We start from the raw sequence: 57,671 nt of genomic DNA on the forward strand, positions 1-57,671 counted from the left end.
TCGATACTGCCAGATGCTTCAATGACGGTGATACCCTCTACCGTACTGGACGTTACGTTCATACTTGTATAAAGTTTGAAAAAGTTGAAGCTCAGCCGCTAATTCGCATTAGCCGCTGAGCTCTATCGGTCTTATTTTACGGGGGTGAGCAGAACTTTTACGCGTACCTGTTCACTAGTATCTGGTAGTTTTACCGTTAAAGCTTCCGCATCAAAGTTGGTGTATGGCTCATCGTTGATGAAGCACTCGCTGATGTATACGCTTCCTTTCGGCAGAATATCGGGCGATACGTACAGGATGTTATCCTTGAACGAATCGGGATATGGCTTGAAGTAGAAATACGTCGGTTCTTTGGTAATCAGTAAGTTGATGTAAACCGTCGACAGATAGCAAAGCTCTGTGCTGTGGTAGGCACTCATAGAGTGGCTGCCTTTGAAGCGCTCGGTTCCCATCAAATACGGCATCCCGTTCGAGAACACGTTGAAGTAAACGCCACCGTCGTCGGTATCGAGGAAGAATGCGTTATAGAACGAAGCCGCTTCGCGAGCCTGCTTTTCATAATCTTTCTCGCCCAGAATACCCTGGAGGATCAGATAGGCCAGAATAGCCTGTTCCTGCTGCCACCAGGCTTTCCGGTCGTGCCATACGAAGCGGTGATAACGACCGCCCGATTTGGCTTCCCGTTCGACTACGTCGTACCAGCCACCGCGCTGTTGGTCAGACCCAGCAGCAGGCATCAGTTCGGCAATTTTTTTGGCGAAGTCGATGTATTCCTGCTTTGGATTCAGCGACTGCATCCGCATCAGGTTCCAGGCAATTTTGAGGTTGTGCCCTACCACCGCCCGGTTTTGCTGCCAACCCCAGGTCTGGTCTTTGCTCCAGTCTTCCATGAATTTCTCCTGCACAAACGGACTCTTGTCGTAGTCAGGGAAATACTTGGTGATGGTATCAAAGGTGTATTCGAGGAAGTCAGCGTATTTTTTCTCGCCGGTTGCCAGATACAGATTGATCAGGTAAGCAGGCGCGTGATCGCCCACGGAATTCCAGTTTTTGCGAGCTCGGTTGTGGGCCAGCGATTCGTCGCGGGGATCGAGACCAATTGGGTCGATGTGCGAGAAATAGCCTTCCTGCTCGTTGTCTTTGAAATAGGTTTCGAACAGGTCAATGGTTTTTTCAATATCGAACAGAATGCGTTTGTCGCCCGTGATCCGGAACGTTTGGGTTGGTCCGGCCAGCGCATAGATCTGCTCGTACATCGGAATCGAATAGTAATCGTCACCGAATTCGGAGGTAAGCAGTTTGGTTTCTTTGGCACCATCTAGTTTCAGGCCGTGGTACCAGTAGATGAGGTCGGCATCCTGGTCGAAGAAACGCATGTGCTCGCGGAGATATTCGGTTCCTTTTTCGGCACCTTCCAGGAAGGCATCATTACCGGTGAGCATGTAGGCCGACGCAAAGCCATAGATCATGCGGGAAATGGTGTCCGTTTCCTGAAGGTAGTCACCACGTTTGGCGCCACCCAGATGGAGCATTGTGCGGTATTTGCTATAATCGATTGGCTCTTCGGGATAATTGAACTGCCATTTCAGATAGCTGGTAGCAATTGAGCTGATTTGCTGAATCCACCAGCTCTGGCCTTCATGCCGATATTCCAGCGGTGCTTTGCCAGGGAAGATCAGGAATTGTACCTCAAACAGGGGTTCATCGTCATCAACGCCAGGGTAGAACGTACCATAAGCGTGAACGTACTGCCCCTTTTGCGAAAGCATTTCAAAAATAATAGGAGTAGCATCCTGATAGCCTTCGTCCAGATTCCGAACGCTACGAGCGTAGGTAGTTGCGATAAGGCCAAGTTTGAAATGGCGACCATCGGAGGTTTCCAGAACAAACGCTTTTTCAGTAGGAATGAATTCGACTACGTAGCCTGAAACGGTATCGGAAAACGTAAAATCGATGCGCATGTTCGCTGCCTTTGATGGCTGGCCGTTAGTGCCCTGAGCGGGTTTGTCAATATCGGTTTCCATGAAATCTGATTGGAGTTTTTGAGGTTGAAATCCTAATAAAGGGTTTATTATAAGTCGGATTGGTCGGTATAGCCCTGGCTGATCTCGACGATGTTGCCATCGGGGTCTCTGAGCCAAACGGTTTTCCAGCCGGGAATGAAAGCGCTGAAATCCAGTGGTCCCAACGTAACGTCGGCGTCACTTCCTAAGGCCGTGACGGTGGCGTCTACGTCATCCACCTGAAAAGCCAGATGCCGAATGCCGGTATAGTGCGGACCATCGTTGACGGCAGCCGGAAAGCCTGGGTGCTCAGCATCGGCCCGGAATAGCTCCAGATAAACAGATTGGTCGTTTTTCAGGAAAACGATAGCGTTGTCGTCGCTCAAAGGAATGACGCGGGCCCGGCGGAAACCAAAGTGATCGCTGTAAAACTGCTCCGTTTTAGCAGGGTCGGTACAGGATAGTGCTACGTGCGAAAAAACCATATCAGCCTATTGATTAAGGTGTGGATAGAAGTTCAATGATTTTTTTTGCAAACAAGTGAGCATGACCACCTGACCGACCCGTCACTAAATCGCCATCGACTACTACGTCTTCGTTGGTATAGATGGCACCGTAGGCTTTGGCATCGCCAATCAAGTTGTTGTGGCAAACCAACTTCCGGCCAGCTACGAGTTCAGTAGCGGGAGCTGTGAGCCATAAGCCGTGGCAGATAATCCCCTTCAGGATACTTTTCTCCGCGAATACCCGTTTGAGAAATTCCGTTGCGGGCGGTATTTTCTCCACATCTTCGGTATAGCGCAGCCGGTCAGATACCATACCCGAGGGTACAATAATAGCAGCGTAGCTACGGAGTTCTTCGTCGCTCATATTTTCGAAGCTTTCCCAGCAGTCCATTGGAGCCCTGTATTCGTGGCCGTGGAATGTGATCCGCTCCTGTCCCCAGAGCCGCGTCAGAAAATGGAGTTCCGCGCCTTCCTCGGGGAAGCGATACTTGTAGTAAAAGATTTCGTTTTCGAAGTAGTCGCTTTCCAGAAGCACCCCAATCTTCTTGCCGCTCAATGTCATGGTAGTCGTTTTAAAAAGTCAGTACCGAAACCGATTAAGCCGAAAGTGCGGTTACCAATTGGTCTCCGAAGGCGATGGATGACTCAACAGACAGGGCCGTTACGAACGGATGATCGTACATGACCTGTGGTTTTTCGCGATTGGCCGTCGGGTCAGAATATACCTTGCCAGTTGGGCCAACGGCATCTTCAACAATCACCTGCAGCGGGAAAACAAACCCCTGGGTTACCAGATCCGTACCCGTATTTTCTTCTGTGGTACGTACCAGCGGATAGTTCATTAAGCCGGTGAAATCCCATTCGCGTGGGTGAGCAACCACCTTCTTGCCGTAGATGATCGACCGGTGTAACGTATCGGTATCGCGCGCCCAGACGAAAGCGCCAACGGCGTAGCAAAGTGCGCCCAGCACTTTACCCTGGTTGTAGGCGTCAACGCAGAGCTGGTGAACGAACGGGTTGCCAACAATATCGAGTGGAGAGCCTGGCCCACCTACTAACACCAGCGCATCGTAGCCATCTACTTTAGCGTCTTCAACTTTGATGGGTGTATCCCATTCACCTGAATCCAGAATTTCGTTGATTCGGTCAACTACTTCGGGTGGGTTTACATTATAATTCTGCATGGGATCGACAAAATCTTTATCCATGCTGAGTTGAAGCGGTAATGGAGTTATTCCTTTTGGGGTTGCCAGTGTTACGTCGAAACCTGCCTTTTTAAGGGCGTCCCAGGGAGCCTGTAACTCTTCGCCCCACAAGCCTACATTAGAAGCCAGTATCAAGACTTTCTTGCTCATATCTGCAATTGAATTAATTGAGTTAACGAAATGGTTTGAGGTTTTAACTGCCGTAAGGCTGGCTGTAAAGCATAAACGCCGACAAATCCAGCATATCGACTACTTTATAGGTTGGGTATTTTTCCATGACCCGCTGTTTGAATTCGGCTCCATCGGCGGCTGTTTCAAACACCGACTTCATGAATTTCAGGGTTTCGATCATGGTATCGCATACGCTGGAATCGGTAGGCTGACCGTGGCCGGGAAAGATGGTTTCGTAGCCTTTTGATTTGATGGCTTCGAGCTGTTGCATCCACGAATCGAAACTATAGTCGTTTGTTACGTAGTTACGGTCGCCAACGTAGGGGTACACTCCGTTGTAGACCATGTCCTGCGCGATCAGTACGTTGATCTCCGGTAGTTCGACCATGAGCGAGAACGTGGATTCGGTACCAAAGTTTTTCTGGTAAACGAGCGTCAATCCGTCCAGTGTTTCCTCCTCTACGGTTAAGGCCTGTGGTACGGTTACGGTGCTGGTAACGGTATCGCCAAAGGCTGGCTTCTTACTGTCCAGCATCATCTGACCGTAATTCTGGATTTCGTAAGCCGTTTCCTGCAGTGCGTAGACAGGTACGTCGGCAAATGATTCCAGACCAGCCCAATGGTCGGGATGGTTATGGCTGATGATAACCTTGTTGATTGGCTTTCCAAGGCTGTTCGCATAATCTCTGACAGCCTGAGCCTGTTCTTTCACTAACTGAGCATCAACGATAATCAGCGATGCTGGTGTTTCGATAATCTGCGAGCAAACCATCTCGGCCGATTCGGGGCTGAGGTAGCTATGGATTACGTACGGGCCTTTTTCAACCTTCGTAATGGTGGCAGAATTGGTAAGGGTTGGGTTCATAGCACAGATAGGAGTTGGAGGTTTTACCGGCGTTTCTATTAGGGTTTAATGCCCGAATAATGGCGGAAGATTTTTCCGTCTTTCATGTACAAGGCATCGTACACTTTGGAGGGGCCGTTTGTGGTGTCGATGGTTGCCTCCAGAAAGATGCTATCGTCGGTAATGGCCAGCTTTTCGGTTGATATGAAGCCCCGATAGATATAGTCGATATAATCGCTCAGTTGTTTTTTGAGAGCCTCCTTTCCCTTAATATGGATAGGTTCGTCGGCTACCAGCAAAATCATTTCAGCATCGTCGTGGTAGTCGTGTTCGACTAATTCGTTAGCATCTTTATTCGCTAACAGCACCAGATGGTTTTCGTAAAATGCTTGATTGTCCATTATTGATTAGTAAAGAGGATGGAATAAGTCGGTGAATAGTTCTGAGTTGTCAGGAAACGGTTTGCTTCGTCAGGCTTTTCAGGGCCCGCTGTAGAAGCACACCAGCCAGATGACGCTGGTATCCTTCGGGAATTCTGTCGTTATGAATCGGCAACTCATCCTGGCCTAACTGGTCGGCTGCGCTCTTGATCGAATCGGGGGTTAACGAGCTGCCAGCCAGTTTTTCTTCGATGTTTTTCAACCGGATTGGTTGTTCCGTAAAACCGGCTAGTATCAAGCGAATCTGATCGAGAGTATCGCCCGATTGCGTTAGACTTATGGCAATGCCGTGGTTTGCCTGACGCCCTGCGAGCTGATTGACAGTCAGATAAGCACTCGATTTTGCGGCTGGTTCGGGCAACACAATCATCGTAATCAGACCACCCTGCGGAAGCAGTACCCGATTGCCATTCTGACTAAAATAGTGAATGGGAAGGCGTGTGTCGTTATCGCGGGTAAGGACCACTACCGAAGCGTCCAGGGCCATCAGAGCCGCCAGGACGGGAGCATGAATGCGGCCACCGTGGCTCAGAGCGCCACCAAACGTACTGTGGTGACGTAGGTGAGGATCAGGAATTGTAGCCAGCGCCTGGGCCAATGCCGGATACTGATTAAGAGCCTCATGGGTAAGCAGGCTGTTGTACGAAGCAGACGCGCCTATCCGTAGTTCGCCGTTGTCAATATTGATGCTGGACAGCCCCGGAATTTTACGAAGACTAACCAGCGTATGAAGCGAAGGAACCCCTTTTTTGAGGTCACTAATTAACGACTGGTCGGCCGTAAGAATCTGATGCCCTTCGCGCCCCACCAAATCGAGGGCCTCCTTAAGCGTTTCGGGCGCTTTGTAGGTAAGTTGAATTCCGATCATGACTGGCTATAGGGTTACAGATTGTTTATCCTGGAGTATTGTCCAGAGTTTTTCTGGCGTTACGGGCATGTCGATGTGCTGCACATCGAACTCCGACAGGGCATCGCAAATCGCATTGACAATGGCGGGCGCTACGGGTGGATTGCTAACGTCTCCGGCGCCTTTGGCACCTAATGGATTGGATGGAGAAGGGGTTTCGGTTCGGTATAGCTCGATAGGGGGTAGCCAGCTTGCTCGGGGAATAGCATACGAATCCAGGTCGTTGGTTAGTACCAGCCCTGTTTCCGGATCGTAGTGCGCTTCTTCCGACAAGGCCTGACCAATACCTAACGTAATGTTGCCATACGTCTGACCATCAACAACGCCCGGATTGACAACAACACCAAAATCATTGGCCGCAATGTATTTTTTGAGATCAACCTGATACGTTTCCTGATCAATTTCAACAATAGCGATGTGCGTGCCGTAAGGGAAGTTGAAATTCTTGGGATCAAAATAAGCGGTGGCTTCAAGACCAGGATCCATGCCTTCGGGTAAGTCCCAGCCAAACCAAAGCATGAGAGCTACCTGCTGAAGACTCATAACGGCCTGTTCGGGGGCTGGAATACCAATCACTTTGCCGTCTTTGTACTCAATCAGTTCCAGCGGCATTTTGAACAGATAGGCTGCATATTCCCGTGCTTTTTTAATAATTGCCTGGCAGCCTTTCTGAACGGCAGCTCCTTCAACACTGAGTGAGCGGCTACCGTAACTGGCCTGACCGTAGTAAAGCGGGTTCGACGTATCGGAGTGTTTTAGCGTGATATAGTCGACAGGAATCTGTAGTTCCTGAGCCGCTATCTGCGCGAACGTAGTGTCCTGCGACTGGCCGTGGGGCTGCGCGCCGGTTGTAATGGCTACTTCGCCGGATGGCGCTACGTGGATGTAAGAACTGCCCCAGGTACCGCTCAGAAGTCCTTCGCCACCCATCTTGGCCGAATTACCGACGCCCGCTACAACTACGTAGGAGCCAATGCCCAGGCCAAGCCATTTGCCACGCAGGCTTGCCTCTGCCTTCATATCGGCCAGATTCGCATAGTCGGCTTTTTCCAGGGCCAGATTCAGCAGGTTTTCGTAGTCTCCTGAATCATAGGTCCAGCCAAGGCCATTATCAAACGGGAACTGATCGGGTTGAACCATGTTGATTCGGCGAACTTCTGCAGGGTCCATGTTCAGTTTCCGGGCAAACATCTCAATCATTCGCTCGATAAAGAAGATGGCTTCTGCACGGCCTGAACCACGCATAGGCGCTGCTGGCACCTTGTTGGTATAGACCACATCGACCTCGTAGCTGGCGTGCGGGATTACATAAGCGCCCGGAATACTTTTTCCAATCAGTGGTAGCGGCTGGCCGGGTGCATTGATGACCGGATAAGCGCCTACATTCGTGAAGGCCCGGCAGCGTAGTGCCGTGATTTTTCCATCGCGCGTTCCGGCAATAGTACCGTATTGAACCTGATCGCGGGATTGGGCTGTGTTCTGTGAAAACCCTACCCGCGTATCGACCCACTTGACCGGGCGACCCACCTGTTTGGCCATCCAGAGAACCAGTGGTGTATCGGGGTATAAGTTTCCTTTGCAACCGTTACTCTCGCCAATGGCCGGGACCACAACGCGCAGGCTGTTGTAGGGAATGCCCAGGACGTAGAGCGAAATCAGTAAACGATGTGGATAAGGAATTTGGGTATTTGTCCAGAGGGTATACTGATTCGTATGGGTATCGAAATTGCCCAAAACGCCACGGACCTCTAACGTATTGTGCATCATCCGCTGGTTGTAGATCCGCTGTTCAACCACTACGTCTGCTTCTGAAATGGCTTGTTCTACGGCCGCTTTATCGCCAAAAACAGCATTCAGCATGCGGTTGTTAGGCACGGAGTCATGCAGCAATGGCGCACCTTCCTTGAGTGCTTCTTCGGGATCGAGAACAACCGGGAGGGCTTCGTAATCAACTTTGATTTTGGCTAGTGCATCGTAGGCCTGCTGGCGTGTTTCGGCCACAACAGCGGCTAACTGGTCACCCGCAAAGCGAACTTTATCGGTCGCAAAAACCCGATGTGAACCGGGAACAATTCCGGATGGGTGTGATAGGAAATGGCTCTCGGTATAGGGCGGAACCCAGATAACGGGCATTGGCATCACCTGCTCGGTGTCTTTAGCCGTAAATACCCGGATAACCCCCGGCATAGCCTCCGCTTCCGACGTATCAATCGATTTGATGAGCGCGTGCGCATGCGGGCTTTGCAGAATAGCCGCATGAGCCATACCAGGCAGGGTCATGTCGGCAATGAATTTCGCGTCGCCTGTCAGTAAAGCTTCTGTTTTACGCGTTTTAAGCGATTGGCCAACGTTCTGACTGGCTGATTCCTGACCATTGCTGTGTTGATCGGTTAAGCGTTCGGCCGCTTCTTTTACCGCCTTGACGACCTGCTCATAACCGGTTTCGCGGGATAGATTTCCCTGAAGCCATTGCTTGATGTCGTCTTCGGTAGGGTTAGGATTGTTTTGCAGCAATTCAACAACCGACATAATCGTACCGGGTGTCGAAAAACCATTTTGTACGGCAAAGTTTTCCCAAAAAGCCGTTTGGACCGGATGAAGTCCTGTGGTGCTGGCCAATCCTTCAATCGTAGTAATGGCGCAACCTTCTGCCTCAACCGCCAGCATCTGGCAGCTTTTGGTCGTTTTTCCATCTACTAAAACCGTACAGGTACCACAACTACCGGATCCGCATCCCCATTTGGTTCCTGTCAGATTCGCGTAATCACGTAAAAAATCAATCAGCAGTAATCGGGGTTCAATATCTTGCTGGTATGGCTTCTGATTGATAAGGAGTTCCAGGTTCATAAGAAGAAGGGAGGAATAGTCGAGTAGGTTAAGCTAGCGAGCCATCAGGGTGTTGGACCATGCCCGCAAAGTGAATGGCAATGCGACCGTCACGTAGCACCCAACTGTCGGCGAAACGCATATGGCTTTCTCCGTCGGCGGTTTTCATGGTAATCTGCTCCGTAATCATCAGCGTTTCGGGGTCTTCGGTTTCGGCCCAGAACACGATGTCGGTTTCGAGACCGTCAATGCCCAAAATTCCCTGCATATGCTCACGGATTTGCTCACGACCTTTGTAAATAACCGGCTGTTTGGAGAAGCTGCTAATCAGTAAAGCGTCATCGGTGTATTGATCCAGTAACGCTTCGATATTTTTATCCAGAATGTACTGAATATGCGTTTTATACATCTCACCAAGTTTGGTGCTCGGTACGTTTGTCATGGATGTGAATGGATTATAGGGTAGCAGATCCTTCGTGGTACTTCAGTTCATCGACGGTATAGGTAGTCACCACTAGTTTGTCGGCTTTAGCAGCTACTTCCCAGGTTTGATAGGCATCCAGTTTGATACGTTTGCTATAAGGTTCTGGGGCATTCCAGACGCTGGCTTCCCACTGAACGACAACTTTAACCGAAGCGGTGTCGCCATCGATTGTTGATTCAACCGATTTGACGGTGTGAACTTCATCGAAGAAAATACGGATTACGCGCTGGTACCAGCCTTCAAAACCAGCGTGCCCGTAGACGGTTGCTTCCGGAAAAATCATCTTTAGCTCGTCGTCGGCCAGGTATGGTAGAATATCAACCATCGGGACGTGAATGTCGAGCATGTGGTACCAGTCTTTCGCTAGCTGGGTAATCGATTCATTGGTTAACATAATGACTTGTAGGATGATCGGTTAAAAAAGAGGAAGATGTCTTATTGAGAACAGTTGGTTTTGACCCAGTCTGGATGGAAGTTGCCTTCCAGGACCAAATCAATCAGAAACGGTTTGTCGTCGGCTAGCATTCGATCAATGGCGGGGCCAATCTCTTCGGGCTTTTCAACACGTACCGCATCGACACCCATCGATTGAGCCAGTATGTCGAACCGGATGGCTGGGTACGATAGATCAAACGAAAGCGGATAGTTGTGACTGTCGATGCTACGTTCTTTCCAGTACACGTCGATGTTCAGTTGCAGCAGTTTATAGGAACCGTTGTTGCATACAACAAATTTGGCTCCTGCGTTGTGGCGAACCGCAGACCATAGGGTCTGGATCGTATACATGCTACCGCCATCGCCCGAAAAACCTATAACGGTTTTATCAGGATTAGCCAGTTTGGCGCCAATGGCACCCGGAAAACCAACGCCCAATGAACCACCACGGGTGATAAAATACGAGCCCGGCAGGCGGGGTGGAATGGCCTGTTGTACGGCGCCTGAACTAGTTAGGGCTTCGTCGAAAATGATGACGTCCTGCGGTACTTTCTGAGCCAGTACGTCGGCGAATTGCGCCATTTTCAGCGGTTTGCCGTCTACAACAGGCTCGGGTGTTTTGGCTGCCCTGGCTTTCTGGGCCTCGCGAGCCGCCTGCAAACGCCCTTCGGCTGCTGTCTTTTGTTCGCTCGTCTGTAGCCTTTCAATGGCTGCGGCCAGGGCTGCCAACGAAAGCTTGGGATCGCTGACAACGCCCAGATCAACTCGATGGTTTTTCGCTATCTCGTAGGCGTTCAGATCGAAATGAATCACCTTCGCATCTGGTTTATAAATATCGTCCAGATGAGGGAAAACCTCCGGTAGCATGTAGGTGCCAACGATTAGATTGGCATCGTTCTGACTGGTGATCGGATAGCTAAAATCACCAAACATGTGGCCCGTAGTTCCCTTATACAAAGGATGCGTATTATCCATGAATATGTCGCCGAATTCAGCGCCATACACATCGGCTCCGAGCAGTTCTGCCACTTTTTCCAGTTCGCTGTTCGCGCCTGAATAAGCAACACCGTCACCCGCAAAAATGGTTGGTTTTTCGGCCGCTATTAGCCATTGGGCGGCTTCTTCAATTTGTTCGGGAGCTGGTGCTACGCGGGTTGATGGAATATGAGTGGGGAAAACCGGCTCGTCGTTGATGGCATCCAGTACGTCCATGGGCATACAGATATACACCGGAGCCATCGGCGGAGTAGACGCTATTTTGATGGCACGACGTAACGTACGTAACAGCGACTTGGGCGATAGCACCATGGTCGAGTACTTGGTTACGGGTTCCATCATGGCAACGAGGTCGTTGGCCATTTGGGAATCCATGTTCATGTACTGGAGCCCAGCGTCGGAGCCAATCACAACCAGAGGAGCATGCCCCCGTTTTGCCTGATATAACGCCCCTACGGCATTTCCGATGCCGGGGGAGCTGTGCAGCTGCACAATCGTTGGCTTTTGCGTAGCCCGAGCGTAGCCGTCGGCCATCATAACGGCCACCGACTCCTGAAGCGTCAGGATGTACTTCATCTCTGGGTATTCAGCTACGGCGTCCAGGAAACCCTGTTCTACCGTACCCGGATTGCCAAACATGTGATCCATGCCGTCGGCCAGGAACTGTTCGATGATTTTCTGATTACCGGTCTTACCAGCCATAGCGTTTCAACCCGTTATCCAGTACGTTAACAAACTGATCACCAAACTCAAGCGAACACTGTAGCGAACGGGCCGTAATGAACGGATAGTCGACAATAACAGACGTTTCTTTGCCAAAATTGCCATGATACTGGCCCTCGGGACCAACGGCATCACTAAGAATATATTCCAGGACATAGGGTGGTGGCCCCATGTTCAGATCGGTATTCAGGAAGCCCGTACCATCGTGATAGTCATATTCGATGCAGTGACCCGTAACGTGTTTGCCCCGGATAATGGATCGACGTTCGTTAAAGTCGCGGGCAAACACTAACGGTGCTACGCCGTAGCAGATAGCACCGATTGGCATATCTTTCTTGTAAAAGGCAAGAATAATATCGTGAACCCGCTGATTGTTAACGATATCGATGATCGGTCCACTGCCACCAACCAGCAGTAAGCCAGCGTATTCACTCGTGAGATCCTCCTGAGCTATCTTCAAGTCACTGTAATACTTTTCGAATTCTCTCAGAAAGTTGGGTGTTGAAAAGTAGGGCCGTTCTGGAACTACCTCCGACATATTACGCCGTTCTTCCAGGCGGTTGGTTGCTTCGAATGCCTTTACCATGTCGGCAGCCTCGGGAGTCGTTACACAAACGCCTAACGGTGGGTCCATATACGTTGTGTCGTAGCTGGGGGGTAAGGCTTCCGCTTTCTTTCCCTTAGGGGTCATAAATTCGACCGTATACCCAGCTTCTTCAAGTTTTGTCAAGGGGCCTACTAATTCTATTCCCCAGTATCCGTATTCTGATAGGATAGCCAGAATTTTCTTTGACATTTAACAGAGTAGTTTTAATAAAAAGAGAAATAAGTGCGTAGCACAGCCAGCGCACTCGGGTAAGGAGTGAAGGCGTTAAAACCAACTGACTGGAAAAAAGGAAAGAATCAATCTGTACAACACTATGTGTAGTACAAGACCGACCTGAATTGTTGCGAAAAAGTTACGTGTTTCATAAAAAGGGAAGGTCGAAAGTGGTCAACGATTTTTGCTCTCGTATTGTATACCAAAGCTAGAGGTTTAGAATTAACGAAGAAGCGATTTGCCGTGAACAACGAGTCACATGGAGTGAACGACGCGCTTTTGGGCGTGAGTTAATCGGACCCCTTGTTACATTAGTTTTGCTTCACCGTATCGAGCAAATTTTTGGTAGCTGAGGCCAGGATCAGTACGTCGGCTCCCAGCGTTACCAGCCGAAAACCTTCCTTAATTCGTGCCTTCGCCTGATTGGGATCACCGGCAAACGTACCACAGGGAATACCGGCGTCTTTACAAGCCTGCAATACCTTTTGTACCTCTGCTTCAATGGCTGGATTGCCTAAATCGTTCTGCAGATTCATGCTACCGGCCAGATCCAGTGAGCCAACAATAACGGCGTCTAACCCCTCAACCTGTAGAATGTCGTGGATATTCTGAACGGCCGCAATGTGTTCAATCATAAAAATCGTTGCTACGTTGTCGTTGGCCGTTTTTATGTAATTGCCCAGGTTGAGGCCGTAGCCTTGTGCTCTGGCCAGACCAATACCCCGTTCGCCCAGAGGAGGGTATTTCGTGAATCGGATGGCTTTTTCGGCATCTTCCTTGCTGTTGACAGACGGAATGATGATGCCGTCAGGGCCCGTATCCAGCACCCGCTTGATAATAGTCTGATCGTTACAGTCGACACGGACAATCGCCTGCGTTTGGGTGCCCGAAACGGCCTGTAGTTGGGCTTGAATCGTTTCGAGACTCATGCTCGTATGCTCAGCTTCAATCCAAAGCCAGTCGAATCCAATATGAGCAACCAGTTCGGCCAGTTGAGGATTCCCAATGGTTAAGGTTAGCCCATATACGGGGTTTCCAGAAGCAAGTTTTTCCTTGAAATGCATAACCAGTTACTTATTGAATCATGCCCAGGTCTTTCATCAGCGAATAGGAGTCGTACGGGAACCACCATAATTCGGCCAGCTTACCATTGGCAAAACGACAGATAATGTTGTAGTGGAATTTGATTTGCTTGCCGTTGGGGGGCGTTCCGTCTGGCAGGGGGCCGGTAAACGTTCCCAGATAAGAGAGCTCCAACGTAACCTTATCATCTTCACCGTAGAGGTTGTGGATTGTGTGAGAGCCATCCGGGAAGGCAACTTCTTCTGTTACGTAAAAAAACTCGCCTAAGGATTTATTGCCATGCAGATCGCCGGGAACAAAGTGGGTATGTCCCACAAAATCTTCGGCAACCAGATCGAGGTAGGCATCAAATGTTCTGGCATCATTGCTCTCAACAATGAAGCGCATAATCTTTTTGTTGTTTTCAACAGAATTGACTTCCATACGTATTGTTTTTGTTAAGGAATCACGAATTGAACGGGTATAGAGCAGAAAAAAAACAGGTAAATAAGTGCCGGATGTAGGCTAACGAAAGCAACTGACAATGCCTGACCCTCCTCATAACGCAATGGGAACGGCCAGCTGGACTCTGGAGTAGCGCATAGCCGTTTATTGACTGTCAATCAGGAAATAAGTATTGTAGTGCCGCACGGGCGCGAGGTGGCCGTATCTGGCCTTGGCTAGACAATAAATTGATCCAGCAACTAATGAGGGACGCTTCTGGATACGACGTGGATCACTCTATCCGTTGAGTGAATAACGCTGAACAGTGTAGAACGATTTATTGGTTTCATAAAAAGAGGAAGGTATTAGGTAGGGAATGACGCTGCATTCGAATTGCATACCAAAGCTATACGTTTGGCGTTACCCGAAAAGCGATTTGCCGTGAACAGCAGGGTACATGGAGTAAACGACACGCTTTTGGGCGTGAGTTAGTCAGGGCTACTTACCTGAACCGGAAATGATGCAGAAATTCCTCTTTATAAACCCGGCCAAGAGGAACCGTTTGGCCAGGAACCTGTACTTCATAGTCGCTGAACGACTCTACATGAGAGAGGTTTACGGCGTAGGAGCGATGCACCCGAATAAGGGCCATATCGGCCAATCGTTGCAGTAATACCGCTAGCGAGATACGTAACACAAACTTGCGTGTTGGCGTAACAACGGTTGTGTATTTATCTTCGGCTTCAACGTAAAGCACCTCGCCTTTATGCAGGCGAACAAACTGGTAGTTCTGTTTGATAAATATATAGTCGCCAACCTGCAGAATGGTTTCTCCCTCGCGGGCATTCATCGGTATGGTTATGGGATCGTTTGCGGGGGCTTTGCCAGTATTGGTGATGTAGGCAAAGTTGCTGAGCGCAATTTCGATGGCAATGCGTAAGCTATCGGTCGTAACGGGTTTGGTTAGGTAGGCGGCTGGTTTAGTGACTTTAGCTTGTTCGAGCGTTTCCCGATCGGTTAGCGCTGATAAATAAATAATCGGGATCGGGCTTTCGGAGGCTAGTTGCCGCGCTGTTTCTATGCCATTCCAATCGCCCCGTAGATTAATATCGCAAATGGCTATATCGGCGGCCTGCTCTTTATGAAGGGCCAGCGCCTGACGTCCTGTTGTAGCTGTGCCTGCAATGATATAGCCTTCTGCTTCCAGTTTTAAACAAAGCTCCAGGGCCAGGATAGCTTCGTCTTCAACGATTAGAATAGAAATAGGCTTAGCAGAAGTTGCAGTCATGGCTTCAAAAGAGATTACGCAGAGTTTATCTAATGTAAATCATTGCCAGTTACGAAATACCGGCTTATCCAGGAAAAACAGTACTTTTTACTCGTTAATATTTATTATGCGGAGGTAATTAATTAATCGGCTATAAAAAAACGGAAATTCCTTTCAGTTTGCGATGATTAAGTGCCCAAATAAGAGATTTTAGTGTACTAAAATCTTTGGTTGATCGTGTTTTTTGTTATCTATAGTAACAGTCTTTTGACAAATCAGAACGTTGAGCAGGTACATAAAAACACTGGAAAACAAATATAAAGCTAAATTTATATTCTTGTAATGTAAGTCTATCTGGGAAAGGGAATATTGGCATACTGCTTGTGGGGGTTACGTTTATGAAGAGAGTTTACGTTCTGTTGTTGATTTCCTTATCGGTTCTTACCCTTCATGCAACTGCCCAAAACCGCCTTTTGCCCGACTCTCTAACTCATGCCCCTGATTCCGTAAAAATGTGGACACTACGGAATATTGGTGACTCATTGGCGTATGCAAGTCAATATGTCAGTTCTAAACAAGCCTACCAGCAAGCCCTCGATATTGCACTGGTTACGGGTGATCAGCAGTCGATAGGGTTAGGCTATCGCGGGCTGGGTTTCTGGTACAACTTGACCGGCGATTATGTTCAGGCCATCAACTGGTACCAGAAAGCGCTGCGCGTTTTTCGGGAAAATGGGAATACCAGGCAATTTGTTAAAACGTTACGTTTCATCAGTAATAGCTACGACCGTTTACAGAATTATAAACAGGCGCTCAACTATACGAGACAGGCGCTGGCTATAGCCGAGAAAGAGAAGTATACCGATCTGTTGATGGAATCGTATCAGGGCCTGGCGATTTATGAATCGAAGGCGAAACGGTATCAGCAGGCTCTGGGAATCTACATAAAACTACTGGATTACTATAAGGGAGCTAAAGACACGCTTTCGGTCTACCAGAGCCAGTATAATTTAGCACTTCTCTACAAGAACATGGGGCAGTATGCCCGTTCTGAACGCGTTTTCAAAGAAGTGGAGGCTTTTGGTAAACAGCATAGCGATACCTATTTTCTGGGGTATGTCTATCTCAGTATCCCTTACGCGCTAATTCCGCAGAACAAGCTGGACGAAGCGGAACAGTACTGCCAGCTGGCGTCGGACTGGATACGACGTAACGGAGGAGAAACGCAAACTTATTGGGAAGAAGTAAACGGGCACCTGACTCGTTTATGGGAAAAACGGGGCAATTACCAAAAAGCACTCCAATTTTATCGACTTCAGATGGCTAATCACGATAGCCTGGTCAATGCGGATAAAAGCCGCCAGGTAGCTGAACTGGAGGCCAGATACCAAACTCGTGAAAAAGAAGCTGAAATTATAAAGCTGGAAGAAGCGAATGCGCAGCAAACCCGAAAAATATGGGTAGCCGTCGGTGGGGTTATTTTGCTGACCGTTTTGTTGGCTACGTTATACAATCTTTATGAGCGCGTTCGGGCGAGTCGACGTAAAATTCAGCAGCAGTCCGATCAATTAACGTTAATGATGAAGGAGATTCATCATCGGGTGAAAAATAATCTGGCCATTGTATCGAGTTTGCTGTATCTGCAGACCACAACCATCGATGACGATGACGTTATTCAAACCATGCGTATTGGACAGCAGCGGGTAGAAGCGATGTCGCTTATTCATCAGCGTTTGTATCAGACCGATCAGACTACCCAGGTGAACATGGGTGACTATTTAACCGATCTGGTTGAAAGTCTCTTAAAAGCATACGGGTATCAGCTCACTAATGTCGACCTTCAGCTTCAGATAGACGTAGCGACGCTGGATGTCGACATTGCAATGCCAATCGGATTGATCGTTAATGAGTTGGTGACGAATTCGCTGAAGTATGCCTATACATTTGTTCTTCAGCCATTTTTGTCCGTTTCGTTACGTCAGGCCGACGGTGATACGGAATCGGATTTGCTACTGGAAGTAAAGGACAACGGACCGGGTATTGATCAGTCAGATTGGGAGCGGGGAGCGTCTCGAAGTTCGTTTGGGAAAAATCTTATTACGCTGCTCAGCCAGCAATTAGACGGTGAGTTCGAACTAATTAAGCAGGAGGGCACTCTTTTCCGATTACGAATCCCGTATAACCGTTTGTTGAGTTAAGAACGGAGATTTTTTATCAGTTGGCTCCCCCTGCCTAATAAAGAATTACAATCTGATCTTTATCTGACTTTCCGAACCGATGTCCAGGCGGCCTTTTTTAGCTGCCTGGCAAAAGCTTCATCGACAGAGTTGGGGCGGAAGGTTAGTTTTTTCGGGGACTCATGATACAAAAATCCGTACCACACTAAAGCCCCTAAATAACATCCGGCGTCGTTGGCGTGGTGTGAGTCAAAAGCCAGTTTCTCTTTATCCCAGCGGTAGCCCATGTGTAGTGATTTGGCCTGGTTAGGTAAAGCGGGGGCCTTGGCCGAGTTGTAGTCGAACGAGTTGTCTTTCTGGAAACCCCACTTTTTGCTTGAGTTGACCCGCCAGAACGCATCGCCATTCGGAATAATAGGAATATTCAATTCGTGCGCTGTGGTGTGATAAGCTGCTCTCGATTTCTCCCACATCTGCTGGGCATTCTTAGCTGAATCGCCCGGCGCAATCCGGCTGAAATCGTTGGAATCAATACGATAGGCCCAGGTTTGGTGGAAAACGACTTGAGCGTTGGGTTGTAGTTTTTTAACGTAGTTGTACAGGTTACGTGCGTAGGGCTCATAGGTCGATACGTCGCCGGAAAGGATAGAAGCCTGCTGGATGGTAACTACGTCCCAAACGCCATCGGATAGCAACATTTTCAATGATTTACCATTATACGGTTTTCCCTTTGGATCATTGGGATCGCGCTCGGCGGCCTCTACATGATCCCAATGTCGTTGCAGGGAACTACCACCTATTTCGGCCCGGCCAATAACCAACTCGTGGCCACCTTCTTTGCTTAACTGAGGTAAGTATTTGGTCGCATTTTGGGAAAAGCTGTTGCCAATAAGAAATAGACGTAGCGACTGTTTATTGGTAGCAGATGATTGGGCCCCAACGACCTCTGCCGAGAAAATAAGGAAGAAAAAAAGCAGGGAATGTTGACCCGTTCGGAGGAGTTTACTCATGTTTTATGGGGTTGTATCTGCTCTCTAAATGGAGCGATGGGTCCTATTTTACTCGTATCGTAAAAATTATACGATTAATCTGAGTAAATAATGGCGCGATTAGCCTATCTGGCTTATAAGCCTCTTGATTATTCGTCCATGACCAGATCGATCTGTCTATATTTTGTTGCTGTACTTTGGGCCACTACGTGTCTGGCCCAACAGGAAATTCCGCTTTATAAGGGTGCTATTCCCAACTCAAAAGACGTACCGAATGAAGAAGTCAAGCGTCCGGGCGATATTGTTTCGACTGTTTCGCAGCCTACGCTGTCTGTGTTTTTGCCGCCCAGGGAAAAAGCCAATGGAGCGGCTGTGATTATTTGTCCGGGTGGTGGCTACAGCGTACTGGTGATTAAACGGGAAGGGTACGACGTAGCCAAAGCGTTTACCGATCGGGGTATTACGGCCTTTGTGCTCAAATATCGATTGCCGAGCGACAAAACAATGACTGATAAATCAATTGGTCCCTTGCAGGATGCGCAGCAAGCCATAAAAACCGTTCGGGAACGAGCGGCCGAATGGCAGATTAATCCGCAGAAAATTGGCATCATGGGCTTTTCGGCGGGCGGCCATCTGGCGTCGACGGTGGGTACGCACTATGAGAAGGCATTGATCGAGAATCCGGCTCAGGTAAAACTACGCCCCGACTTTATGATTTTGGTTTACCCCGTTATTAGTATGGGCGAAAAAATGGGTCACGCGGGCTCGCGGGCTAATTTACTGGGGCAGGCGGCTAGTGCGGATCAGATTGCTCTATATTCCAACGAAACACACGTAACGCCAACGACACCGCCCGCTTTTTTAACCCATGCCGGTGACGATAAAGTAGTGCCGGTTTCGAATAGCCTGGCTTTTTATGAGACCTTGCAGCAGCATGGTGTTCTGGCCGATTTGCACGTTTACGCGCAGGGCGGTCACGGTTATGCGAAAACCCCCGCTTTCGACGAGTGGTTTGGCCGCTGTATGCACTGGCTGAAACAGATTGAGATGGTTCCATAACAGGCTAGTTGACGTAACGTATCTGGTAAGGCTTGCAGCGTGTTTTGTGGTTACGGGGCTGACTTATAGGGTGTAGAGCGATTTGGCTAACGTACCCAGCGTTTTGAGGGTATGCTCTAATTGGTCGCTCCACGGAAGGCCATAGCGGAGCCGCATGCAGTTGTCGAATTGATTTTGAAGGGTAAACATACGCCCGGGCGCAATGCTGATTCCCTGTTTAAGGGCCATTTTGTAAAGCTCGACCGTACTGATTCGCTTATCTAGTTCTACCCAAAGGAAAAAGCCGCCCTGTGGCTGACTGATTCGAGTTTCCGCTGGAAAATACTCGGCAATGGCGCGTCTATACTGCAGGCTGTTGATACGTAGCGTTTGTCGTAATTTCCGTAGATGACTTTCGTAGCGGTCACCCACGTAAACGACCAGTGAGTAATCTGTCGTCTGAGTTTTTCGTTGCCCTGAATTTCTTCGTAAGCCGTACGCCATCCCGAATCTACTGCTCAATACCGCGAGCTACTCGGAGGTATAAACGCTCCGACACGGCTTGTGTCCGAAACTCGTTTTCCTGAACTGTACTCACAGAAATTAGAAAAACTGTATCTGTATCGCTACCAAAAATACGTCGATTATTGTAAGCCGATACGTAGTGGAATGCCGAATGTCAAACCTCTTTGAAACAGTAGAGGACCCAGAATCTCATTGATCATGAAAAAGATAATACTAATAACAGGCTCCAGTCGGGGTATAGGGGCCGCAACGGCTCGCATGGCTGCTTCGGAGTGGTATCAGTTGGCGATCAATTAGTTAACTAATCGTCTGGCTGCCGTAGAAATTGTCGATTTTATCAATCAGAACGGCGGGAAGACCATTTTGCCGATGCGTTGCTGGAGACAGACGTAATGGAGCTGTTTACAATGATTTAATTTTCTTCGGTCCCAAAGGGGGGAGCCTTCTCACCAAATCGTTGAACTAAGCCATACTACGTATCAAACGAATATGACGAAACCAATTTATATTCTTGGCGCCGGAGCCATCGGAAAAGCCCTGGCTGTTTTCCTCACGCTTGACCACAAGCCAGTAGTGCTGTTGCGGAGTAGCATCGATAACGTAGCTCGTTCCCGTGAAACCATTCAGGTGATACGTAGTGACAACACGACGCTTGACGCAACCGTCGACATCAGTACGTTAAGCGATTTTCAGGAATTGGACGGGATCGTGGTATTGACCAATAAGTCATACGGTAATGAAAAACTAGCCCAGATACTTACGGCCAAAATCGGACATTCGCCCCTTGTTATTCTCCAGAATGGGTTAGGCATTGAGCAGCCTTTTCTGGATGCTAACTTCTCGGCTGTGTACCGTTGTGTTCTTTTTGCGACGAGCCAGGTAATCTCGCCCGGCAAGCTCCGATTTAAACCGGTTTCAGAGTCGCCCATTGGCGCCGTAAAAGGTTCTGACGAGGTAGCGGAAGAGATTGCAGCACAACTGAATACGTCGATCTTCCCGTTTAAGGCAGAACGGGCTATCCAGCCCATAATCTGGAAAAAAGCGATTGTGAATAGTGTGTTTAATTCAATTTGCCCGCTCCTGGATGTCGACAACGGAGTATTTCAGCGCGATGACCGTGCGTTGAGTATGGCAAAGCGAGTGATAAACGAATGCGCGACGATAGCCGCTGAAACGGGGGTTTATGTCAATACGGATGAGGTTGTGGCGAGCCTTCTGGCAATCAGTAGCGCGTCGGATGGGCAGCTGATTTCGACCTTACAGGATATTAATAACAATCGGCGAACAGAAATCGATACGTTGAATCTGGAGATCGTTAGACTGGCTGCATCAATGAATAAAGAATACGTGGTTACAGAAACTAAATTGCTGGGCGATTTGATCAGTTTGAAATCGGCGCTACGTCTCAGGGCCTGAGTATTAGTTCGCCAAATCGCCTACTACTAGCAATTGACTGGCGTAACACGCATTTTCCTGATAAGCTGCCGGGTTATCGATTGTCTTATTGCGGGTTTTCAGAATGGCGGCTTTGTCGAGTTGTTTGGGCGATACACGTAGCGTTACCGTATGCTTCCCGGCTTTGTCGATTGGCACGAAGAAAAAGCTGGACCGGTAATACGTAGCAAAACTGTCGAATCGTGGGTAATCAGTATCGGGTTGATCATCGACGCTTACGGTATATTGGCCGCAGTTTGGCCCTACTACGTCATAGACTCCCAACACGTTACCGGTAAAATGGATGGTCAGCGAGGCTCCTGGTTTCGACGATTTGATTAGATACGTAAAACGATTGCGTAATTGATGGGCCACCGAATCGGTTTCTGGAGAAAGTACCTGCCAATCCTGGCTTCGGGCAATATCCTGAAGCGAAACCATTTTGGCCGCTTCCCAATTCTCGGCGTCAAACGGTTTGGGCAGGCGATGAGCCACTGGTTTTGTTACGTTCATCAGTTTGGTCAATGAGCGGGCAAAGGCGGTTGCATAAAAGGTGTGCCCTGTTTCTGAATAAGGATGCGTCCCATCTGGCGAGAACACAATTTTTCCGGGGTGATCGGCCTGTACGCCTTTCCAGACGACCTCTCCCTGTCGAGCCTTGGCGATCAATTCCAGTCCCATATGAATAGACGGGATGCCGTAATGTTGCGCAATTTGCTCCATCGCCACCACGGAATTGGGCAGATTGCCAGCCAGCAGGGTAGGAACCATTGGCTCGTTCAGGGTATACACGAAACAAATGTCAGTCTTCGGATTCTGCCGCCAGATTTGCCGGACAATGCCCTCCATCGATTTATGAATAACGCTTGTCGGCGTATTGCTATCATTGACGGCAAATTCGACAAAAACAAGGTCGGGTTGGTGGACCAATACGTGCTGTTTCAGTCGGAAAACTCCCAGATTGGAGCCCGTACCGCCAATGGCCGCATTGATAGCCTTGATTGACGCTTTGGGAAAACGCTGTTGTAATTCGTTCAGTGATTTTTCGCGCCAGCCATTTCCTGCTTCCGTAATACTCCCACCAAAATAGCCGATAGTCACTTGCTGGCCAGCCTGAAGTTTCTGCAAACTGTTCGGCATACCTTCCCGAATCCGGCATTCGTGGTTAGCCATCAATGTGTCTGATTGGGCCGTAACAAACGTAGACGAACAGACGAACAACAGGATGCAGGGGAATCGGAGCAAAAAGCGCATAGTTAAGATGAGTACAATTCATGGCATAGCAACGTAGTGACGCTACGTACTGATACACTATCTATAAAGCGTTCTGTTAGGGATTACTCATGCTCTGTACGGCACTAATTTGACGGTAAGGGCCAAAAGTCTATTGATCAACCCATACAGTATAGGCAATGGCGAGTCTGCTTATACGGTTACCCGCTCCGGGAGACAAATTGATTATCATTCCTGACAAGCGTACTCTGAATCATGACGCTACGTTATTTACTACTAATTAGCTGCTTTTTTTACTACGTTACGTCAAATGGACAGTTGCCGGAACGTGCTTTCGTGATCAGCACAGTAGAGCCGTATGTGCTGGCCGAAGCGCGTTGGGCCATGCAGCAACAACCGCTTTCGATCACATCGAAAACATCGCCCCGGAGCGCGGGCAGTAAACACGATTTCTTTTCGGAAGGGGATTACTGGTGGCCCGATTCAACCAACCCGCAGGGGCCTTACGTGCAGCGGGATGGAATGACCAACCCAGATAATTTTGTCGCTCATCGTCAGTTGATGATTCGACTGAGCCGGGTGGCAGGCGCATTGGCATCGGCTTATTTGATCACGCACAACGATACGTATGTTAAGCATGCCTTTCGGCACCTTAACGCTTGGTTTGTCGATCCAAATACACGCATGAACCCCTCGCTCTTGTATGCGCAGGCCATTAAAGGGCGCGCAACCGGGCGCGGTATTGGCATTATCGACACTATCCATTTGATGGAAGTGGTGCAGGGAGTACAGGCTATGGAGAAGTCTAAACAGGCCGATAAGCAGATGGTGGCCACTATTCGGCAGTGGTTCAGCGATTATCTGACCTGGCTGACAACGCATCCCTACGGCATCGATGAGATGAATGCCAAAAATAATCATGGCACCTGCTGGGTGATGCAGGTAGCCGCTTTTGCCCGATTTACCCGTAACGATTCGTTGATGACTGTCTGCCGAAATCGCTACCGGACCGTGCTCTTGCCCGACCAGATGGCTAAGGACGGAAGCTTCCCCCTGGAACTTCGCCGGACAAAACCATACGGCTATTCGTTATTCAATCTGGATGCAATGGCCACGATTTGTCAGATTTTGTCGACGCCGACCGATAATCTCTGGACGTACCAAACCCCAGACGGACGTAGCATCCAAAAAGGCATTACGTATCTCTATCCGTATGTCGTCGATAAACAAAAATGGCCGCTAAAACCCGACGTTATGTACTGGAACGACTGGCCGGTAGCGCAGCCATTTCTGGTTTTTGGCGCACTGGCGTATCATCAAGAGGACTGGCTCAAAACCTGGCAACAGGCAAGCCACGATCCAAAGGTGGAGGAAGTATTACGCAACTTACCCATCAGAAATCCACTGCTTTGGATAAATGAGACGTAGTGTCGGCGGGCGAAAAAAGCGAAAAGGCTTTCACGTAGTTAAACGAACTATACATTGCCAGACGTTACGTTCATACTGTATGAAGTTATTACTCGTTGAAGACGAATTGAGCCTGGCTTCTTTCATTCGGAAGGGAATGGAAAGTGAAGGATATGAGATTGATCTGGCTTATGATGGCTTAATGGGCCAGCGATTTGCGGATATGAATATGTATGACGTTATTATTATTGACGTCAACCTGCCGCACATGAATGGGTTCGATTTATGTCGACATATTAAAAAGCAATCGCCCCGACAGCCGGTGATGCTTCTGACAGCGCTGGACAGTTTGTCGGATAAAGAAAGCGGATTTGGCGCCGGAGCCGACGATTATCTGGTGAAGCCGTTCGATTTTCGGGAGCTTGTCTTACGTACCAATGCATTGGCCCGACGAAACAGTACGTTTTCCGGGCAGGCCACCGTACTGCGCGTTGCCGATTTAACCCTGGATACGGGCGCTCGATGTGCTACCCGTGCCGGGCAACGTATTGACCTGACAAGCCGGGAGTATGCGTTACTGGAATACCTGATGCTTAATCAGGGCCGCATTGTTACCCGCGTCGACATTGCCGAAAAAGTCTGGGATTTGCATTTTGATACGAATACCAACGTAATAGACGTGTATATCAACTACTTGCGAAAGAAGATCGATAAGGAGTTTAACACTAAATTGTTGCATACAGTGGTAGGGATGGGCTACGTCTTACGCGGATAGCTATGCAGATCAAACAAAAACTCATTCTGTGGTTTGCGTTGCTGGTCGGTCTGATTCTGCTTGTCTTTTCTATTTATATCTACGGTACCTACTCCAATTTTCGCCAGCGTGCGTTTGAAGACCGGCTGGAAAAAAAAGCACGGGTAACCGAGCATTTGCTGACGCTACAAGGGAACGTAGCGGGCAGTGTGATTACGTCGATGCCCGAGCAGGTAGAGTTTGTTTATTCGCCATCGGATAGCCTCATCTACAGCAGCCAACCCCGGAATGATTTTATGGCTGATTCGGCCTTTCGGCGTCGGGTTCGTCGGGAGCGATTGATTCGGTTTAAATATCAGAGCCCTGGTCATCTTTATCCGAAAGATGGTGTTGCGCTGACGTATCCGGGGGTATCGCCTTCCATAGATGGCCGGGAATACGTGGCTATCGTAACGGCTTATGATTTGGACGGGTATCGGCATCGGAACGAGTTGCGCGATCTGTTCTGGATCAGTAATGCTATTGCCATTGGGCTGGTTATTCTGGTTGGCTATATCTTCTCCCGACAGGCGCTTAAACCCCTGAATAACCTGATCGGTCAAATCCGCTCGCCAACCGCCACCAATCTGACTTTTCGACTGAAAGCGGAGAACCCGCAGGATGAAGTGGGTGTGCTGGCGCAGGCATTCAACGATTTGCTAACCCGCCAGGAGCAACTGGTCGATAATCAACGGTCGTTTATTGCCCAGGCTTCGCACGAGCTGCGTACGCCTTTAGCAACGATTAAAGGTTGGCTGGAAACCTCGATGCTGTATGATACCGATACGGATAGCCTGAAACGGGGCATGGGGCAGGCCGTTACCGAACTGAATAAGCTAACGGCGCTGGCGAATGGCCTGCTGCAACTGGCCCGCATCGACGGCGTTGATGGCCATATTGAGCGTCACTCGCTGGAGCTTGTTGATAGTGTTCTCGATGCCGCTGATACGTTCGGGTTGCAGCACGCGGGGCAGTCGCTCAGCGTTCAGGTTAGCGATGGCGTTCTGGAGCAACCCCGGCCTGTATGTATCATTGGGAATAGTTATCTGCTCAAAACAGCGCTTTTAAATCTGCTGGATAACGCGGTTAAATACTCCAATGGCCAACCTGTGACTTTATCGCTGGAGATGGACACCCACGAACGGGTTCGTATTTGGGTTGAAGACCGAGGGATTGGCCTCGTTCCGGGCGAAGAAAAGCAGATAATACAGCCTTTAGCACGTGGGTCAAACGTACAGACGATTAGTGGTTTTGGTATTGGCTTAACGTTAGTCCATCGAATCATTACAAGTCATCAGGGCGTTCTTCAACTGAAAAATCGACCGGGCGGTGGCACGATTGCCGAAGTCATATTGCCAGTTGAACCGTCTTAATCCGTTCTAATAACATCTAATTTCGCTCTAATTTCGCTCTAATCTGCTGCCTGTAGCTTTGAGATTATTCATAGGAAGAATAATCTTATGCTTGGTAGAGAAAAACGACATGTCGGTTTATTAATTATTCTGCTGACCGCTCTGGTTGATCCGGCGCAGGCGCAGATAAGGCAGGCATCATCAGAAATACCCCAGCTTACGCTCAATGAAGCACTGAATCTGGCCCGAACGAATTATCCCAGTATTCGTGGTAAACTGGCTACGATCACTGCTGCTGAAGCCGATGCGCAGGCGCTACGTCTATCTTTGTTACCACAGGCCGGGATTCAGGCGCAGACGCTGAATGCTACGTCCAATCAGGTACGTGGTGCCTACGTATCGAACGGTGGGCTACTGTTGCCTATTTCGGGGGTTCGGACAGATGGCTTTAACAACCAGGCTTCCTGGAGTAGCGGTGCATCGCTGGTAGTCGACTGGGAAGCTATTACGTTTGGTCGTCGGCTGTTACGGCAAAAGCAGGCCAGTTTGCAGATTGAACAGGCCAGAGCCGATTATGAAGGAGAAGTTTTTACGCACCAGGTACGGGTCTGTGATGCGTATTTGCTAGCCCTGAATGCGCAAAAGTCGGTCGCTATCCAGCAGGTCAATCTTCGTCGGGCGCAGGAGTTGCAACGTATCATTCGGGCCAGTACGGAAGGTGGGCTGCGACCGGGTATTGACAGTGCCGTTGCCAATACGGAAGTGGCGCGGGCGCGTCTATTGATGCTGGAAAGTCAGCAGCTAGCCCAGCAACAGGTGCTACGTCTGACGGAATTGATTGGCCAGCCGAACCCAGGCGTTCGGCTCGATTCGATGGTTTTTTATAACCAGCTGCCTCGTTTTACGTCCATTCCCGACTCAAGCCAGCATGTTCATCCGCAGCTACGTGTTTTTCAGAAAAATATTGAGTTGGGTAGGCTCAGTGAATCGGTGCTGAGAGCGGCCGCACTGCCGTCTGTTTCGGTACTCGGTTCGTTGCAGGGTCGGGGTTCAGGCATTAGTGAGCAACCCGGTCCCGACGGCACGTTCCGTATTGATCCGTCACTCGGGGCGGGTTTACCGCTGCGGTCGTTCAATTATATTGTTGGCGTAACAGCCATCTGGCGACCTACTGACTGGTTTAGAACCAAATATACCGTATCGGCACAGCGGGAGCGTGTCAATACCATTCAGGAGACGTATAATCAGCAGGCTTTATCGTTGCAGTCGGCCAACCAGAACGCTATTCTGCAATTTGAGCTGGCCAGGATTCGGGCACAGGAAGCTCCCCTTCAGCTCGAAGCGGCCGGGCAGGCTTACATTCAATCGCAGGCTCGGTACGAATCGGGGCTGGACAATATTACTACGTTAACCCAAACTACCGCCTTGCTCAACCGGGCGGAGGTCGATCAGGCGCTGGCAACAAACAGCGTATGGCGGGCGCTGTTACTACGGGCCGCCACGGCTGGTGATCTGGAGTTCTTCCTGCAACAAATCCCTCGCTAACTCTAACGCTATGATAAAAGCTGCTTTAGCCAAGCCCATCACCGTAATTGTCGCATTGGCGGGTATCGTCTTATTTTCGTTCCTGGCTCTGCAACAAATTCCGGTCGATATTTTCCCCCGGCTTAACCTGCCCACGATTTATATTGCTCAGCCGTATGGCGGTATGACGCCCGCCCAGATGGAGGGCTTTATTGCTACCCGTTATCAGAATCAACTGCTGTATGTGTCTGGTATCAAGGGTGTTGAGGTAAAGAATATTCAGGGTCTTTGTCTGGTTAAATGTACGTTTTACGAAGATGTGAACATGGCACAGGTGTCGGGCGAGGTGGCCAATCAGGTCAGCCGGGTCATGAATTACCTGCCACCCGGCACTGTACCGCCAACGGTTGTTCGGTTCGATGCGTCGAGTTTGCCCGTCGGACAGTTGGTTTTCAGCAGCCGTCGCGCATCGTTGGGCGAAATGCAGGACCTGGCATCGACCCGTATTCGACCCTTGTTTTCCCAGATTCCGGGCGCATCGGCTCCGCCACCGTTTGGCGGGAACGAGCGGACGGTTGTCGTTAAAGTTGACCCGGAGCGGATGCGGAGCTATGAGTTGACACCCGACGAGATTGTGCAGGCGGTGGTTAAAAACAACCAGATTTCACCGGCGGGGAGTGTTCAGATGGGCGACTATACGGTAATGACGCCCAGTAACACGGTGCTGAACAAGGTCGACGAATTTATGAACGTTCCGCTACGTAAAGGGGTAGGGCCAACCGTTTTCCTGCGGGACGTAGCCACGGTGGAAGATGGAACGGATATAACGGTAGGCTATGCCCTGGTGAATGGCAAACGGTCGGTATATATCCCGGTGACAAAGAGTGCAGATGCTTCCACGATGAGCGTAGTAAACGCGCTGAAGGCTAAACTGCCGGAAATGAAGGCCCTGTTGCCCGACGATGTTCAGCTTACCTACGAGTTTGATCAGTCTATCTACGTAACGCAGGCGGTGCATAGCCTGGCTGTTGAAGGTGGCCTGGGGGCTATTCTGACGGGATTGATGGTGCTTCTGTTCCTGGGCGACTGGCGAAGTTCGCTGATTGTTATCCTGACGATACCCGTATCAATTTTATCGGCTATACTATTGCTGAATCTGGCAGGGCAGACGATCAATATCATGACTTTGTCGGGGCTGGCGCTGGCCATCGGGATTCTGGTCGACCAGGCTACTGTAGTGATTGAGAATATTCACCAGCATCTGGAGATGGGTAAGCCCAAGGCACGTGCTATTCTGGCCGCCTGTCAGGAAATGTCGTTTCCGTTGCTGCTGATTACGTTGTGTATTCTGGCGGTATTTGCACCCGCTTTCATGATGAACGGCGTACCACGGGGAATGTTCCTGCCGCTCTCGTTGTCGGTTGGGTTTTCCATTATAGTCTCCTATATTTTATCGCAGACCTTTGTTCCGGTTGTTGCCAACTGGTGGTTGAAAAACCATGTACATGCTTCTCCTCATGATAATAGCATTCTGCCCGATTTAGATCACAAGTCGGAGCAACAGATGGAACATTATGAAGAGAAACATCCTGAAAAAGTGACCGGTTTCGAGCGATTCAAGCTAGGTTATCTGCGTTTGCTGGATAGCCTGATGGCGCGACGCACGCTGGTTGTTGGTATCTACGTACTACTTTGTGCGGTATTGATTGGCGTGGGATTCATGCAGATTGGACAAGACATGATGCCCCGTCAGAATCACGCCCGTCAGTTTCAGGTTAGGATTATTGGGCCGCAGGGACTTCGGATTGAACGCACAGAAGAACTCACCAAACGGGTCATCAAGCAGATTGGGGATATTGTTGGTACGAAGAATGTGTCGATTTCCTCCGCTTTCGTGGGCATGACGCCTTCCAGCTACGGTACCAGCGCGCTCTACGTCTTCAATGCGGGTCCCCACGAGGCCGTCTTGCAGGTTAATTTATCGTCTGATTACGAAGTCGAATCGCTGGATAACCTGAAAGAGCAGATTCGTCATCGTGTTCGTCAGAAAATGCCTAATGTTCGATTGTCGTTCGAACCGATCGACCTGACCGACAAAATCATGAGTCAGGGTGCTCAGACACCTATCGAGATTCTGGTGGGTGGCAAGGATCTTCAGGAAGGTCAGCATTATGCCAATCGGCTCATAACGCGGTTGCGGGAAATTCATTATCTGCGCGATATACGAATCAATCAGCCGCTTAGCTATCCTACCGTTACCATTCAGGTTGATCGGGAACGGGCCGCGCAGTTGGGGTTGAGTACCGATGAAATCGCTAAATCGCTGGTAGCCGCTACGTCGTCGAGCCGGTTTACAGCCAAGAATCTTTGGCTCGATCAGTCGAAAGGGTTTGCTTACCAGGTCCAGATTCAGTTACGGCAGGATCAGATGAAGTCGGTAGCGGATGTACAGGCTATTCCATTAGTAAAAGGCCAGCTACGTCCAACCCTGGGCGACGTAGCGACCATTGCGCCGACGACCGTACCGGGGCAGTTTGACCGGATCGGACCTCGACGGATCATTACTGTATCGGCCAATATTAACCAGAATGATTTAGGAACGGCTACCCGCGATGTGCAGAAAGCTATCGATGCAGCCGGAGATCCTCCAAAGGGTTCGGTGGTTGAATTACGCGGTTTGGCTCAGTTGCTTCAGGAAACACTAAGCAGCCTTCAGGTTGGCCTGGGACTCGCCATTGTAGTTATCTTCCTGCTGCTGGCCGCCAATTACCAGTCGTTCAAAGTGGCCAGCGTTGTATTAGTCAGCATACCGGCGGTACTGGCGGGTTCGTTAACGCTGCTCCTGATCACAGGACAGACACTGAATCTACAATCCTACATGGGTATTATTATGTCGGTGGGAGTATCGGTTGCCAACGCGTTATTACTGGTCACGAATGCTGAAACGCTACGTCTGCAGTATCGCGATGCGCATGCGGCCGCCCGTGTGGCTGGCGCGGCTCGGTTACGCCCTATTTTAATGACGGCTCTGGCCATGATTGCTGGCATGATTCCCATGGCAAGCGGTTTAGGTGAATCCGGTGAACAAACAGCTCCGCTGGGCCGGGCCGTTATTGGCGGTCTATTGTTTTCGACCGTAGCGGCTCTGTTGATTTTGCCCGTTGTATTCGCTTCCGTTCAGCGAAAAACTGATTTCGACTCGCCCTCGCTTGACCCTGATGATCCAACCAGTACGGTGTATGACGGCGTACCATCGTTTACCACGGAATCTACTGAAATCGCTGTTAACCATTAATCCATAGGTCTAGTCTATGCGCTCCTATTCTTTTTTATCCTTTACGATACGTATGGTTTTGCTGACCAGCGTAGGGTTTTTAGCGAGTTGTTCTGATCACGCTTCGTCGGAGAAAAGTGCGATGAACGAAGAACCCATTAACGAAGAAATTCGGTACGAAACGATTCGTGTGACGGCGTCACGCCCTGTGTCATCGCTGAATCTGCCCGGAGAACTGGAAAGTTATTACGAAACCGATCTGTATCCTCGGGTAAGCAGCTACGTAAAAGCGCTGCACGTCGATATTGGTGATCAGGTTCGGAAGGGACAGGTGCTGGTCGAGTTGGAGGCCCCCGAACTAACGGCCAACCTAACCGAAGCCTACTCGAAGGTGAAGGCTGCCGAAGCGGTTTTCGGAGCTAGTAAAGCCACCTTCTTGCGGGTATTACGTACCAGTCGGACGGCGGGGGCAATTTCGCCGGTTGATTTGGAAACGTCACGTACCAAAGCAATCTCGGATAGTCTGGCCGTGGTGGCCGCCAATGCGCACTATAGTTCGGTTCAGCAGTTAGTTAGCTATCTGAAAATTACGGCTCCGTTTGCGGGGGTGATTACCGATCGTCGTCTGTCGCCCGGCGCGTTTGTGGGGCCGGGAGGACAAAACGGCGTGCCTATCTTAAAAATCAAACAACTTGATCGGTTACGTCTGCGGATAGCCGTTCCAGAAGCGTACCTGGGCGATATACGCCGGGGGGGCACGGTTAAATTTTCGGTTCGTAGTTTTCCGAATCAGACATTCGCGGGGCATATTAACCGAATTGCCAACAGTGTGCGCCCTGAAACGCGATCAGAATTGGTGGAAATCGATTTCGAAAACAAAGGAGGTCGGCTAAAGCCCGGTATGTTTGCATCGGCTCAATTGCCCGTTTCGGCATCCGGCGAAGGGAGTGTATACGTACCAAAGTCGGCCGTGATCAGCACCATGGATCGCACCTTTGTTTTGAAAATTGACAATGGGAAAGCCGTTCGCACGACGGTCCAGAAAGGGGATGAAGCCGTTGGCCAGACACAGATATTCGGTGACCTAAAGCCGGGTGACATCATCCTGAAAACGGCCAGCGAAGACATTGACGATGGCGCAACGGTGAAAACACAATTGGTTAATTAATTCACTAACTGTACCCTGTTATTAGGGGGTAACCTTCCGTTACTCACAACAAATGAACTGCCCCGATGCCCCAGTTGACATGTAGCCTGGCTGTATTCTAATTTATTTCTAAGTTTTCTCAAAGGCGCTTCTAATCCTAATTTACCAACTTGCATGTTTTACAGCTTTAGAAAATTTTGATCGGTCTCAGGGATTCAATTTCTCCCATTCTGATCTGCGCTATTTGGCATGATTACCACACTGGTTGTCCTATTTTTGCTCGGTTATACCCTCATTACTGTAGAGCATTCAATTCATATCAATAAAACCGCAACGGCTCTCATTACTGGTGTCATTTGCTGGACCGTATACAGTCTGGCCATGCCATCGCCTGAACCGGTTTTGGAAGAATTGAGCCATCATCTGGCTGAGATTGCTCAAATCCTCTTCTTTTTGCTGGGAGCCATGACCATTGTTGAGTTAATTGACATTCATGGGGGCTTCACCATCATAACCGACCGTATTGCTACCCGCAATCCACGTGTTCTGTTGTGGCTCATTTGCAGTTTGACGTTCATTCTGTCGGCTCTGTTGGATAATCTGGCTTCCGCTCTGGTAATGGTCTCGGTCACCCGAAATTTGGTACGGCAGGCTGAGCAGCGAAAGTTGATTGCTGGTATGATTATCATTGCTGCTAATGCCGGAGGGGCCTGGTCACCGATTGGCGACGTAACAACCACTATGCTTTGGATTGGCGGACAAGTGACAACCGTTAATATTATCAGTCAACTCTTCTTACCCAGTGTAGTCTGTTTACTGGTGCCGCTACTGTATGTGAGTTTCACCCTGAAGCCCGAAGGTGTACAACAGGATGCCAAAGGAAATAAGTATCCAAGCCGACCCTATGTTGATCCTGTAGCCCGGCGTGATCGACGCGTCATGTTTTCTGCCGGTTTGTCTGCAATTGTTATGGTGCCTATTTTTAAAACAATTACTCACTTGCCGCCCTATATGGCCATGTTGTTAGCTTTAGGAGCGGTATGGGTCGTTTCTGAATTAATTCATGCCAATAAAGACGAGGAAGACCGGCAACGCTTTTCCGTAGCCCATGCGCTGAGCAAAATAGATGTGCCCAGTATTTTGTTTTTTCTGGGTATTCTATTGGCTGTTGGTACCCTGGAATCGGTTGGTATTCTGGAAGAAGTAGCCACTTCTCTTGATAAATCGGTAGGTAACCTGGATGTGATTGTTGGTATCATTGGTATTGCTTCGGCGATTGTCGATAATGTGCCCATTGTGGCCGCTGCGATGGGGATGTATGACCTGGCTTCGTATCCTCCCGATCATAAATTATGGGAGTTCCTGGCCTACTGTGCCGGCACCGGCGGCAGCTTATTAGTGATCGGTTCAGCGGCAGGCGTTGCGGTTATGGGCATGGAACGGCTGGAGTTTGGGTGGTATCTGCGCCGGATCAGTGGGTTAGCCTTGTTAGGTTATCTAGCAGGTGCGCTTACCTATCTGGGTGTCTATACACTAACTCATTAGGGAAATGCTGATTGGAATCGATCTGCTGTTTGGGATAGATGTTTGATGTGTTGAATCGCCAACTAGATCACTGCAACTAAAAAGCGCTACGTCAAAATTCGACGTAGCGCTTTTTAAATGTACAAAAACTGAACTAGCCTTTCATGAAACGGACCAGGCCGATCTCGACCAGCAGGCAGGCTAGAGCCGCCAGCAGGAAATATTTCCATAGGCTACGTCCCAGATTTTCCTGTTCAAGCACCTGCACAAAATCGCCGTCCTGAATACTGTCGAATACTTCTACATTAGGCTGGTTGGCAAAGGCCCGGCGAAGTTCGTCGGCCGAGTAAAAATCCATAGCCGATTCTTCGTTGCCGTGATTGAAAGCCAGCAATCGCTCGGTTTTGCCGTCGAGCTGAAGTTCATAATAACCGGCTTCTACTTCCTGACCTGCTGACAGCTCGTTGCTTTTAGGCATTTCGAGCAATAGCTGATTACCCACAATGCGTTGAACTGGAATGATGTCCAGCTTGTCATGTTTCAGTTTATAGACCGACCGCTCCGAAGGGTTAGCAACTGGAATAGTAATCAGGGCGTCGTCGAACGAATAGGCTGTCCGCTGGGCTCTGACGCTGAGGGCCGCCATCTTGTACATAACAGGTACAAAAAGAGCGTGTTCAGCCAGATTGCCATATGCATTACTGAGCGGATTCGCCAGCAGATAAATAGTGCCCTGGCCCGCTTTAGACTGAGTCAGTAGTGGACTGCCATCGCGTAGCCCAAGCAAGCGCTGCCCCGCGTTCCATCGCCAGACGGGCGCGGCACTGGGCATATTGAGTGGCTCGGATTGGTAGCTGGCCTGGAATACATCCGAGAAAAACGGATTTCGACGGTCTGGGTCGGCAACCGGCAGGGGAGACGGTGTTGTTCCCGATGCCTGACTCTGAATGGTACTGACGCCCAGAGCACTCAAAAACGGGGCATAGGTGGTCATGTCGGGATTGGAAGGTGGGATAACCGTAAGACTACCGCCCTGACGAACGAACCGCTCTAGTTCAGTACGTAGCGTACCATTAATCTGAGAGACTCCTTCCAGCACGACCAAATCGGTTCCTTTCAGCTGACCTACGTCGAAGTTCTGGGCATTGAAGCTTTTCCGAACAAACAGGCTATCGTTCGAATACACAGCGTCGATGTAATCAGAAGATCGTTGCTCAAACAGGTGCAATACCCGAACAGAAGGGGAGGCTTCCAGTACGAAAAAATATTGATTGTCGAACGTAATAGGAAAGTCTTCAAATACGATTCGGCCCCGGTGATACCCTTTCTTGGTTACGTTGAAGTTGAGGGATACCGTTGCTGAGCCATCAGGTGCAATCGTGGCAGATGCCGTTGAGGTTTGGGTGTCGTCCAGATAAAGACGTACCGCCAGGTTTTTTACGTTTTCACGACCGCCGTTGTTTAGCTTGACATTCAGGCTGTTATTCTGCATTTCCCGGATGAAAGGCGTACTGAGCCACACAGAATCGACATATACATTTTTGGTCGACTGTGCGTCTAGAGGGACAACGAAGAGCCGGTCTGTTGTGTCGATGGCCAGCCGGGATAAATCGCCGACGGTACTTTTCTGGAAGTCAGAAATCCAGAACAGCTGATTTCGCCCTTGCTGATTTAAGCTTGAGAGCAGATTCCGCTGCCGTTTGTAGACCGCTTCGAGGGTTCTGGGCGTATGAGCAAACCGTACCGAAGTCACCCGGTCTCGTATCGATTCCGTTGAGCCGGTTTGCTGTTCGGCCGCCGAGAAATCATTTGTCAGCAGTTGTAAGGACGTAGCGTTTCGAAAGAGTGTCAGCAGCTCGTCGAGTTTACCAGTCGCTATGTCGAGGTAGCGCTTGGTATTCAGTTCATTCTGCATACTGAACGAGTTGTCGAGATAGATACTCGTTACGCCCTGTCGGGTAAGTCCTAGTTTGTTTTTACTCGGAATAAAGGGCTGGGCAAAGGCCAGAACCAGAAAGATCAGGAACAGACACCGGGCGGCCAGAATAAGCCAGTGTTTCAGCCGTCGGAACGATTTTGTTTCGGTCTGAACAGTACGTAGCAGAGCCACATTGGTGAAAAAGACCCGACGTGTTCGGCGAAAGTTGAAAAGATGAATGGCAATCGGAACGGTTACAGCCAATAGGCCAAAGAGAAAGGACGGATATAGGAAATTCATTCAGAGTGTCTCGACAAAATTTAGGGCTGAGTATATAGGTCTTACTAGTAACGACCTAACGCGCATCTTTGGTTTCTACGACTTAATTTAATCAGGGATTACGAATTCATAAAATGCTGTTCTGGTTTGCAAAATGTCTACGTACGTTATGGAACCGAGCTCATTCCCGATCGTCCTGAATGTATCTGTCGGTGTATGACCTACAATTTGGTGGTAGCCAGTCAAATAGTCAGCGCTTGTTTCTGATCGGTCGGCCCAGACGGGCCCGCCAAACGGATGATGACCACCTCGCTTTGGCCCAACGTCAAATAAAACGCTTTGCGTGGCTACAGATTGCTGGTGGATATAATTGATCAGTTCTGCCAGATTATAACCGGGCGTAAACGTATCGCCAACATGCCCAATTTTAGCCAATAACCGTGCCAGCCATTTGTTGGTGATACCCGCATGAGTCAATATATACGATCCATGCTGGTAAGCGACCTGAAACAGGGTACGGTGTTTATCGAAGAGGGCACTTAGTCCGGGTTGGGCCCACGCCCGAAAGCCAGAGCATCGGTAATGAGGATAGTGCAAATAGTGTGCGTCATGATTACCAATCAGGAGTGTTATTTTATCGGGTTGTTGCTGTTTTACGTTTATAAGGTCATTCAGGTTGTTGTAGATACCGTCGTCGTCAAAAATGGGACTGTCTACGTAGTCACCAAGAAAAATAACTCGGTCGTAAGCGTGTATATCCGCTTCTTTCCATACGGTTCGGCCATGTATATCGCCGATAGCAAGAAATTTCATACGTTGCGTATTCGTCGCCAGATGAATCCATCCAGTACATAATGTGTCATTTGAGGGAGAGCCAGCAAGGGTACAAGCAACGCCAATGCTTGATTGTCAGTTACTTTTGGTAATGACATGAACAAACCGAAAACCGTTGCATGATCGCGCCAGACCAGACCATCCCACAAACCCTCTTCAAGATACGCCAGAATACTCACCAAACCGAAGAAAATGATCCAGCTTTGGCGTACAGATAACCCGTTATGTAGAAATGCGACGCGATTGATAAGTGGCTTTCTGGGCCGGTCATGTATCCAGATAAGCGCCAGGTAGGGAACGCCATGTGATAGGACATTGAGCATGGTGAAAGCCAGATCGCCATTAAACTGAATAATGCCAAAATACCAGGACACCAGCGTTCCGATGATAAGCAGATTTCGTGGCCAATTAATCCAGCGGGAACGGCTATATAACCATATCTCTTTGGCGAAGTAAAGAATCAGGAATAACACATACAGGGTTGTACATGCAGCCTTGAGCGTTACTGATTCCCGCTGAACAAAATCGCCGTCAACAAACCAATTGAAGTTTCTGTCTGGCGTCAAATGCCACCAGAGGATAGGGTAGACCGTTGCTACGTAGATAACAACCGTATCGAGCCACTTCGACCAACTGGGTACGCTTTCGGAACGGCTATAGATACGCATCAACCCGTATTGTTGTCGAACGAAGTGAAAAACAGCCAGATAAGCCAGACCACGCCAGAACCACAATCCACTGGTGTAATGAACTAGTACGCCAACTACGTAACAGGCAATCGGAACCAGTATGAACAGGGATCGTTGTTGCTGAAAACGGGATTTGTTGAAATAGGTGCGAAACAGGGTGCTGTACACATGTGCAACATCAACCAGCAAGACTAGTATGACCCAGCCCGCAACCGGCATTTCGTCCGTAGTTTTGAACCGGTCGGGAAGCAGATAAACGACTAGCAGTGCCAGAAAGGGCGGAGCCAGCACGTATAGCCCATCGAACGAAGCATTTTTGATCCAGGGCTGTTTCATAACGTACTGACGACTTGACTTGCGGCCCGAATTCCCTGATCGAAGGCTTCTTCAAAGATAGAAATGCCACTTAAATCGGAATGAGCGAAAAACAGGTTGTTATCGATGGGTTGTTGAGCAAGTTGACGTTCGCTACCCCAGATGAAACCGGGTGAGGGCGCAATCATACCGTGCCCCCATACCCAGATATCAGCCTGTGATACGTAGTCCCTAAGACTCGGATGCGCAATTTCCAACTCGTCCAGTACTTGGGTTAACCACTCTTCGTAAGACGTATTGTAGGCCATTCGCCGGGCCGTATCCGGGTCCTGATCGGTTAACGGCTTGTAATACGTAACGACTTTGGTCAAACTATCGCGCAAATCCTGGTGATTAGCCGTGATATACCCAACTGAGGACGTATTGTACAGTACATTGTCCCAGCAGAGTGGCAATCCCCGACCTTGTGGCAACCCCGAAATGGTGAGGTTAGCCACCACCCACGGTGCATACCGGAAACCGCTTCCCTGAGGACGTTCAGGTAATAAATGTCTGGTAATGAATTGTGGGGTGGCTACGATTACTTTACGGGCCTGTATCACTATTGTCTGGTTGCTGACTACATCGCAGGCATGGACCAGAACGCCCTGGTTATTGGGCCGCAGTTCATACACCAGTATATTCTGCCGAATGGGGCTGTGGCTCTGCCCCCGAAGTTTATCTGTGAGAAACCCATTGCCTTCTGGCCAGGTCAATATGTCGCTATCTTTAGCGTTGGCCGCCCTGCCTTTCCGCGATGCAAAGTAATGGATACCGGCCCAGGCTGAGGTGGTATCGAGCGTAGCACCGTAATCATCGCGGCAACAATAATTCAGATACCAGCGCAAATAAGGGGAAGTGAACTTATGGTTGTTCAGAAACTGAGTAAATGCGATTTTATCCAGATCGCGAAACTGGCTATCTGCCGATGAGCGATCCAGCGGAATCATGAAGGCATCTAGTCCATCACTACCCTTGGCTTGTTTGTACTGGTCGACCAGCGCAAAAAAGGCTTTGATCTGCTTTTTGTCGTCTTCCGGTACACCCGTTTCGGGTACAAGACCTTCCTGCCAGAAACCGTTGATATAAAGTCTTTCTTCGGGATCGTGACAAAGATAGTAGTCATTATAAAGTGGAAGCCCGTCATACGTAAAGCCTGTAATAGCGTTAATGTCCTTCAGAAAACGAACCAATTCCTGATTACGAAGATCGGGAATGGGCAGGTAGTGAGCCCCGAACGGATAAGCCGAAACGGTATTCTGACCATAGGCTGCGTTGCCTCCCGTCTGGGCCGCCATTTCCAACAAGAGTACATCGCGAACACCCTGTTGGGCCAGCCATCTCCGTGCCGACAGACCTGCAACACCCCCACCAACGATCAATACGTCGGTTGTTACCGTTTCCTGTACAGGAAGTTTCATTAACTCGGCTACGGAGCGAAGTCGATGTCCAGCCTGGTAGTTTGCGCCGACCATACCGCCCTGAATATGGCTCATACTGCGAGTCGCTTTACAGGCCGATAGCGAGGAGATTCCCGTTAATAAGAGAGCAGTGCCCAAACCGGTCTGACGTAAAAATTCCCGGCGCTCAGATGAGTCAGGTTTATTGTCCATACGGTGCCCACTCTTCTTCAAAGGACTGTACCAGGATCTGATTATTCAATTTGTTGGCCTCCACAGGAACCTCCGCCATATCGGGAGGAAAGTAAAGCATATCGCGAATTGTCTGCGTATTCACAAAACGTAGTCCGGCCGGGAGGGAGCCATTGGGCCGCCACTGATGGTTGCGTAAAGCCAGGACGTAGCCCCATTCGCCAAAAGAAGGAACGTAGGCGTGATAAGGAATGGTTTGAAAACCAACGGCCGTCAGCGTATTTCGGATACACCAGAATGATTTGCGCGCTACGTAAGGGGAAGTCGATTGAACCACAACCAATCCATCGGGCGTTAATCGCTTTTCCAGCTCGGCATAGAAGGTGGTGCTATACAGCTTGCCGATCGAATAGTTGGACGGATCAGGAAAGTCGACGATAACTACATCATACTTTGCCGTATCCTGTCGTATCCAGGTAAACGCATCCCTGTTTAGTACGTGAACTTTAGGCGATAGCAACGATCGTTGGTTCAACTGAAGGAGCTTGAGATTTTGTTGAAACAAGGTCGTCATGCCAGGGTCGAGATCAACCAACTGAATGTGCTGAATAGATGGATATTTCAACAACTCCCGAACGGCCATGCCGTCGCCACCTCCCAGGACCAGCACTCGTTTGGCTGTCGGACGAGCCTGCATGGCCGGATGAACAAGGGCTTCGTGATACCGGTACTCGTCGGCCGAACTAAATTGCAGATTCCCGTTTAGGTAGAGCCGTAACTCCCGGTTATTACGGGTTAGTACAATACGCTGATAAGACGTGCTTTTGCTGTAAATGACGGTATCCTGGAATGTAACGCCTTCGGCATAGGTCATAATCTGTTCGGCATATACGAAGCCAGCCGTCAAGAAAACAATAGAAGCGGTCAGTACAATAGAAAAGGTAGCGCGAAAAGGCCGGGTTTCGTTAAAACGATACAAAAGAAAAACCGCTACGCCCATATTCAGTAAGCCAAAAAATAGCGATGTGCGAATCAATCCCAAATGTGGGATTAGCACCAGCGGGAAAATTAAGGAAGCCAGCAACGCGCCAATGTAATCGAAGGTGAAAACTCGGGACACCAGTTCTTTAAAGGTCAGCTGGTTTTCCAGGATACGCATGAGCAATGGAATTTCCAGTCCAACCAGAATACCCGTAAGCCCGACCAGCGTATACAGGATCAGTCGGAACGAGGCTACGTATTCGAATAGAACGAATAGGAGTGGCGCACTGCATCCGCCTACGATTCCTACCAGAATCTCGATACGTATGAACCATTTCAGCAGGTTTCCATCCAGGTATTTGGAGAGCCACGAGCCGATCCCCATTGAAAATAGATACACCCCGATGATAGTCGAAAACTGCATGACTGAGTCACCCAGCAGATAGCTCGCCAACGTACCGGCCACCAGCTCATAAATTAGTCCGCAGGTCGCGATAACAAATACCGATATCAGCAGGAGCCAGTGCAGCGAAGTTAAGCCTTCTTTGGTTGCTGGTTGTTCGTTTGTACTAACCATGAATAGCCGAACTGATGATGATAGCAACCGCTATCATAAAAGCGGCTGCCAGAATAGCCAACGCCACATTCTGTTTATCAACGATCTCTTTCCAGAGGTTTTCAGGCGCCAGTTTTTCAATGATGACAAAACAAACAACCAGAATAAAGATGCCGAGTAAGGAATAAAGAATCGAAGCCGTAATGTATTTGAGTTCCATGAGCGTTTAGGTTATTTGTGATAGAATCTTGAATAGCCGCTGCGGCCACTTCCTGCGTGCCCTGAACGATAATAGCCGTTTGCACCTTCAACACTTTCTTTGTCGTCGCCGAGTAAGCGGGTTCCCGTAATGCTGGCCCAGGTAAAGAGGCCCAGCGCACAAAAAACGGCAACAACGTAGTATTTTATTTTGGCAATTTCTTTGAGCATACAGATCTATTCGGTTGAGGTATTGACAAAATCGCTGTTGCTCCACCGTCGGCTCTCATACCATTGGTTGTGACAATAAAGAAAAACAGGATAAATCATAAATAACACCAGCATAAGGCCTACGTTAGCACCAAGCATCGGATTTTGCTTGACGCTTATACTGAATGATATGTTTTGACCGGCATTGTTGGCTGGATAAATAGTCAAATGGTAACGGCCCGACGGAATCCGGGAGAGAATAGCGTCATCACTTGGGCTACCTTCCGACCAGCTTTCACCGCCTTCATAGCCGTGATAATACTCCAGCGTTTTGGTGAAGTCATACGTGCGTCCCGACTGTTCCTCAATGAGCGTAACTGGCAGCTCAAGCCAGTCATTATCAATGTATGCCCGGAAATTAAAACCCAAGGCTGCCGGTCCGTCTACCTCGAATGTGGGCGTAACAATCGGTTTGAAAGAGTGGGTTGAATCAGATACTACGTTGAACGACTGATCGAATACCTGTTTCGCTGGTTTCGTAATGGTGAAAATAATCTGGATGGCAACGAGCGCCACCAGCGCTATACTCGTGAAGGGCAGCACCGTACTTAATCGGTTTTTGGGATCGGCCGGCTGAACGGCTCCTATTCCTTCTGGTACAGGCAACACCGCTTCCGATAAGCCAAAAGCAGTAGCTACCTCCGCCGGGCTGAGGTGAGAACCTTTGTACCAGCTCGATAGATTGTTGCGTTCTTCGCTGACCAGCATGTGGGGCGGATTGATATACTCAGAAACAGATAGGTGCTCATCATCCATGATGTTCCAGTCGAATTCGCCAACTGCCCCAAGAACTTGGGGTTGATAGCGATTATACAACCGATATTGTCGGGCTGCCGTATCCACGTAATAAACGTTACCTGCGTGATGATACGGACGATACGTATCGGTCGTGGGCGTAATCCATACCCAGTGTCCATTATACTCGGCTAACTGGCTTGTTTTTCCATCCTGCTGGAGCAGTATATACTCTGCCCATTGGTAAAGCGGGTTTTGCTCTCTCTTATGCATGAAGCCCACCACCCGCACAAATTGTCCATGTAAATACCCGTCAGTCCCGATCGGTAGGCTGCTTACATACTCTGTTTGAGAGAATTGTCTGATCAGCTGAGGAGGCCCTTCGTTTTCATACTGGAAAAAAGCATGGCAGTCGGAACAACCATAATAGGAGCTGTTTGCTACGTCGTAATAGGTAATCAGTGTCTGGCAAGCAGGACAATGTATCGTATCCGAAGAAAAAGTTGGGCCGGAATGAGTTACGTCGATCATCGCGAGATTTCCTGTTTGGAAAGTTCGATACCAGAAAAGTGACTAAGAACACCATCATAAAACTGACGTGCCTTCGGTGTATTGTCGTGTAAGTTGTTAGACAGGAAAACATCGAAGGTGGCAATCTCGAATTCTGGCCAGGTATGGATAGAAACATGCGATTCAGTGAGGCAGATAACAGCGGTATAACCACCATTCGGAAAATCATGGTAGACTTCGCCAACCTTAGTCAATGATAATGAATGGATAAGCTGGTCGAACAGGGTTCGACAACTGACAACATCGGTAAGGAAGTTGGGGCTGGCCCGAAAGGTGGATAGCAGGTGTAGGCCCGGTCGATAAGCAGTCATGGCTTAGGCTAAGTAACTCTACTGAAAGATATACTGCAAAGGTATACGTAGTGCCACTGGCCAGTCAGAAAATTAGAATATCGGTTTTGGAACGGGATAATAGGAATAAAAAAAGCCCCGACTGGTTACCAGTCGGGGCGAATCTACTTCTATCTTAAGACTATAAAGTCCGTTTTACTTCTTTAATTTCGAAGCCTTCAATGATATCGCCCACTTCGATGTCGTTGAAGTTTTTAACGCTCAGACCACATTCGTAGCCAGAACGAACTTCGTTCACATCGTCCTTGAAGCGTTTCAGCGCACCAATCTCACCGGTATGAATCACGATGAAGTCGCGAATAACGCGGATCTTGTGACTCCGTTTGATAAGACCATCGGTTACGTAGCAACCGGCAACGGTACCTACTTTGCTGATCTTGAATACTTCACGAACTTCGATATTACCCGTTATTACCTCTTCCGTTGTTGGGGCTAACAGACCTTCCATAGCATCCCTTACTTCATTGATAGCATCGTAAATAATCGAGTACAGACGAATTTCGATCTGTTCCTGCTCTGCCAGTCTCCGGGCATTCGCTGACGGACGAACCTGGAAGCCGACAATAACAGCGTCGGAAGCAGAAGCCAGCAGTACGTCTGATTCGGAAATCTGACCAACCGCTTTGTGGATGATATTTACCTGAACTTCTTCTGTCGACAACTGTAACAGAGAGTCAGACAAGGCTTCTACAGAACCGTCCACGTCGCCTTTTACAATTACGTTCAGCTCTTTAAAGCTACCGATTGCTTTCCGACGGCCAATCTCTTCGAGCGTAATGTGCTTACGGGTACGTAGCGTCTGTTCACGTAGCAACTGCTCACGCTTGTTCGCAATTTCACGAGCTTCGCGTTCGGTTTCCATTACGTTAAACTTATCGCCTGCCTGAGGAGCGCCTGGTAAACCCAGAATCTGAACAGGTTGAGCAGGTCCGGCTTCTTTGATACGATCGCCCCGGTCGTTGGTCATAGCCCGGATACGACCGTAGTGAGCGCCAACGAGCATGACATCACCCTGACGTAGCGTACCGTTCTCGATCAGTACCGTTGATACGTATCCACGACCTTTATCGAGCGATGCTTCGATAACCGTGCCAAAAGCACGTCGATCTGGATTCGCTTTCAGTTCGAGTAATTCAGCTTCGAGCAATACTTTTTCAAGTAATTCGTCAACACCCATACCGGACTTCGACGAAATTTCCTGAGCCTGGTATTTACCACCCCATTCTTCAACAAGAAGGTTCATGGAGGCAAGTTCAGTACGTATCTTTTCAGCGTCGGCACCTGGTTTATCCACCTTCGAGAAAGCAAAAACAATAGGTACGCCCGCTACTTGTGCGTGGTTGATGGCCTCGCGGGTTTGCGGCATTACGCTGTCGTCCGCTGCAATTACGATGATAACAACGTCTGTGACCTTGGCTCCACGAGCACGCATGGCCGTAAAGGCTTCGTGACCAGGAGTATCAAGGAACGTGATCATCCGATTATCAGCGGCTTTTACGCTGTAAGCACCAATGTGCTGCGTAATACCACCGGCTTCACCGGCTGCTACCTTGGCCCGGCGGATGTAGTCAAGCAACGATGTTTTACCATGGTCGACGTGACCCATGATCGTAACAATCGGAGCCCGTGGCTGCAGATCTTCTGGAGCATCTTTTTCTTCGTCGATGCCTGCCTCTGTTTCATCTTCAGCCGATACAAACTGTACATCGTATCCAAACTCATCGGCGATTACCGTAATCGCTTCAGCATCCAGTCGCTGGTTAATCGAAACGAACATACCCAGGTTCATACAAACTGAGATGACTTCGTTAATCGATACGTCCATGAGCGATGCAAGATCGTTGGCCGATACGAACTCGGTCACTTTCAGCGTTTTTGCTTCCAGTTCTTCCTGCTCGTTCAACAAACGACGATCTTCTTCGCGTTGGTTTCTACGATCGCGCCGACGGTCTGCTCCCCGATTAGGCGTATTACCCATCATGCGGGCATTGGTCTGCTGGATCGATTTACGAACATCAGCCTGGGTTGGTGCCTCCCGACGATTTCCACCCCGGTCGTTGCCGCCCCGGTTTCCACCTCGATCATTTCCGCCCCGATTGTTTCCACCCCGATTTGCGCCCCGGTTATTCGCGTTGGCATTGTTTTGCCCTCCGCGATTTCCTCCCTGGTTCTGGTTATTGCTCTGGCCTTGTGGCTGAGCATTGTTACCCTGGTTGGCATTGGCAGGGCGGTTACCATCGCGCTGGCCTCCCTGATTTTGATTGCGGTCCCGATCACCTTGATTCCGGTTTACTGGTCCACGATCGTTTTGGTTCTGGTCGTCACGTGGTCCGCGATTGCCTTGGTTTTGGCCATCGCGCGGGCCGCGATCATTGCGTACGTTGTTGTTGCCACCCTGATTTGGCTGACCCGTACTTCCTACTGCATTTTCACGGCCACCACGAATTCGTTTCCGTTTCTTCTTGTCCGCATTATTGTTGTTACCACCGCCTTGACGAGGGTTGTTGACTGGTAGCTCAATTTTACCTAAAATCTTCAAACCTCCCAGTTGGTGACTACCAGCCGCCCGAATCGTTTCGGTCGGTGGAGCTACGGCTTCTTCTTCAGCAGGTGGTGGAGTCTGAGTTTTGGCCGGGGCCTGACTTACTGCCACTTTTGGCTGATCCTGTTTTGGCTGATCAGGCTGACGAGCTTCCACAACCTTTGGCTTTTCAGCTTCAGCAGGAGCTTTAGGTTCCACAGAAGGCTCTGGTTTAACAGGAGCTGGTTCCGGTTTTGACTGAGTAGCAACTGGTTGTGACACTTCGGTCTTAGGTGATTCTACTTTAGGTAGTGACGGAGCTACAGCTGGCTTGGCTTCAACAGGCTGAACCGGCTTAGGCGCTTCAGCGACCGGTTTAACTTCTGCCGGTTTTGGCTCTACTGGAGCTGGCTTGGGAACTTCAACTTTAGGAGCCTCAGCTTTAGGAGGTTCCACACGGACAGGTTCTGCTGGTTTAACCTCTTGCGGAGCTGGTACTTTGGCTGCCGGAGCGGGCTGTGGGCTGGGCTTTGCATTGAGATCAATTTTGCCTATCACTTTTAACCCTGGCAAACCAGTTGATGCGGTTTGCTGGGCAGGCTTAGATTCGGCTGGCGCTTGTTTAGGAACATCCACCCGAGGGACGTCTGTTTTTTGGGCGTCCGCTTTAGCGTCCACAATAGGACGACCTGCGTCATCACGACGGTACAAAATGACATCATCCTCCCGACGACGCGGTGGCTCGGCGACCGCAACCGACGGTTCGGACCGGCGAGCTCCGTTCAGGAGTTCCTTTGAGTTATACTCCTTCGCCAACACCTCTAGCAATTCAGTGCCAATTTTGGTGTTGGGATTACTATCAACCTTAAACCCTTTGGCAGACAGACGATTCACAACAGAGGAGGTTCCTGTGTTGAGAATTTTTGCCACTTGGCTTAGGCGCATTGACTTATCTTCTGCCATACGTTCGGTCTATATTCGGCAAATTTAATGGTTGTTTATATGGTATGAACAACAGTTACTGCAATAAAAATCCCTCTTTTTATAATGAGTGACGAAAAGTAAGGGGGGAAGGCCCCTAATGGGTACTTTTCCCTTACTTTTTACAACTCTTTTTTGCACTACGTACTCGCTATTCAAATTCCTGTTTAAGGATATTTAGAATCTCTTCGACAGTGCCTTCTTCCAGATCAGTACGGCGAACAAGTTCTTCTTTGTTCAACGCCAGAACGCTCTTAGCGGTATCGAGACCAACTTTCCGGAGTTCTTCGATCATCCACTCATCGATCTCATCCGAGAATTCCATCAGATCGACGTCTTCATCATCTTCATGGCCTTCGTTATCCCGGAAAACATCGATCTCCATATCAACTAACCGTCCAGCTAGTTTGATGTTTTGACCGCCTTTCCCAATAGCCAGCGAAACCTGGTCTGGTTTCAGGAACACGGATACTCGTTTGGCTTCGCGGTCGATCTGCATGGAACTGATTTTAGCAGGACTTAGTGCCCGGCTTATCAGCAGCTCCAGGTTTTCGGTATAGTTGATTACATCAATATTTTCGTTGCCCAACTCCCGTACGATGCCATGAATCCGTGATCCCTTCATACCAACGCAGGCACCAACTGGATCAATTCGGTCGTCGTAAGACTCTACAGCCACTTTAGCGCGTTCTCCTGGTTCGCGAACTATCTTGCGAATCGAAATTAAGCCGTCATAAATTTCAGGGACTTCGATTTCGAAAAGACGCTCCAGAAACACAGGAGAAGTACGTGACAGAATGATTTTTGGCGTTCCATTCAGCATGTCGACCCGACTGATGACGGCCTTAACGGCTTCACCTTTCCGGTAGCGATCTTTAGAAATTTGCTCAGTTCTTGGTAAACTAAGCTCGTTGTTTTCCTGATCAACCAGAATGATTTCGTGTTTGAGTAACTGATACGTTTCGACAGTAACCAGATCACCAACCTGATCTTTATATTTCTGATAAAGGAGCTCTTTTTCCATGTCCTTTATCTTTTGAATCAGCGTTTGGCGAGCTGTCTGAACAACCCGACGTCCGAAATCTTCTAGTTTTACCTCTTCGGCAACCTGTTCACCAACTTCGAAGTCATCCTGAATTTTACGGGCTTCGGCCAGAGGGATTTTGTCATAATCCCAAATGTCTTCTGAGTTGTCATCAACGATTTCGCGGGTACGCCACATTTCCAGATCGCCACTTTCGGCGTTGATAATAACGTCGAAGTTTTCATCTGTACCGTATTTTTTACGAATCATTGTCCGGAAGACATCTTCCAGAATAGCGATCATAGTGGGTCGATCAATATTTTTCGACCGTGCGAAATCGGCAAACGATTCGATTAATAATCCACTGGTCATTTCAAATTAGCAGTTTATAGTTCACCGCAGACGGTTTATTCTAGTCATTTTGCTGACAACAGCCCGCTTTCTACTATTTAAATGATATTTCTACATTGGCTTTTTTTATCTGTTCAAACGGAATTGACAGGGGACCTTCAATTGGTTTTTCTACAGATAAACTCTCTTCTTTTTTCTTTTTACTTTTCGAGATTTTTACTGGCTCGATAAACAGTACGATAGACGTATCGTCTGCTGATTCTAACCTGCCCGTACGGACGGTTCCATCTGTCAGCGCAACCGCAAGGGTTTTGCCTATGTTACGTACATACTGGCGCGGGAATGTTAGCGGGTACCCAACGCCTGGCGAAGAAACTTCAAGAATAAATGGCGCTTCTCCGAAGAAATTCGACTCATCCATCTGAGTTCCCAGCTGGCGGCTGATGCTGGCGCACTCGTCAATCGTTATACCTGTGTCACTATCCAGTAAAATTGTAACCTTAATTTGACCTCCTCTACGGCCAGCTACCTGAATATCAACAATATAAAATTGACCTTCGTTCAGGTAGGATTGCAGTAGATCGGTTATGCGTGCTTTGTCGTCCATAAAGTAAGGCTAACAAAAAAGGGAGTTCGACTCCCTTTTTTTATAACGCCATACGGTAATTACGGAGCAAATATAACGCTATTTTCAGTATTTCGCAACTTGCTTCCTGGTGCTACGTAATAGGTTTATGGGGCTAATCGTCTATTTTTGATCAAAAAACTATAGTTAGGCTGCTTACCAATGATATGGCGATAAAGCTTCAAATAGGTAGATTAGTTACTTTTTTCTTTAGATCTTTATTCTGGTCGCTGAATTTACTGCTTGCTCTGTACACATTGCTGGCCTACTGGCTTTTATACTCGTTATCGATTGAACATTGGTCGGCGAGTATGATTATGATTTCTATCCCGGTTGCGTGGGTATTTAATTTCATTTGTATCGTTCTCTGGCTTTTTGTCCGTCCGTGGCGGAGTTGGTTGTCTGGTCTGGTTCTTATTGTCGGCATTGTTCTTTTTGGGAGTCGAACGTTTGTCTGGCATTCAATAGAAAAATTAACCGACAGCAGTATTCCCTTGAAGGTGTTCAGCTATAATGTTCAATCGTTTGGATTAGATAGTGATTGGGAGCGCAGCCATAGTTCGCCCCGTGTTCGGCGACTTGTTAACTACGTACTACGTTATGAAGCGCCCGTAAAATGTTTTCAGGAATTTTACAATTCGACGTCTATTGATGATTACGATGTGGTTAGGCATTTTCAGGAAAGCGGTTACAGACATTCCGTATTGTTAAACCCTGAAGCAGCCAACCAGCCATCGGGTATGGTAGGGGTAGCTATTTTTTCCATTTACCCGATTGTGCATGGCGATAGAGAATCCTTTGATCGATGGAATGGCCTGGTCTGGGCCGATATAAAGGTCGGCCACGATACGGTCAGGGTCATTAATGTTCACCTGCAGTCGATGGGTATCCGCGTAGGAAAAGTGTTACGCCAGGGACAATTGGCCGGCGTTAAACATGAAACCCGTGGCGTATTAAGCGCACTACGTTCTGGATTTATTGAACGCCGTGAACAGGTTGCCCGCGTTGAGCGTCACATTCGCGAAAGCCCACATCCGGTTATTGTTACGGGCGATCATAACGATACGCCTTACAGTGTAGTGTATGAACGAATGCGCCGGATTTTACCGAATAGTTTTGAGGAGGCAGGTCGTGGGTTTGGGTTTACCTATAATCGGTTACCTGGATTCATTCGGATAGATCATCAGTTCCATGACCCATCCTTGAGTATGCTTAATTTTGAGACAATCAATTACATCAAATACTCCGACCATTATCCAATCGTAGGAACGTATCGAGTGAACAATAAACCGAGAAAGTAACGTTAAATCTGGAGTTAGGGGTGAGCATTTACCCACACTGCGCCGTCGGTAAAAACTTCTTTTTTCCAGATTGGCACGGTCTGTTTGATGGTATCTATTATATATCGACAAGCCTCGAAAGCATCAGCACGGTGAGCAGTGGCTACACCAATAAACACGGCTATGTCGCCGGTACGTAGTACGCCCTTCCTGTGTATAATTGCATAATTCAAAATTGGCCAGCGACGCCCTGCTTCGTCGGCAATTTTCTGCATTTCGCTGATGGCCATACGATCGTAGGCTTCATATTCGAGCCGGTCGACCGGGCGGTGCTGGGTATTATCACGAACAACGCCCAGGAATAAATCAAGTGCGCCCGCCTGATCTGATTGTAAATTGGCCAGAACGGAGGCAACGTCGATGGGGGCGGTAACAAGGTCAATCATATCGGAAAACGTCGGATTTATCCACCGCTAACGGGAGGAATCAGGGCAATTTCGTCTTTAGAAGAAATGAGTTGGTCTGCTTCTGCGTATTCGCCATTGACCGCGATCAATAGTGATCGAACATCCGCTAATTTAGGATACTCTTGGTATAATTGATGGAGTAGATCGCTCACTCGATTCCCTTCATCGATGGCTACCGTTACCGCCGATTGTCCCGTAAGATCGCGTGTGATACCAAAAAGAAGAATAGAAATTGGGGTGCTCATTTGTCAAAATAACGCTATTAACAGACACGAAACAATGCTATAGCAACGAATGATGGAATAGAGTTCGTGCATCATAAACAAAAATGGTGCTGCTATCAGTAGATAACAGCACCATTTTATTCATGTATAAGACTACTTAGCCTGTAACGTAGTAAACAACCTATTTTTGATTATCTAATTTACGTTCTGCTTTTTTTAATTTTTTCTCTGTTTTATCCAGCGCTTTGTTGGTGCCGTCCTTTACGTCTTCTTTCGTATTTTTGGCTGCTCTGGATACTTTTCTTCCGGCTTTTTTTGCCTCTCTTCCCGTTTTATCAGCCGCAGCGTCTATCGTTTGCCCAGCCTGACGTGCTGTTTCTTTTGCTTTCTCTTTTGTGTCCTGAGCGAAAGCCAGCGTACCTGAAATAACCAGCGCTACAGCCAGCAGCATTACCTTTTTCATACTTGTCGAGTGTTTGTAATGTATGATAATTAAAACATCGATTTCGTATGAAATGTTTGACGTTCAGTCTTTGTGTTTAAAAACTTTAACCTGATACACGTAAGACTGCATCCGCTTTATTTGCTGTTTTCGTGGCAGACGGGCCAGTGTGTTTTTGCGGTTCAGATGTAGCGGAATACCTTTCAGCGAGTCTGCTGATATGTTATTGAGCGCTTTGAACAGGTAATTCGTTTTAATGGCAAAGCTAACACCTTCAGAGGTGGTTTGTTTGCCACTAATAATTCCGATTACGTTTCCTTTTTCGTCTAAAAGAGGACCACCTGAGTTGCCAGGATTAACGCCAATCGCTACCTGATAAGCGGTTGAATCGCCACGAAAGCCAGTACCCGAGCTGAGATACCCCTCTCCATATACGATTTCTTCCCGTGGATAACCCAAGGTGAAAACACGTTCCCCCAAATCGGTTTGGTGGGAGTCAAAACTGTATGGAATAGGCGGAAGAGGCCGGAAAGCACTATCGTCGCAGAGTTGCAGAATCGCTAAATCATGTGCCTGATCAGCATGAACAACACGGGCTTTGTATACTTCTCCACTCTGGCTTTGCACGTAGATGGAATCTGCTCCCCCTATGATGTGATTATTGGTTACCATATATCCATCAGAGGTTAGCATAAAGCCTGAGCCTGCAACCTGAGCCGGATTCACTGAGAGTGCGCGCCCACGTCCATTCAGATCATTCAGGAGCTTTCGCTGCGATGATTTAACGGCCTGGATCTCCTTACTTAATAAACGATATTGCTGTTCCTGCTGCTGGTGACTTTGCTGATAGGAACGATACAAAAAGATCGAACCGAACGTAGTGATCACGGCCGCAGAGGCTGCAACAGCCAACGTAGTACGATATGCCCGCCAGAGCGAACGTAACTGACTAGGTTGCTGAACAGACGACTGGTATGAGCGCGCTTCATCACGAACAGAGTCCATTTGTAAACCAGAATGGATTACCGTTAGCTTTTGCTTAAGACGGATTCGTTCGCCGTAAGCTTGTAAGGTACTCTCAAATTCGTTTTCGTCATTCGTTTCCATGATCGTATACCGACATTAAGTCGGGCAAGTAACGGGTGGATAGCTCCTAAGAGCCTATTCGTTTTGTTTGTACTCAGAAAAAAACAAACGCTTTAAACGCATCAGGCATTTGTACTTCTGCGTTTTCGCGTTGTCGGCATTGGTATAGCCAAATTTCTCTGTTATGGCCTGCATACTAAGATGCTGAATGTAAAAATCCTCCAGCAACGTTCGACAAGGTTCTCCAAGTCGTTCCAGTGAGTCGGCCATTAAGTCGAACTGACGGTTACGATCTTCGTGATCGATTAAATCAAATTCGATTTGTTCATTCGTAAACTCATCGCTGGCTGGTGACTCAATATCACGTACCAGATAGCGGCTACGTTGAGTTAGCTGTTTAAGCCATAGACGTCGACTAACTGAATAGATGTATGTCTTTAACTGGCAATTTAGTTCAAGTGAACCTGTTCTGACCTTTTCGTACAATACTATAATGGCCTCCTGGTAAATATCCTTGGCATCATCTTCATTACCACTATTTGTTGTAATAAAGTGGAGCACCATTGGAAAAAACCGCCGATATAGTTGATTCAGCACGTCGTCGGAACCATTGGCCAAGCCCACCAGCAATTCATCGTCGGTTAACAAGGGCCGGCTACTTTCCTTCATCCTGTTGCTTCATTACTTAATACCAAAGTACCTCAAACGTAACCCAAAAAAAAGTGTAAAAAGTTTTTGAAAAAGTTGGGTTACCTTTTTCTCTATGGAGTATTAACGTTGACATTGTTCCATTTATCACATATAAACAAAAACGCCCCAAAACTATGAAAGCTATCACAAAATCTGCCTTCTTTTTCATGGCCATGATCGCCCTTGCAACTTCTTGCAGCTCGAAAAAGACTGAAACTGAGACGACAACGACCGAGTCTACAATGACGACTGATTCGACCATGGCTACCGATTCTACGATGGCTACCGATTCAGCTTCGACGATGTCTTCTGATAGCGCGAAGTAATTATAACTAAGGCACAACTGCCGGTTCTAATACCGACATCGCTATAAACGGTAATACGCCCCCTGATGATCCATCAGGGGGCGTATGTTTTTATAATCTATCGTATATGTTCGATTCGGTCGAGCATTTCCAGACAGGCTCTGCTGTTATGGTAGGGGCATTTCCACATACTGATTTTGTCGTTGCCCAGTACCTGGTGATCAGCCGTAACGCCACTATACCATTCTCCGTTCTTCGTGTCTAGCAAATACTTTTTTATGTATCCCCAGCTATTGACTGATTTTTCGAGAAACTGTTTCTCGTGCGTAAGTTGATAAGCGTTCATAAACCCGACCATTGCCTCGGCCATTACCCACCAGGAGCGTTCGCGATTGAGATGGCCGTTGGGTTCAAGTTCGTAGTTCATGCCACCATCAGCATCGAGGCCGTCGGAGGCTGCCCGAGCCATTTTTATAGCGAGATCATGAATCTGTTTTTGTAATGATTTGTCGTCCTGATTACTATTGGCTAAGACATCTGCCGCTTCAGGCAACAGCCAGGAAGCTTCAATATCATGGCCATAAGAAATAGCAGTACGTCGGACACGCCAGTCGTTATCCATAAACAGCTTCATTCGATACGTTTTCGGATCAACAATATGTTCCTGAAACATACGTAGCATGTGCCTCATCTGGTCGGCGACAGTTTTGTGGGGCCAGACCCGATATAAGTTGGTAAAAGCCTCCAGGATGTGGAGGTGGGTATTCATCGTTTTGATTTCATGATTATCATACTTACTGATGATATAATCAGTTGCTGGCGACCAATCGCGCGACTGGGCTTCCCGGAAGCCGCCTTTCTGAGCGTCATAAGCATGATTTAGCATGTGTTTAAAGATTTCTTTGGCAGCTGACAGGGCGGAAGCTGAACCGGTCGCATGCGCATATTCACTTAGTCCGTAGAGGGTAAATGCCTGACCATACAGGTGTTTTAACGTTTGCCTGGGCTGCCCTGTTGAATCGACGGACCAGTAAACCCCACCGTATTGAGGGTCAGTAAAGTGCTTTTGAAGGTATTGAAAAGCACGATCTGCGATTGAATGATATTCGTCATGTTGGGTATGTCGGAGCGCGGCAGAGAATGTCCATAAAATCCGACTAGTTAATACAATGCCTTTGTCGGCGTTTGGGTCAGGTTGGTTTTGGTAATTGACCCGGCCATAAAAACCTCCGTTTACCGGATCAGGAGCGTAACGAGCCCAGTAGGAGAGTATATCTTTATGTTCCTGGCGGAGTTCTGCCCGAAGTTGATTAAGGTCCATTCGACTAGAGAATGATGAGTGACGAAGAGCTAGCAAACGTAATGCCTGTCTTTATAACTCATCATTCTCCATTTTCTACTGCTACGTTCGCTACGTAGTAGGTAGTGTCGTAATTTCGAATCCTCTTATCAGCCGAGAGTTTTCTGAGCCTGATCAGGGTTTTGCTTTTAGTTTGGCAGGCTGAATAATAATGAATTGCTCTCATAAAAAAAGAGTCTACCTAACCTTAGGTAGACTCTTTTTTATAAATTATACAGAGTGATTAATAACCAGGGTTCTGCTTAAGAACACCCGCCTGATAGTCAATCTGTACTTGAGGGATCGGCATGTATTCATCCTTGTTAGCCGTAAACTTAGCACCAGAGTATCCTAGTGGTAGCTTTTGGGCCTCGTAGGTTATGAATGCATTGATTACTGTTGAGACATTTCCCCAGCGGACCAGATCGTAGAAACGATGTCCTTCACCTGACAGCTCCAGTTTCCGTTCGAACTGAACAGCGGCTCTGGCTGCGTCTTTGCTAGCAAAAGCAGTTGTGTAGTTGCTAATCACGTAGTTAGCAGCATTTTTGCCATCCGAGGTTTTTACCCAGGCATCCTGATTAGCCGCCCGTGTTCTAACTCTATTGATGTATGTACGCGCTGTTTCCAGACTTCCTACTTCAATTTCGCACTCAGCAGCCATAAGCAATACGTCGGCAAAGCGGATGATATTGTAGTTAATAGCTGAGTAGCCATCCGTCCAGGAGCTACCATCGGTCAGCGTTTTATCCTGAGCTTTGTAGAAAATGAATTTCTTCGGCGAATAAGGACCCGCGTAGCTTTGGTCACGAATCCAGTCAAGACCTGGGTGAACCATCCAGTCCAGATATGGAATACCCCGACGGCCAATTGACCAGTCCAGGCGTGGGTCAACTGGCCCTGCGTCTGGCGTAAAGGTTGCTTTCGATTCGATACCCTGATCGTTTTTCAATTGGTTAGCTCCTGTATTATAAGAACCGTCCAGAAGAGGCAGACCGTTTGCATTTACACGGAACGAGTTTGCTAGTTCGAAGCTAGGCGCGAAGAAACCACAGCAGCCAGCCGGGCCGTTAGAACCGGTGTTGTACGGGAAGTTCAAATCCAGCTCCTGGGCTGAGTTTGCTACGTCGCCAGTGTTGACAGCGGCCTGAATGGCGAATACCGACTCTTCCATGTTGTCTCTGGCAGCATTGAATATATCGGTGTAGTTAGCTAACAGGCCGTACTTTTTACCATTTGTTGTTACACCACTGGCAATAACCTGATCAAATAAGGCTTTCGCTTCAGTATATTTTTTCTGGTAAAGGTATGTTTTAGCCAGATACGTAGCAGCAGCCCATTTGTTAGCCCGCCCTGCAGCGGCCTGAGTTTCTGGCAGGTTATCTTGAGCAAACTTAAAGTCAGCCTCAATTTTTGGCCAGATATCTACGTCATTCTTTACCAACTCAATGCCTTGACCATAGTCTAATGTTTCGTCAATATAAGGCACCATGTTAAATGAGCGTTTTAGCTCAAAATAGTAGTGGGCACGTAGGAATCGAGCCTCTGCCGAAATCCGTTTTTTATCGGCGTCCGATACGTCGGCAGCAGCAGTCGGAAGTATACGTAGTACAGCATTAGCCCGGCTAATACCTTCATACATACCCCGCCACTTATCGTTCACGTCGCCATTGGTAGGTAGCAACTCAAAACGCTGAAAGGTAGAGAAGTTCGTGTTACCACCGCCATCTCCAGGGTTAGAACCTTTATTGGCATCTCCTCCCGAAACGCTACCCCGCACCCAGTTGAAGGAGCTGGTTGCGCGGGAAAAACCACGGCCATTTAATTGGGCGTACGAAGAGAGAAGTACACCCTCCAGACCAGCTTTGGATGTGAGCTGGCTACCAGCTAACTGGCCAGTAGCAGGAACATCCAGAAACTTGTCATTACAGGCGAACGTAACAAACGCAAGCATTGCGGTTATCGATACGCCTTTTATAATAGTTTTTTTCATGATGAAATTTACCTGAGATTAGATAATTAATGTTGGAAAACAGCGGGTTTACCTACGGGTAAACCCGCCACAGATTATCTATTTTAGTTTAGAAACCAAAGCTCAAACCAATGTTATAACCGCGTGTAACGGGGTAGTTACCAATGTCGATACCAAAGTTCTGGTCAGCTGATCCACCAACGGCTGGATCTAAACCAGAGTACTTCGTGATCGTAAACAGGTTGGTTGCCGATGCTGAAATCCGTAGACGGTTCAGCTTGATCCGATCCAACATAACCGCTGGGAAGGTGTAGCCAAGAGTCAGGTATTGTAACCGGCCATACGAACCATTCTCAACGTAGTATGAGTTTGCCTGCGTATTGGTACTGAAGTTCGACGTATTTTCGAAGATAGGTACGTCCGTAGTCGTATTGGTTGGAAGCCACGAATTTTTAACACGGGCACTGATGGCTGCTCCTGGGAAAGAAGGATAGAAGTCAGTGTACCATTTCGAGTTATTGAAGATTTTATTACCCAGTGAAGCATACAGGTTGGTATTTAAATCAAACCCTTTGTATTTGAGGGTTAGGGTTAAGCTACCTGTAAACTTCGGAATTGGGCTGCCCAGATACGTACGGTCAAGATCATCAATTTTGCCATCGCCGTTGATATCGGCAAAGCGGAAGCGACCTGGAGCAGCTCCTGTTTGGAACGTTCCTGTAGTCCCATCGGCATTTTTGGGTGCTATAGCATTGGCGGCATCAACCTCTCCTTTGCTCTGCCATAATCCAATGACCTTGTAGCCATAGAATGAAGACAGATCATGACCTGGCTCGTTACGTACTACTGGCGTACTTAAGCGCTGGCCATTAGCGGTGAAGTAAGGTACAGATGGAGCAATCGCTGTGATTTTATTGTCAAGGACACTACCGATAGCCGTTACCTCGTAGCTTAAATCGCTTGTAATATTGCCACGATTGGTGATCAACAGGTCGATACCTTTGTTACGCATACTGGCAACGTTTACGTAAGGTGCATTTGCCCGAACACCGACAACCCCTGGTAGGGCTAATGGATAAAGCAGATCCTTGGTATCTTTTTGCCAGAAATCGAGGACTACTTCTAATTTGTTATTGAAGAAGGCTCCATCGATACCGATGTTAGAGGTTATACTGGTTTCCCATTTTGCATCTGGGTTACCAATCTGGCTACGGTAATAGCCTGCTTGAACTGACGTATTGGCCCCCGTGATGTCGTAACTGTTACCTGCATTCGAACCGAACAGATTGTACTGGTTTGTTGAGCTCAGATAGTTTGAGTTACCCATCAATCCGTAACCACCGCGAAGTTTCAGATCCGTTACCCAGGGAAGGTTCTTCATGAACTCCTCAGATGATACACGCCAGGCCGCCGAAACAGCGGGGAACACACCGTAGCGATTGTTGGCACCAAATTGTGACGAACCATCACGACGGATAACGCCGGTTA

Annotated in this window: 51 protein-coding genes (2 of these 51 running past the window's edge); 12 read left to right on the forward strand and 39 right to left on the reverse strand. The window is 48.5% G+C overall.

Features of this window, described 5'->3' with window-relative positions; genetic code table 11:
• From GK108_RS05750 to GK108_RS05825, 16 genes are all read right to left on the reverse strand, one after another.
• A protein-coding gene (locus tag GK108_RS05750) for an STAS domain-containing protein (protein WP_163944251.1) crosses the window boundary here: on the reverse strand, positions 1–62 show its 5' end (the start). Its footprint begins 277 nt before the window's first position; 62 of the gene's 339 nt are visible here — the first part of the coding sequence; its start codon is at positions 60–62; its stop codon lies beyond the left edge, outside the window.
• A 69-nt stretch (positions 63–131) separates the two neighbouring features.
• Complete coding sequence (locus tag GK108_RS05755) at positions 132–2,024, reverse strand: AGE family epimerase/isomerase (RefSeq protein WP_163944254.1); 1,893 nt, start codon at positions 2,022–2,024, stop codon at positions 132–134.
• Positions 2,025–2,071: 47 nt separating this feature from the next.
• Positions 2,072–2,488: a VOC family protein gene (locus GK108_RS05760; RefSeq protein ID WP_163944257.1), complete on the reverse strand. Its 417-nt coding sequence runs from the start codon at positions 2,486–2,488 to the stop codon at positions 2,072–2,074.
• Positions 2,489–2,501: 13 nt separating this feature from the next.
• Positions 2,502–3,071, reverse strand: coding sequence for a DJ-1/PfpI family protein (locus tag GK108_RS05765; RefSeq protein ID WP_163944260.1), 570 nt, complete (start codon positions 3,069–3,071; stop codon positions 2,502–2,504).
• A 34-nt stretch (positions 3,072–3,105) separates the two neighbouring features.
• Complete coding sequence (locus tag GK108_RS05770; protein ID WP_163944263.1) at positions 3,106–3,864, reverse strand: DJ-1/PfpI family protein; 759 nt, start codon at positions 3,862–3,864, stop codon at positions 3,106–3,108.
• A gap of 43 nt (positions 3,865–3,907) precedes the next feature.
• Entirely contained in the window at positions 3,908–4,750 is an 843-nt protein-coding gene (locus tag GK108_RS05775; protein WP_163944266.1) for an MBL fold metallo-hydrolase, read from the reverse strand.
• A gap of 38 nt (positions 4,751–4,788) precedes the next feature.
• A complete protein-coding gene (locus GK108_RS05780; RefSeq protein WP_163944269.1) occupies positions 4,789–5,130 on the reverse strand; it encodes a nuclear transport factor 2-like protein in 342 nt (113 codons plus the stop codon).
• A gap of 49 nt (positions 5,131–5,179) precedes the next feature.
• The gene (locus tag GK108_RS05785) at positions 5,180–6,037 is read right to left on the reverse strand and encodes an FAD binding domain-containing protein (RefSeq protein WP_163944274.1); all 858 of its coding nucleotides are present in this window, start codon (positions 6,035–6,037) and stop codon (positions 5,180–5,182) included.
• Between the two features lie 6 nt (positions 6,038–6,043).
• The gene (locus GK108_RS05790; protein ID WP_163944277.1) at positions 6,044–8,923 is read right to left on the reverse strand and encodes a molybdopterin-dependent oxidoreductase; all 2,880 of its coding nucleotides are present in this window, start codon (positions 8,921–8,923) and stop codon (positions 6,044–6,046) included.
• Positions 8,924–8,951: 28 nt separating this feature from the next.
• On the reverse strand, positions 8,952–9,344 hold the full coding sequence (locus GK108_RS05795) for a nuclear transport factor 2 family protein (RefSeq protein WP_163944280.1): 393 nt from the start codon (positions 9,342–9,344) through the stop codon (positions 8,952–8,954).
• Positions 9,345–9,357: 13 nt separating this feature from the next.
• A complete protein-coding gene (locus GK108_RS05800) occupies positions 9,358–9,780 on the reverse strand; it encodes a hypothetical protein (protein WP_163944283.1) in 423 nt (140 codons plus the stop codon).
• A 41-nt stretch (positions 9,781–9,821) separates the two neighbouring features.
• Positions 9,822–11,519, reverse strand: coding sequence for a thiamine pyrophosphate-binding protein (locus tag GK108_RS05805; protein WP_163944287.1), 1,698 nt, complete (start codon positions 11,517–11,519; stop codon positions 9,822–9,824).
• Positions 11,509–12,336, reverse strand: a complete 828-nt coding sequence (locus tag GK108_RS05810) for a type 1 glutamine amidotransferase domain-containing protein (protein WP_163944290.1) — start codon at positions 12,334–12,336, stop codon at positions 11,509–11,511. Before GK108_RS05810 ends, GK108_RS05805 begins: the two co-directional genes overlap by 11 nt.
• A gap of 335 nt (positions 12,337–12,671) precedes the next feature.
• A complete protein-coding gene (locus tag GK108_RS05815) occupies positions 12,672–13,424 on the reverse strand; it encodes an HpcH/HpaI aldolase family protein (RefSeq protein WP_163944293.1) in 753 nt (250 codons plus the stop codon).
• A gap of 10 nt (positions 13,425–13,434) precedes the next feature.
• Positions 13,435–13,866 carry an ester cyclase gene (locus GK108_RS05820; protein ID WP_163944297.1) on the reverse strand — a complete coding sequence of 144 codons (432 nt, stop codon included), beginning with the start codon at positions 13,864–13,866 and terminating at the stop codon, positions 13,435–13,437.
• 502 nt (positions 13,867–14,368) lie between these two features.
• Positions 14,369–15,154, reverse strand: a complete 786-nt coding sequence (locus GK108_RS05825) for a response regulator (RefSeq protein ID WP_163944300.1) — start codon at positions 15,152–15,154, stop codon at positions 14,369–14,371.
• A gap of 377 nt (positions 15,155–15,531) precedes the next feature.
• Here GK108_RS05825 and GK108_RS05830 point away from each other — a divergent pair, with 377 nt between their 5' ends.
• Positions 15,532–17,331 (forward strand): tetratricopeptide repeat-containing sensor histidine kinase, encoded by a 1,800-nt coding sequence (locus tag GK108_RS05830; RefSeq protein ID WP_163944303.1) that lies wholly within the window; start codon positions 15,532–15,534, stop codon positions 17,329–17,331.
• 59 nt (positions 17,332–17,390) lie between these two features.
• Here GK108_RS05830 and GK108_RS05835 read toward each other — a convergent pair whose 3' ends face one another.
• On the reverse strand, positions 17,391–18,320 hold the full coding sequence (locus GK108_RS05835) for a DUF4886 domain-containing protein (RefSeq protein WP_163944305.1): 930 nt from the start codon (positions 18,318–18,320) through the stop codon (positions 17,391–17,393).
• A 90-nt stretch (positions 18,321–18,410) separates the two neighbouring features.
• On the opposite strand from GK108_RS05835, the gene GK108_RS05840 reads away from it, so the two are divergent.
• Positions 18,411–19,358 (forward strand): alpha/beta hydrolase, encoded by a 948-nt coding sequence (locus GK108_RS05840; RefSeq protein ID WP_246224722.1) that lies wholly within the window; start codon positions 18,411–18,413, stop codon positions 19,356–19,358.
• Positions 19,359–19,421: 63 nt separating this feature from the next.
• Here the strand turns inward: GK108_RS05840 and GK108_RS05845 are convergent, their stop codons facing one another.
• Positions 19,422–19,769: an aminotransferase class I/II-fold pyridoxal phosphate-dependent enzyme gene (locus tag GK108_RS05845; protein WP_163944310.1), complete on the reverse strand. Its 348-nt coding sequence runs from the start codon at positions 19,767–19,769 to the stop codon at positions 19,422–19,424.
• Positions 19,770–20,351: 582 nt separating this feature from the next.
• Between GK108_RS05845 and GK108_RS05850 the strand changes: the two genes are divergently transcribed.
• Positions 20,352–21,278, forward strand: coding sequence for a ketopantoate reductase family protein (locus GK108_RS05850; RefSeq protein WP_163944313.1), 927 nt, complete (start codon positions 20,352–20,354; stop codon positions 21,276–21,278).
• Positions 21,279–21,281: 3 nt separating this feature from the next.
• On the opposite strand, the gene GK108_RS05855 is transcribed toward GK108_RS05850, so the two are convergent.
• Positions 21,282–22,550 carry a GDSL-type esterase/lipase family protein gene (locus GK108_RS05855; RefSeq protein ID WP_163944316.1) on the reverse strand — a complete coding sequence of 423 codons (1,269 nt, stop codon included), beginning with the start codon at positions 22,548–22,550 and terminating at the stop codon, positions 21,282–21,284.
• Between the two features lie 234 nt (positions 22,551–22,784).
• Between GK108_RS05855 and GK108_RS05860 the strand changes: the two genes are divergently transcribed.
• The 7 genes from GK108_RS05860 (at position 22,785) to nhaD (ending at position 33,571) form a co-directional block, all read left to right on the forward strand.
• The gene (locus GK108_RS05860) at positions 22,785–23,957 is read left to right on the forward strand and encodes an alginate lyase family protein (RefSeq protein ID WP_163944319.1); all 1,173 of its coding nucleotides are present in this window, start codon (positions 22,785–22,787) and stop codon (positions 23,955–23,957) included.
• Positions 23,958–24,036: 79 nt separating this feature from the next.
• On the forward strand, positions 24,037–24,711 hold the full coding sequence (locus tag GK108_RS05865; RefSeq protein ID WP_163944322.1) for a response regulator transcription factor: 675 nt from the start codon (positions 24,037–24,039) through the stop codon (positions 24,709–24,711).
• A 2-nt stretch (positions 24,712–24,713) separates the two neighbouring features.
• The gene (locus GK108_RS05870; RefSeq protein ID WP_163944325.1) at positions 24,714–26,102 is read left to right on the forward strand and encodes a sensor histidine kinase; all 1,389 of its coding nucleotides are present in this window, start codon (positions 24,714–24,716) and stop codon (positions 26,100–26,102) included.
• An 87-nt stretch (positions 26,103–26,189) separates the two neighbouring features.
• Positions 26,190–27,626 (forward strand): TolC family protein, encoded by a 1,437-nt coding sequence (locus tag GK108_RS05875; RefSeq protein ID WP_163944328.1) that lies wholly within the window; start codon positions 26,190–26,192, stop codon positions 27,624–27,626.
• A 10-nt stretch (positions 27,627–27,636) separates the two neighbouring features.
• Positions 27,637–30,900 (forward strand): efflux RND transporter permease subunit, encoded by a 3,264-nt coding sequence (locus GK108_RS05880; protein WP_163944331.1) that lies wholly within the window; start codon positions 27,637–27,639, stop codon positions 30,898–30,900.
• Between the two features lie 16 nt (positions 30,901–30,916).
• The gene (locus GK108_RS05885) at positions 30,917–32,047 is read left to right on the forward strand and encodes an efflux RND transporter periplasmic adaptor subunit (RefSeq protein WP_163944334.1); all 1,131 of its coding nucleotides are present in this window, start codon (positions 30,917–30,919) and stop codon (positions 32,045–32,047) included.
• Between the two features lie 228 nt (positions 32,048–32,275).
• Positions 32,276–33,571 carry a sodium:proton antiporter NhaD gene (gene nhaD, locus GK108_RS05890; RefSeq protein ID WP_163944337.1) on the forward strand — a complete coding sequence of 432 codons (1,296 nt, stop codon included), beginning with the start codon at positions 32,276–32,278 and terminating at the stop codon, positions 33,569–33,571.
• 133 nt (positions 33,572–33,704) lie between these two features.
• Here nhaD and GK108_RS05895 read toward each other — a convergent pair whose 3' ends face one another.
• From GK108_RS05895 to GK108_RS05950, 12 genes are all read right to left on the reverse strand, one after another.
• Positions 33,705–35,768, reverse strand: a complete 2,064-nt coding sequence (locus GK108_RS05895; protein WP_163944339.1) for a BatA domain-containing protein — start codon at positions 35,766–35,768, stop codon at positions 33,705–33,707.
• 87 nt (positions 35,769–35,855) lie between these two features.
• Positions 35,856–36,560 (reverse strand): metallophosphoesterase, encoded by a 705-nt coding sequence (locus GK108_RS05900; RefSeq protein WP_163944342.1) that lies wholly within the window; start codon positions 36,558–36,560, stop codon positions 35,856–35,858.
• A complete protein-coding gene (locus tag GK108_RS05905; RefSeq protein WP_163944345.1) occupies positions 36,557–37,606 on the reverse strand; it encodes a hypothetical protein in 1,050 nt (349 codons plus the stop codon). Before GK108_RS05905 ends, GK108_RS05900 begins: the two co-directional genes overlap by 4 nt.
• The gene (locus tag GK108_RS05910) at positions 37,603–39,237 is read right to left on the reverse strand and encodes an FAD-dependent oxidoreductase (RefSeq protein WP_163944348.1); all 1,635 of its coding nucleotides are present in this window, start codon (positions 39,235–39,237) and stop codon (positions 37,603–37,605) included. The genes GK108_RS05905 and GK108_RS05910 overlap by 4 nt, the downstream gene beginning before the upstream one ends.
• The gene (locus GK108_RS05915) at positions 39,227–40,774 is read right to left on the reverse strand and encodes a polyamine aminopropyltransferase (RefSeq protein ID WP_163944351.1); all 1,548 of its coding nucleotides are present in this window, start codon (positions 40,772–40,774) and stop codon (positions 39,227–39,229) included. Before GK108_RS05915 ends, GK108_RS05910 begins: the two co-directional genes overlap by 11 nt.
• Positions 40,767–40,973 (reverse strand): DUF350 domain-containing protein, encoded by a 207-nt coding sequence (locus GK108_RS05920; protein WP_163944354.1) that lies wholly within the window; start codon positions 40,971–40,973, stop codon positions 40,767–40,769. The genes GK108_RS05915 and GK108_RS05920 overlap by 8 nt, the downstream gene beginning before the upstream one ends.
• Before the next feature lie 11 nt (positions 40,974–40,984).
• Positions 40,985–41,182 (reverse strand): hypothetical protein, encoded by a 198-nt coding sequence (locus GK108_RS05925; RefSeq protein ID WP_163944357.1) that lies wholly within the window; start codon positions 41,180–41,182, stop codon positions 40,985–40,987.
• A gap of 6 nt (positions 41,183–41,188) precedes the next feature.
• On the reverse strand, positions 41,189–42,487 hold the full coding sequence (locus GK108_RS05930) for a DUF4178 domain-containing protein (protein WP_163944360.1): 1,299 nt from the start codon (positions 42,485–42,487) through the stop codon (positions 41,189–41,191).
• Positions 42,484–42,837, reverse strand: coding sequence for an S-adenosylmethionine decarboxylase family protein (locus tag GK108_RS05935; protein ID WP_163944363.1), 354 nt, complete (start codon positions 42,835–42,837; stop codon positions 42,484–42,486). Before GK108_RS05935 ends, GK108_RS05930 begins: the two co-directional genes overlap by 4 nt.
• A 160-nt stretch (positions 42,838–42,997) precedes the next feature.
• Complete coding sequence (infB, locus tag GK108_RS05940) at positions 42,998–46,360, reverse strand: translation initiation factor IF-2 (protein ID WP_163944365.1); 3,363 nt, start codon at positions 46,358–46,360, stop codon at positions 42,998–43,000.
• A 169-nt stretch (positions 46,361–46,529) separates the two neighbouring features.
• Positions 46,530–47,774, reverse strand: a complete 1,245-nt coding sequence (nusA, locus tag GK108_RS05945) for a transcription termination factor NusA (RefSeq protein ID WP_163944367.1) — start codon at positions 47,772–47,774, stop codon at positions 46,530–46,532.
• 73 nt (positions 47,775–47,847) lie between these two features.
• Positions 47,848–48,360: a ribosome maturation factor RimP gene (locus GK108_RS05950; protein ID WP_163944370.1), complete on the reverse strand. Its 513-nt coding sequence runs from the start codon at positions 48,358–48,360 to the stop codon at positions 47,848–47,850.
• A 329-nt stretch (positions 48,361–48,689) separates the two neighbouring features.
• Between GK108_RS05950 and GK108_RS05955 the strand changes: the two genes are divergently transcribed.
• Complete coding sequence (locus GK108_RS05955; protein WP_317166490.1) at positions 48,690–49,679, forward strand: endonuclease/exonuclease/phosphatase family protein; 990 nt, start codon at positions 48,690–48,692, stop codon at positions 49,677–49,679.
• A 14-nt stretch (positions 49,680–49,693) separates the two neighbouring features.
• Here the strand turns inward: GK108_RS05955 and GK108_RS05960 are convergent, their stop codons facing one another.
• The 5 genes from GK108_RS05960 to GK108_RS05980 all read right to left on the reverse strand — a co-directional run bounded on the left by GK108_RS05960 (position 49,694) and on the right by GK108_RS05980 (position 52,546).
• A complete protein-coding gene (locus tag GK108_RS05960) occupies positions 49,694–50,104 on the reverse strand; it encodes a molybdenum cofactor biosynthesis protein MoaE (RefSeq protein WP_163944373.1) in 411 nt (136 codons plus the stop codon).
• Positions 50,105–50,121: 17 nt separating this feature from the next.
• Positions 50,122–50,370 carry a molybdopterin converting factor subunit 1 gene (gene moaD, locus GK108_RS05965; RefSeq protein ID WP_163944375.1) on the reverse strand — a complete coding sequence of 83 codons (249 nt, stop codon included), beginning with the start codon at positions 50,368–50,370 and terminating at the stop codon, positions 50,122–50,124.
• A 160-nt stretch (positions 50,371–50,530) separates the two neighbouring features.
• Positions 50,531–50,812 carry a hypothetical protein gene (locus GK108_RS05970; protein WP_163944379.1) on the reverse strand — a complete coding sequence of 94 codons (282 nt, stop codon included), beginning with the start codon at positions 50,810–50,812 and terminating at the stop codon, positions 50,531–50,533.
• Positions 50,813–50,875: 63 nt separating this feature from the next.
• Positions 50,876–51,898 (reverse strand): S1C family serine protease, encoded by a 1,023-nt coding sequence (locus tag GK108_RS05975; protein WP_163944382.1) that lies wholly within the window; start codon positions 51,896–51,898, stop codon positions 50,876–50,878.
• Positions 51,899–51,952: 54 nt separating this feature from the next.
• Complete coding sequence (locus GK108_RS05980; RefSeq protein WP_163944384.1) at positions 51,953–52,546, reverse strand: RNA polymerase sigma factor; 594 nt, start codon at positions 52,544–52,546, stop codon at positions 51,953–51,955.
• Between the two features lie 155 nt (positions 52,547–52,701).
• Here GK108_RS05980 and GK108_RS31140 point away from each other — a divergent pair, with 155 nt between their 5' ends.
• Entirely contained in the window at positions 52,702–52,893 is a 192-nt protein-coding gene (locus GK108_RS31140; RefSeq protein ID WP_212592742.1) for a hypothetical protein, read from the forward strand.
• A gap of 97 nt (positions 52,894–52,990) precedes the next feature.
• Here GK108_RS31140 and GK108_RS05990 read toward each other — a convergent pair whose 3' ends face one another.
• From GK108_RS05990 to GK108_RS06000, 3 genes are all read right to left on the reverse strand, one after another.
• A complete protein-coding gene (locus tag GK108_RS05990) occupies positions 52,991–54,193 on the reverse strand; it encodes an AGE family epimerase/isomerase (RefSeq protein WP_163944387.1) in 1,203 nt (400 codons plus the stop codon).
• A gap of 262 nt (positions 54,194–54,455) precedes the next feature.
• On the reverse strand, positions 54,456–56,204 hold the full coding sequence (locus tag GK108_RS05995; RefSeq protein ID WP_163944390.1) for a RagB/SusD family nutrient uptake outer membrane protein: 1,749 nt from the start codon (positions 56,202–56,204) through the stop codon (positions 54,456–54,458).
• A gap of 88 nt (positions 56,205–56,292) precedes the next feature.
• Positions 56,293–57,671, reverse strand: partial view of a SusC/RagA family TonB-linked outer membrane protein gene (locus GK108_RS06000; RefSeq protein WP_163944393.1) — the 3' end only. The gene runs 1,951 nt beyond the window's last position; the window shows 1,379 of its 3,330 coding nt (coding positions 1,952–3,330); its start codon lies off the right edge, out of view — the gene reads right to left on this strand; the stop codon is at positions 56,293–56,295.

Origin of the sequence: Spirosoma terrae (genome assembly GCF_010435915.1) — a bacterium.
Lineage (GTDB): Bacteria > Bacteroidota > Bacteroidia > Cytophagales > Spirosomataceae > Spirosoma > Spirosoma terrae.

Excerpts from the sequence above, each read along its gene's own strand:
- GK108_RS05755 (WP_163944254.1), bottom strand. The coding sequence starts at position 2,024 with ATGGAAACCGATATTGACAAACCCGCTCAGGGCACTAACGGCCAGCCA.
- GK108_RS05760 (WP_163944257.1), bottom strand. The coding sequence starts at position 2,488 with ATGGTTTTTTCGCACGTAGCACTATCCTGTACCGACCCTGCTAAAACG.
- GK108_RS05765 (WP_163944260.1), bottom strand. The coding sequence starts at position 3,071 with ATGACATTGAGCGGCAAGAAGATTGGGGTGCTTCTGGAAAGCGACTAC.
- GK108_RS05770 (WP_163944263.1), bottom strand. The coding sequence starts at position 3,864 with ATGAGCAAGAAAGTCTTGATACTGGCTTCTAATGTAGGCTTGTGGGGC.
- GK108_RS05775 (WP_163944266.1), bottom strand. The coding sequence starts at position 4,750 with ATGAACCCAACCCTTACCAATTCTGCCACCATTACGAAGGTTGAAAAA.
- GK108_RS05780 (WP_163944269.1), bottom strand. The coding sequence starts at position 5,130 with ATGGACAATCAAGCATTTTACGAAAACCATCTGGTGCTGTTAGCGAAT.
- GK108_RS05785 (WP_163944274.1), bottom strand. The coding sequence starts at position 6,037 with ATGATCGGAATTCAACTTACCTACAAAGCGCCCGAAACGCTTAAGGAG.
- GK108_RS05790 (WP_163944277.1), bottom strand. The coding sequence starts at position 8,923 with ATGAACCTGGAACTCCTTATCAATCAGAAGCCATACCAGCAAGATATT.
- GK108_RS05795 (WP_163944280.1), bottom strand. The coding sequence starts at position 9,344 with ATGACAAACGTACCGAGCACCAAACTTGGTGAGATGTATAAAACGCAT.
- GK108_RS05800 (WP_163944283.1), bottom strand. The coding sequence starts at position 9,780 with ATGTTAACCAATGAATCGATTACCCAGCTAGCGAAAGACTGGTACCAC.
- GK108_RS05805 (WP_163944287.1), bottom strand. The coding sequence starts at position 11,519 with ATGGCTGGTAAGACCGGTAATCAGAAAATCATCGAACAGTTCCTGGCC.
- GK108_RS05810 (WP_163944290.1), bottom strand. The coding sequence starts at position 12,336 with ATGTCAAAGAAAATTCTGGCTATCCTATCAGAATACGGATACTGGGGA.
- GK108_RS05815 (WP_163944293.1), bottom strand. The coding sequence starts at position 13,424 with ATGCATTTCAAGGAAAAACTTGCTTCTGGAAACCCCGTATATGGGCTA.
- GK108_RS05820 (WP_163944297.1), bottom strand. The coding sequence starts at position 13,866 with ATGGAAGTCAATTCTGTTGAAAACAACAAAAAGATTATGCGCTTCATT.
- GK108_RS05825 (WP_163944300.1), bottom strand. The coding sequence starts at position 15,154 with ATGACTGCAACTTCTGCTAAGCCTATTTCTATTCTAATCGTTGAAGAC.
- GK108_RS05830 (WP_163944303.1), top strand. The coding sequence starts at position 15,532 with ATGAAGAGAGTTTACGTTCTGTTGTTGATTTCCTTATCGGTTCTTACC.
- GK108_RS05835 (WP_163944305.1), bottom strand. The coding sequence starts at position 18,320 with ATGAGTAAACTCCTCCGAACGGGTCAACATTCCCTGCTTTTTTTCTTC.
- GK108_RS05840 (WP_246224722.1), top strand. The coding sequence starts at position 18,411 with ATGGCGCGATTAGCCTATCTGGCTTATAAGCCTCTTGATTATTCGTCC.
- GK108_RS05850 (WP_163944313.1), top strand. The coding sequence starts at position 20,352 with ATGACGAAACCAATTTATATTCTTGGCGCCGGAGCCATCGGAAAAGCC.
- GK108_RS05855 (WP_163944316.1), bottom strand. The coding sequence starts at position 22,550 with ATGCGCTTTTTGCTCCGATTCCCCTGCATCCTGTTGTTCGTCTGTTCG.
- GK108_RS05860 (WP_163944319.1), top strand. The coding sequence starts at position 22,785 with ATGACGCTACGTTATTTACTACTAATTAGCTGCTTTTTTTACTACGTT.
- GK108_RS05865 (WP_163944322.1), top strand. The coding sequence starts at position 24,037 with ATGAAGTTATTACTCGTTGAAGACGAATTGAGCCTGGCTTCTTTCATT.
- GK108_RS05870 (WP_163944325.1), top strand. The coding sequence starts at position 24,714 with ATGCAGATCAAACAAAAACTCATTCTGTGGTTTGCGTTGCTGGTCGGT.
- GK108_RS05875 (WP_163944328.1), top strand. The coding sequence starts at position 26,190 with ATGCTTGGTAGAGAAAAACGACATGTCGGTTTATTAATTATTCTGCTG.
- GK108_RS05880 (WP_163944331.1), top strand. The coding sequence starts at position 27,637 with ATGATAAAAGCTGCTTTAGCCAAGCCCATCACCGTAATTGTCGCATTG.
- GK108_RS05885 (WP_163944334.1), top strand. The coding sequence starts at position 30,917 with ATGCGCTCCTATTCTTTTTTATCCTTTACGATACGTATGGTTTTGCTG.
- nhaD (WP_163944337.1), top strand. The coding sequence starts at position 32,276 with ATGATTACCACACTGGTTGTCCTATTTTTGCTCGGTTATACCCTCATT.
- GK108_RS05895 (WP_163944339.1), bottom strand. The coding sequence starts at position 35,768 with ATGAATTTCCTATATCCGTCCTTTCTCTTTGGCCTATTGGCTGTAACC.
- GK108_RS05900 (WP_163944342.1), bottom strand. The coding sequence starts at position 36,560 with ATGAAATTTCTTGCTATCGGCGATATACATGGCCGAACCGTATGGAAA.
- GK108_RS05905 (WP_163944345.1), bottom strand. The coding sequence starts at position 37,606 with ATGAAACAGCCCTGGATCAAAAATGCTTCGTTCGATGGGCTATACGTG.
- GK108_RS05910 (WP_163944348.1), bottom strand. The coding sequence starts at position 39,237 with ATGGACAATAAACCTGACTCATCTGAGCGCCGGGAATTTTTACGTCAG.
- GK108_RS05915 (WP_163944351.1), bottom strand. The coding sequence starts at position 40,774 with ATGGTTAGTACAAACGAACAACCAGCAACCAAAGAAGGCTTAACTTCG.
- GK108_RS05920 (WP_163944354.1), bottom strand. The coding sequence starts at position 40,973 with ATGGAACTCAAATACATTACGGCTTCGATTCTTTATTCCTTACTCGGC.
- GK108_RS05925 (WP_163944357.1), bottom strand. The coding sequence starts at position 41,182 with ATGCTCAAAGAAATTGCCAAAATAAAATACTACGTTGTTGCCGTTTTT.
- GK108_RS05930 (WP_163944360.1), bottom strand. The coding sequence starts at position 42,487 with ATGATCGACGTAACTCATTCCGGCCCAACTTTTTCTTCGGATACGATA.
- GK108_RS05935 (WP_163944363.1), bottom strand. The coding sequence starts at position 42,837 with ATGACTGCTTATCGACCGGGCCTACACCTGCTATCCACCTTTCGGGCC.
- infB (WP_163944365.1), bottom strand. The coding sequence starts at position 46,360 with ATGGCAGAAGATAAGTCAATGCGCCTAAGCCAAGTGGCAAAAATTCTC.
- nusA (WP_163944367.1), bottom strand. The coding sequence starts at position 47,774 with ATGACCAGTGGATTATTAATCGAATCGTTTGCCGATTTCGCACGGTCG.
- GK108_RS05950 (WP_163944370.1), bottom strand. The coding sequence starts at position 48,360 with ATGGACGACAAAGCACGCATAACCGATCTACTGCAATCCTACCTGAAC.
- GK108_RS05955 (WP_317166490.1), top strand. The coding sequence starts at position 48,690 with ATGATTATGATTTCTATCCCGGTTGCGTGGGTATTTAATTTCATTTGT.
- GK108_RS05960 (WP_163944373.1), bottom strand. The coding sequence starts at position 50,104 with ATGATTGACCTTGTTACCGCCCCCATCGACGTTGCCTCCGTTCTGGCC.
- moaD (WP_163944375.1), bottom strand. The coding sequence starts at position 50,370 with ATGAGCACCCCAATTTCTATTCTTCTTTTTGGTATCACACGCGATCTT.
- GK108_RS05970 (WP_163944379.1), bottom strand. The coding sequence starts at position 50,812 with ATGAAAAAGGTAATGCTGCTGGCTGTAGCGCTGGTTATTTCAGGTACG.
- GK108_RS05975 (WP_163944382.1), bottom strand. The coding sequence starts at position 51,898 with ATGGAAACGAATGACGAAAACGAATTTGAGAGTACCTTACAAGCTTAC.
- GK108_RS05980 (WP_163944384.1), bottom strand. The coding sequence starts at position 52,546 with ATGAAGGAAAGTAGCCGGCCCTTGTTAACCGACGATGAATTGCTGGTG.
- GK108_RS31140 (WP_212592742.1), top strand. The coding sequence starts at position 52,702 with ATGAAAGCTATCACAAAATCTGCCTTCTTTTTCATGGCCATGATCGCC.
- GK108_RS05990 (WP_163944387.1), bottom strand. The coding sequence starts at position 54,193 with ATGGACCTTAATCAACTTCGGGCAGAACTCCGCCAGGAACATAAAGAT.
- GK108_RS05995 (WP_163944390.1), bottom strand. The coding sequence starts at position 56,204 with ATGAAAAAAACTATTATAAAAGGCGTATCGATAACCGCAATGCTTGCG.